The organism is Streptomyces sp. NPDC060031 (assembly GCF_042736805.1).
Lineage (GTDB): Bacteria > Actinomycetota > Actinomycetes > Streptomycetales > Streptomycetaceae > Streptomyces.
Map to the genome: position 1 here is coordinate 1 of NZ_JBHWVM010000008.1, position 57,671 is coordinate 57,671.

Below are 57,671 nucleotides of genomic sequence, written 5' to 3' on the forward strand. Positions count from 1 at the left end.
AAACAACTCCGGCCGCTGCGCGCGCAGCAGCTCGTAGCGCTCCACTCCACTCGTCCCGCCCATGTTCTCCCCGTGTCGTTTGAGGTACGCCGCCCCCCCCCCCCCCCCCCCCCCCCCCCCCCCGGGGGGGCCCCCCCCCCCCCCCCCCGGGCCGCGGGCCGTCCGGGTGCGGAAGGTCAGGCGCCGGCCAGGAGGTTGCCCATCCAGTCCTCGATGCCCGCCACGGTGCGCGGCAGGGCGCCCGACATCAGGCGGGCCCCCGTCGAGGTGATGACCAGGTCGTCCTCGATGCGGACCCCGATGCCGCGCAGCTCCGCCGGAAGGGTTTCGTCGTCCGGCTGGAGGTAGAGACCCGGTTCGACCGTCAGGACCTGCCCCTCCTCCAGGACCCCGTCCAGGTACGTCTCGGCCCGCGCCTTCGCGCAGTCGTGCACGTCGAGTCCCAGCATGTGCCCGCTGCTGCACAGCGTGTAGCGCCGGTGCAGGTCGCCCTCCGGGTGCTTGAGCACCCCCCACTCCGCCAGGCCCTCCGCGATCACGCGCATCCCGGCCCGGTGGAAGTCGCGGAAGCTCGCGCCCGGCCGCAGTGCGGCCATGCCGGCCTCTTGGGCGGCCAGGACCAGCTCGTAGACCTGCCGTTGGACGGGTGAGAAGCGCCCCGACAGCGGGAGGGTGCGGGTGATGTCGGCCGTGTACAGGGTGTCGGTCTCCACGCCCGCGTCCAGCAGGAGCAGTTCGTCCCCGTTCAGCCGCCCGTCGTTGCGGATCCAGTGCAGGACACAGGCGTGCGCGCCGGAGGCCGCGATCGTGTCGTAGCCGGTGCCGTTGCCCTCCGCCCGGGCGCGCAGGCCGAAGACCCCCTCGATCCACCGCTCCCCGCGCGGGTGGGCCAGCGCGCGCGGCAGGGCCCGTACGACGTCCTCGAAACCGGCCGTGGTGTGGTCGACGGCCAGTTGCAGCTGCTCCACCTCCCAGGCGTCCTTGACCAGGCGCAACTCGGAGAGCGCGGCGGCCAGTTCGCCATCGGTCGCGGCGTTGCGGCCCGCGGGTGAGCCCAGCGTGTCCAGATGGGCGCAGCGCAGCCCCGTCAGCCGCTCGGCCTCGGCGAGGTCGGGGCGGCGGCCGACCCAGAACTCCCCGTACCGGCGGTCCCGGTAGAACTCCTCGTTGCCGTCCGTGCGCGGGGAGCGCGGGCGCAGGTAGAGGACGGCCTCGTGTCCGTGCGGGCCCGCGGGCTCCAGCACCAGGACGTGGCCCACCTGGTCCTCGCCCGTCAGCCCCGTCAGCCAGGCGTACGCGCTGTGCGGCCGGAAGCGGTGGTCGCAGTCGTTGGAGCGGACCTTCAGCTCCCCGGCCGGGACGATCAGCCGCTCCCCGGGGAAGCGGGCCGAGAGGCGGGCGCGGCGGGCGGGGGTGACGGCGTACGCCGGAATCCGGCTGGAGTCGGGCAGGGGCGAGGGCGCCCAGTCGGACGCCATGAACCGGGACAACTCCGCGGAGACCGGCAGGTCATGGCTGCCGATGTTGAGGCCGGCGGTGGGGCGGGAGGGGGTGTCGGTCACGGGGGCTCCCTCAAGAAGATGCGAACTGGTGGGCGCACAGGTCTTGTCAGTGCAATTTCACATTACTATGTTACAGCTCACACCGCGGTTTATTAATCCCCGTTAAACGCGGTGTGAAGCAGGCCAGTTCACGCACCACCCCCCCACTTCAGTCTCCCCACTCAGGAGTTCTCGGTGCCCATGCACAGAGCTGTGCGTTCTTCCTTCCTCGCCTCCGCCGTCGCCGTGACCCTCCTCGCCTCCGCCGGGCAGGCCGTCACGCAGGCGGCCGAGACCCCGGCTTCCGCCCCGGCGCCGGCCGCGTTCGCCGGTGCCCAGGCGCCCGGCGCCTCGGGTAACCCGTTCGACGAGGTCGACCACCTCGCCTCGCCCAAGGAGGCCGCGCCGGCGACGGCCCAGGCTCCCGGCGGGCTGGCCGCCGACGGCCGTGTCCCCGGTGCCGCCCCGGCCGCCGCCGCTCCCGCCGAGCGCACGGAGAAGGGCCGGGGGCTCGCCGCCGCCCAGGCCGCCCCCACCGCGAAGAGCGTCGCCGCAGGCGTCCCCTGCACCCTCGACGGGATCACCGGCCTCAGCCCCGAGCAGTTCGCCGACTTCCTGGCCGACCCGGCCGTCACCGCCGACGGCTGTCTGCGCGGACTGATCTGGACCTGGGACGCCCGCCTGGCGCCCGTCATGTCCGACGCGCACGTCCAGGCCGTCTCCCGCCGGATATCCGGCCTGGCCGCCGCCCACGACGGCCGCAACTCCTCGCACCTGGAGGAGATGTTCACCTTCCTGCACGCGTCCGTCTACCACGACTTCTCGCGCCCCGAGATCGACCTCACGGACGCCGCGACCGTCGACGCCATGCGCCGGGCCATCGTCGACTTCGGCGACGCCGCGCACACCTTCGACGTCACCGCCTCCAACGCCCGGACCCTGCGCGAGGCCCTCTACGCCACCGGCCCCGGCCTGCGCCAGCATCAGATCGGCCTCGTCAAGAAGGTCCTGGCCACCCTGGACGCGTCGCACACCGCGACCAACCGCGACGCGGCCTGGGGCGGCGCGGTCCTCGCCGCCCTCACCGTCAACTACCTCGGTGTGTACCCGGGCAACCAGGACAGCGCCTTCCACGCGGCGGCGAAGGCCGACGCCGGCTACCGGGCCGCTTTCAAGGCCTTCGCCGGGTACACCCACCTCAAGGGGACCGCCAACGACTGGGCGGCCCGCGACGCGCTCGGCGAGTACGGCCGCTTCGGTCAGATCGACGGCCTCCGGGACCAGGTCGTCGCCGACCTCGGTGGGCTCCTGGGACAGGTCAAGACCGCGTGGGGCAACGGCAGCGAGCAGTGGGCCAAGATCGTCTCCTGGCTCAACACCTACGAGGCGTGCAAGCCGTACGGGGTGTGCAAGGAGGACATCGAGAAGATGCTCTTCCCGAACACCTACGTCTACGACAACGGCGCCATCAAGGTCCGCACGGCCCTCGACCGGGCCACCGTCGACCAGCTCTACTACGCGAGCAAGCAGGTCAAGACGCAGTTCCACCGGGTCATCGGGACCGACCAGCCGCTGGCCGGCGACCCCAACACCACGCTGAACATCGTGCTGTACGCCTCCCGCGCCGACTACGTGACGTACCAGACGATGCTGAACGGCTACGGCACCAACAACGGCGGCATGTACATCGAGAACGGCGCCACCTTCTACACGTACCAGCGCCGCGTCCCGCAGGACTCCTCCCTCACCCTCGAGGAGCTCTTCCGCCACGAGTACACGCACTACCTCAACGGCCGCTTCGCCGTCCCCGGCTTCTTCGGCCAGGGCCCCTGGTACGAGAGCGACCGTACGACGGCCATGGACGAAGGCACCGCCGAGTTCTTCGACGGCGCCACCCGCGACAACGGCATCGCCGTCCGCAAGTCCCTGGTGAAGGGCATCATCAACGACACCGCTGGCGGCGGTCCGCGGATGTCGATCCAGCAGCTGCTCAACGCCACCTACGACGGCGACGGCTTCCGCTTCTACAACTACGCGGGCACGTTCTTCGAGTTCCTGTGGACCGAGAAGCCCTCGCTGCTCCGCGAGATGTACACCCACCTGCGCGCCAACGACGTGGCCGGCTACGACGCCTGGCGCTACCGGATGGGCGCGGACGCCTACCTCCAGCGCGACTACACCCGCTTCCTGGACGCGCAGATCGCCAAGGTCGACCAGCTCTACGTGCCGAACACCAGCTTCACGCCCAACGACCAGCTGCGCGACTCCGCGCTGGCGAACGTGAAGTCGGCCTTCGCGACCGCCACCTACAACACGCCGGACTGCGTGGAGAACGGCGACGCCGGCAAGCGCCGCTTCACCTGTACCGGCCGGATCACGGCGAACCTGAAGAACTGGCGCAGCGACGACCAGAACTTCAAGGACATGTCCGAGACGGTGGACTACTTCATCCTCGACCGGGCGGGGGCGGCCTCGAACAACCTGGCCGACATGAACTGCTCCTTCGGCGCGGTGGAGATCTGGACCAACCACGTCGCCGGCACGTCGAGTTACAGCTGTGAGGGCCCGCTCCGCAGCTGATCCGCTCCGGGCCGGTCCCGTATGAGAACGGGGCGGGACCGGCCCGGGCAACCCTAGGCACCCCCTAAAGAATGTGACATATTACTGCCATGGACGTCGTGATCATTGGCGCCGGCGTCGTCGGAGCCGCGTGCGCGTACTACGCGAGCCGCTCCGGACTCTCCGTGGCCGTCGTCGACCGCGGCCCGGTCGCGGGCGGGACCACCGGCTCCGGGGAGGGCAACCTGCTCGTCTCCGACAAGGAGGCCGGCCCGGAACTGGACCTCGCGCTCCTGTCCACCCGGCTCTGGCGGGAACTGGCCGCCGTCCTCCCGGGGTCGATCGAGTACGAGGCCAAGGGCGGGCTCGTCGTCGCCCGGGACGAGACCACCGTCAAGGCGCTGCGGAGCTTCGCCGATGGCCAGCGCGCGGCCGGGGTCGACGTCGCCCTGGTGGGGCCGGACGCGCTCCACGAACTGGAGCCGCACCTGGCCCCGGGCCTGGCGGGCGGTTTCCACTATCCGCAGGACGCCCAGGTCCAGCCGGCCCAGGCCGCGGCCCGGCTGCTGGCCGCTTCGGGCGCCGAGCTGTACCTCGGCGAAGAGGTGACGGAGGTCCTCCTGGGGCGCGGCGGGGTACGAGGGGTCCGCACCGCGCGCCGGGAGCTGCTCGCCCCGGCGGTCGTCAACGCGGCGGGCACCTGGGGCGGCGCCGTCGCCTCCCTCGCCGGGACCGCGCTGCCCGTCCTGCCGCGCCGCGGCTTCGTCCTGGTGACCGAACCGCTGCCGAGGGTGGTCCGGCACAAGGTCTACGCGGCCGACTACATCGCGGACGTCGCCAGTGGCTCCGCGGCCCTGCAGTCCTCGGCGGTGGTCGAGGGCACCCCGTCGGGTCCGGTGCTGATCGGCGCCACCCGTGAGCGGGTCGGCTTCGACCGGTCCCTCTCGATGGAGGCGCTGCGCCGCCTGGCCACCCAGGCGGCGGCGCTCTTCCCCGTCCTGGCCGGGGTGCGGGTGCTGCGCACCTACCACGGCTTCCGCCCGTACCTCCCGGACCACCTCCCGGCGATCGGCCCGGATCCCCGGGTGCCGGGCCTGCTGCACGCCTGCGGCCACGAGGGCGCGGGCATCGGCCTGGCCCCCGGCACCGGCGCCCTGATCGCCGCGGCCCTGACGGGCGCCGAACCCCCGCTCCCCTTGAACCCGTTCCGCCCCGACCGCTTCGCGGAGGCAGCCGTATGAAGGCAGAGAACCGCGACCGCACCCCCCGCTCGCTGGTCGGCGGCAGCCCGGCGGCGACGTACACCATCGGCTTCGACGGCCGGGAACTGTCCGCGCAGGCGGGGCAGAGCATCGCCGCGGTGCTGTGGGCCGCCGGGATCCTCGCCTGGCGGACCACCCGCGAAGGCGGCGCCCCGCGCGGCGCGTTCTGCGGGATCGGCAGCTGCCACGACTGCCTCGTCACCGTCAACGGCCGCCCCAACCAACGCGCCTGCCTGCTCCCGGCCCACCCCGGGGACACCGTCACCACCCAGGAGGGAACCGGCCATGCCGACCTCGCCGTCTGAGCCGTCCGAGTCGGCCGCGCCGTCCGAGTCGGCGGGGGCGACCGGGCCGGCCCGGACTGCTGACCTGGCCGTCGTCGGCGCCGGGCCCGCCGGGCTCGCCGCCGCCGTCACCGCCGCCGGGCTCGGGCTCCGTGTCACCCTGCTGGACGCGGGGGAGAGGCCCGGCGGGCAGTACTACCGGCACCCCGCGCCCGGGCTGGGTGCGGCCCGGCCCGAGGCGCTGCACCACGGGTGGGCCGACTTCGCGACCCGCGAAGCCGCCCTGCGCGCCCATGTGTCGGCGGGCAGGATCAGCCACCTTCCGGGCCACCACGTCTGGTCGGTCGTCCCGGACGGCTCGGGCTGGATGCTGCACGCGGTCGCCGGCCACGGCCCCGAGGAGCGCGCCGCGGCCGTCCCGGCGAAGGCCGTGCTGCTCGCCACCGGGGCCTACGAGCGGCAACTGCCCTTCCCCGGCTGGACCCTGCCCGGGGTGGTCGGAGCCGGCGGGGCCCAGGCCATGCTCAAGGGCGGGCTCGTGCTCCCGGGCCAGCGGGTGGTCGTCGCCGGGAGCGGGCCGCTGCTGCTCGCCGTGGCCGGCTCGCTGGCCGCCGCCGGGGCCACCGTGCCCGCCGTGGTGGAGGCGGCTTCGTACACCGGCTACGCCGACAAGGCCCCCGCCCTGCTGCGCAACCCCGGCAAGCTCGCCGAAGGCGCCACGTACGGCAGCGCCCTGCTGCGCCACCACATCCGCCTCCTCACCCGGCACGCCGTCACCGAGGTCCACGGCACCGACCGCGTCGAGGCCGTCACCGTGGCCCGCCTCGACCGGGACTGGCGCCCGGTCCCCGGCACCGGCCGCCGCATCCCCTGCGACGCCCTCGCGGTCGGCCACGGCCTGGTGCCCCAGCTGGAGCTGGCCACCGGCCTCGGCTGCGCCACCCGCCTCAGCGCCGACGGAACGATCGCGCTGGACCTGGACGCCGGGCAGCGGACCTCCGTCCCCGGCATCTGGTCGGCCGGCGAGACCGGCGGCATCGGCGGCGCCCAACTGGCCCTGGCCGAGGGTGAACTGGCCGCCCTCGCGATCGCCGGCCGGCCCGCCCCCGCCCGGCTCACCCGCCGCCGCGCCCGGCTGCGCGCCTTCGCCGACGCGATGGGCGGCGCCCACCGCCCCGGCGAGGGCTGGACGGACTGGCTGCGCGACGACGCCGAGGTCTGCCGCTGCGAAGAGGTCCCGGCCGGCCGGATCCGCGAGGCCGTGCGCGACCTGGGCGCGCGGGACGCCCGCACCGTCAAACTGCTCACCCGGGCGGGCATGGGCTGGTGCCAGGGCCGCATGTGCGGACCGGCCGTCTGCGCCCTCGCCGGGGACGGGCCCGCGCCCGACCGCAGGCCGCTGTCCTGTCCGGTCCCGCTGGCGCACCTCGCGCAACTGCCCGCGAGCGAGCGCTGATCAGACGTCCCGCGGCTCTTGTGGCCGTCGTATACGGACTAGTAAAATGTCACACACCACTCTAGGGAGCTCTCTCATGACCTCGCACACCCCCGCGCCCGCGTCCACCCGCAACCGCCCGTGGCACGGAATCATGGTCGCCACCGCGCTGCCCCTGCGCGAGGACCTCTCCGTCGACTACGACGCCTACGCCGAGCACGTGGCCTGGCTCATCGCCAACGGCTGCGACGGCGTGGTCCCCAACGGCTCCCTCGGGGAGTACCAGACCCTGACCGACGAGGAGCGGGCGCGCGTGGTCCGTACCGCCGTCGAGGCCGCGGGCGACGGCGCCCGCGTCATGCCCGGCGTCGCCGCCTACGGCAGCGCCGAGGCCCGCCGCTGGGCCGACCAGGCCGCCGAGGCGGGCGCCGGCTCCGTCCTGCTGCTGCCGCCCAACGCCTTCCGCGCCGACGAAGCGACCGTCCGCGCCCACTACGCCGAGGTCGCCCGCGCGGGCGTGCCCGTCGTGGCGTACAACAACCCCATAGACACCAAGGTGGACCTGACCCCGGCGCTGCTCTCCCGCCTGTACGCGGACGGCTCCATCGTGGCCGTCAAGGAGTTCTCCGGCGACGTGCGCCGGGCGTACGAGATCGCCGAACTCGCGCCGGGCCTGGACCTGCTCATCGGCGCCGACGACGTGCTCCTCGAACTCGCCCTCGCCGGCGCCGTCGGCTGGATCGCCGGCTACCCCAACGCGCTGCCGCGCTCCTGCGCCGACCTCTACCGGGCCGCCGTGGCCGGCAACGTCGCCACCGCCCTGCCGCTCTACAAGTCCCTGCACTCCCTGCTGCGCTGGGACTCCAAGACCGAGTTCGTCCAGGCCATCAAGCTCTCCATGGACCTGGCCGGCCGACCCGGCGGCGCCACCCGCCCGCCCCGCTTCCCGCTCACCGGCGAGATCGAGGCCGCCGTCCGCGCCGCCACCGAGAAGGCCCTCGCCGAGGGCCTCAACTGACCGACGACGTATCCGGCCCGATCGGGAGATCGGCCGGACAGGTCCCGACCCGCCGGGGGGAACCCATGCGCACGCGCCACATCTACCACGCGGTGGACTCGCACACCGAAGGCATGCCCACCCGTGTGATCACCGGGGGGGTCGGGGTGATCCCCGGCGCCACCATGGCCGAGAAGCGGCTCCACTTCATCGAGCACCTGGACCACATCCGGACCCTGCTCATGTACGAGCCGCGCGGCCACTCCGCGATGAGCGGCGCCATCCTGCAGCCCCCCACCCGCCCCGACGCCGACTTCGGGGTGCTCTACATCGAGGTGTCGGGTCTGCTGCCGATGTGCGGGCACGGGACCATCGGGGTCGCCACCGTCCTGGTCGAGACCGGGATGGTGCCCGTCGTCGAGCCGGTCACCACCGTCCGGCTCGACACTCCCGCGGGGCTGGTGAGCGTGGACGTCCGGGTCGAGGACGGGGCGGCCGCCGCCGTCACCCTCACCAACGTGCCCTCCTTCTGCGCCGGGCTCGACCTCAAGGCCGACGTCCCCGGCCACGGCACGGTCACCTACGACCTCGCCTACGGCGGCAACTTCTACGCCTTCGTCGAACTCGACGCCCTCGGCCTGCCCTTCGACCGGGCCCGCAAGGACGACCTGCTCGCCGCCGGGCTCGCGATCATGGACGCGATCAACGCCTCCGAGCACCGGCCCGTCCACCCCGAGAACCCCTCCATCGCCGGGGTCAAGCACGTCTACCTCGCCGCCCCCGGCTCCGACGCCCGCCACTCCCGGCACGCCATGGCCATCCACCCCGGCTGGTTCGACCGCTCGCCCTGCGGTACGGGAACCAGCGCGCGCATGGCCCAACTCCACGCCCGGGGCCTCCTGGAGATCGGCGCCGACTTCGCCAACGAGTCCTTCATCGGCACCGAGTTCACCGGCCGCCTCGTCGCGCAGACCACCGTCGGCGGTTTGCCGGCCGTCGTGCCCACCGTCACCGGGCGGGCCTGGATCACCGGCACCGCCCAGTACTTCCTCGACCCCACCGACCCCTTCCCCGGAGGGTTCCTGCTGTGACAACCGTTCGAACGGTGGACTACCACACCGCAGGCGAGCCCTTCCGGATCGTCGACCTCACCTCCGGCACGCTCGCCCCCGCACCCGGTGACACGGTCGCCGAGCGCTGCGCCACCGCCATCGGACCCGGGGGGTCGGGTACGGCCCCGCGCCGGGGACCGCTGGACGACGTACGGCGGCTGCTGGTGCAGGAGCCGCGCGGGCACGCCGGGATGTACGGCGGGTTCGTCGTGCCGCCCGACGACGACGGGGCGCACTTCGGGGTGCTGTTCTGGCACAAGGACGGCTACTCCACCGCCTGCGGGCACGGCACCATGGCGCTCGGCGCCTGGGCCGTGGACACCGGCCTGGTCGCCGCCCCCGACGACGGGGACGCGCAGGTCCGCATCGACGTGCCGTCCGGGCGGGTCACCGCCACCGTGCACCGGGACGGGGGCCGCACCACCGGGGTCACCTTCCGCAACGTCCCCGCCCGGGTGGGCGCCCGCAAGGTGCCGGTCGCCACGTCGCTGGGCCTGGCGGAGGTGGACATCGCGCACGCCGGGGCCTGCTACGCCTCGCTCCGGGCGCGGGAGCTGGGCCTGGGCGTCTCCCGGGCCGAACTGCCCGCGCTGGTACGGGCCGGGCAGGAGGTCCGGGCCGCGCTCGCCACCCACCCCGCCACCTGGCACCCGGACGGCCCGCTGCTCTCCGGGGTCTACGGGGTGGTCCTGTACGAGGAGTTGTCCGACACCCCGTTCGGGCCGCACCAGCGCAACGTCACCGTCTTCGCGGACGGGCAGGTCGACCGCTCGCCCTGCGGCTCCGGGACCTCGGCGCGGCTCGCGCTGCTGGCCGAGGACGGCCGGTTCGGGGCGGGGGAGGACCTCCTCCACGAGTCGGTGACGGGCACGGTGTTCACCGGCCGGATGCTGGAGGGCGGCGTCACCGAGGTCACCGGCACGGCGTACCGCACCGGGGAACACACCTTCACGGTCGACCCGTACGACGCGCTCGGCACGGGGTTCTCGCTGTGACGGGCCACGCGGCGACGCCGGGGATCGCGCAGCTCGGCGCCGAGGCCATGGCCGGGCTGCTCACCCCGGCCGGCGCGGCCGACGCGCTGGCCGAAGCCCTGCGGGCCGGGCTGGACCCGGAGGCGTGCCCGCAGCGCACCGCGCTCACGGTGCCGGGCGGGGAACTGCTGCTGATGCCGGCCGCGACCGGGGCGTACGCCGGGGTCAAGATCGCCGGGGTCGCGCCGGACAACCCGGGCCGCGGGCTGCCCCGGATCACCGGGTCGTACCTGCTGCTGGACGGCCCCACCCTGCGCCCCCTGGCCCTGCTCGACGGGGCGGCGCTGACCACCCTGCGCACCCCGGCGGTGTCGGCCCTGGCCCTGCGGTACCTGGCCCCGGAGGGGCGGGCGCTGCGGCTGGTGCTCTTCGGGGCGGGGCCGCAGGCGTACGGGCACCTCGAAGCGGTGCTGGCGGTAAGGCCGTTGGCCGAGGTGGTGGTGGTCGCGCGGCGGCCCGAGGGGGCGCGCGAGCTGGCCGAGTACGCCCGTACGCTGGGGGTCCGGGCCAGGACCGGGACCGCCGGGGACGTGACCGACGCCGATCTGGTCGTCTGCTGCACCACGGCCCGCGAACCCCTCTTCGACGGGCGGCTGGTGGCCCCGGGCGCAACCGTCGTCGCCGTCGGCTCGCACGAGCCGACGGCCCGCGAGACCGATACGGCGCTGGTGCGGCGCGCCGCGGTGTACGTGGAGTCGCGTGCGGCGGCGCTGCGGGAGGCGGGGGACCTCCTGGTACCGGAGGCGGAGGGGGCGATCGGGCCCGGTCATATCAGCGGCACCCTGGCTGACCTGGTGTCGGGCCGGATGCCGGCGGGCGGGGCGGCGAGTTGTCCACAGCTCTTCAAGAGCGTGGGCATGGCCTGGGAGGATCTCGCTGTGGCGGTGGCGATGTACGTCGCCGCCGGGGCCAACAGCGCAACGTGACATTGTACGCTGTTGCCCTGCACGTCGGTGGCGTGAAGGGTCTCGGAGGAAAAGCAATGGGCGACCTGAAGCAGCACAGTCTCATCAAGGCTCAGGAACGGCTTCGCGACCAGGTCGGCCACGCCCTTCGAGCAGCCCTGATAGCGGGTGAACTGCGCCCCGGCAGCGTCTATTCGGCCCCCGGCCTCGCGGCCGAACTCGGCGTCTCGGCCACCCCCGTGCGCGAGGCCATGCTCGACCTGGCCCGCGAAGGCCTGGTCGAGCCGGTCCGCAACAAGGGCTTCAGGATCACCGAGGTCAGCGAACGAGACCTGGACCAGTACACCGAACTGCGCACGATGATCGAGGTCCCGACCATCGGCCGGGTCGCGAGGATGGCCACGCCCGGGCAGCTGGAGGCGCTGCGCCCCATCGCCGAGGAGATCGTCACCAGCGCGCGCGAGCACAACCTCATCGGCTACCTGGAGGCGGACCGCCGCTTCCACCTCAGCCTGCTGGCGCTCGCGGGCAATGACCGGCTCGTCGAGACGGTCAATGACCTGCGCAAGCGCTCCCGCCTGTACGGCCTGACGGGCCTGGACGAGGCCGGCAAGCTGGTCTCCTCCGCCGAGGAGCACATCGAGCTGCTCGACCTGATGATCGCCGGCGAGGCCGACGCGGCCGAGGAGTGCATGCTGCGCCACCTCGGCCACGTCCGTTCCCTGTGGGCCCAGGGCCGTGACGAGCCGGTCGGCCGCACGATGCCCCGCCTGGGCTCGGGTCTCTAGGCCGTCCGGCCCGGATCCGCGAAGCGGAGGTCGGGGCGCCCTCAGCCCTCCAGCCAGGGCCGGCGCCCCGGTCCGGTCGGGTGGGTGCCCGTGACGCCCATGACCACCGAATAGAGGCTGGTCTCGGCGGCGATGAAGAGACGGTTGCGCTTGGCGCCGCCGAAGGAGATGTTGGCCACCGCCTCGGGGACGTTGAGCCGCCCGATCAGGGTGCCGTCGGGGTCGTAGCAGTGCACCCCGTCGTCCATCGCGGCGACCCACAGCCGGCCGCCGTCGTCGAAGCGGAGGTTGTCGAAGCGGGCCTTGCCGGGGGCCGCTTCGGCGAAGACCCTGCCCTCGGACAGCGTGCCGTCATCGCGTACGTCGAAGACCCGCAGGAAGCCCGCCCGGGTGTCGGAGACGAACAGCTGCCGCTCGTCGTCCGAGAAGACGAGCCCGTTCGGCGCGCCGAAACCGTCGGCCACCAGCCGCACTTCGCCCGTGGCCGGATCGATGCGGTAGACGTTGTTGGAGCCGATCTCGCTCTGCGCGCGATAGCCCTCGTAGTCGCTGGTGATGCCGAAGTCCGGGTCGGAGAACCAGATCGATCCGTCGGACTTCACCGCCGCGTCGTTCGGGCTGTTCAGGCGCTTGCCCTGCCACCGCTGCGCCAGCACCGTGATGGTGCCGTCGTGTTCGGTGCGCGTCACGCGGCGGTTGCCCTGCTCACAGGTGATCAGCCGGCCCTGGCGGTCGAGGGTGTTGCCGTTGGTGTGCCCGGCGGAGCGGCGGAAGACGCTGACGGCGCCCGTCTCCTCGTCCCAGCGCAGCATCCGGTCGTTGGGGATGTCGCTCCACACGACCTGCCGCCACGCCGGCACGTAGATCGGCCCCTCGGCCCAGCGGCAGCCGGTGTACAGGACCTCCAGAGCGTCGTCACCGTTCATGCACCGTCCGGTACGGAACCGGTCGTCGAGCATCTCGTACAGCCCGGGGCGCTCGCTGGTCATGGGGCCCTTCCCTTCCTACAGACGTCACCGCCGAATGTGATCCGGCTTGTAGTGAAGATTGCAGGATGATCTATGGCCGCCACAAGGAGATTCCAGATGGAGAGTTGTGGATCACACCACCGCTTACCCTGCGGGAATGATCAAGCCGATAGAACTCGTGATATTCGACTGCGACGGTGTCCTGGTCGACAGCGAACGCCTCGCCGTACGCCTCCAGGTGGCGCTCGGGGCGGAGCTGGGCTGGCCGCTCACCGCCGACGAGGTGATCGAGCGCTTCATCGGGCGCGCCAAGGAGTCGATCGTCGAGCAGCTCACCGAGCGGCTCGGCGCGCGGACGGCCGGGCTCTGGTGGAAGCTGCTCATCGAGCGGCACCGGGACGCGGTGGACCTCGGGCTGGACCCGGTGGACGGGCTCCCCGAGGCGCTCGCCGCACTCACCCTGCCGACCTGCGTCGCGTCCAGCGGCTCGCACGAGAAGATGCGGCACACGCTGGGCCGCACCGGGCTGTACGCCCACTTCGAGGGCCGTATCTACAGCGCGAGCGAGGTCTCCCGGGGCAAGCCCGCCCCGGACCTCTTCCTGCACGCCGCCCGGCGGATGGGCTTCGACCCGCAGGTGTGCGCGGTGGTCGAGGACAGTGGGCCGGGCGTGCGCGCGGCCAGGGCGGCCGGGATGCGCGTCTTCGGCTACTCCGGGGGACCGACGCCCGCCGAGCGCCTCGAAGGTCCCGGGACGGTCGTCTTCGACGACATGCGCAGGCTGCCGGAGCTGCTCGCCGCGCCGTGACGCCGGCCCGCCCCCGGGCCTGGCCGGCGGGCGGGTCCGGGGGCGGGCCTCCCCAACGCCGCCACCGGGGGCGGGATTTGGACACGGCTGGGTAACGGCGGTACGAACCCCTTGTCAGTACAATTTCACATTACTATGTTACCGGTCACATCGTAGAGCGCGGCCCTTCACTGGAGTGACCCCATGACCAAGCGCACCCAACTCGCCCTCGCCACCGCTCTGGTGGCAGCTCTCGCACTCGGCGCATCGGGCTGCTCCGACCCCAAGAAGGGCTCGTCGGGCGCGGGGGCCTCCAACCCCGCCGCCGCCAACGAGGGCAAGATGCTCGGCGGCACACCGGTCAAGGGCGGCACGCTCACCGTCCTGTCCAACCAGGACTTCGCCCACCTCGACCCGGCCCGCAACTGGGTGCTGCCGACGATGGACTTCGGGACCCGCCTCCTCTACCGCACGCTCGTCACCTTCAAGGCCGAGCCCGGCAAGGCCGGCAGCGAGCTGGTCCCCGACCTCGCCACCGACCTCGGCACCCCCTCCAACGGCGGCCGCACCTGGACCTTCACCCTCAAGGAGGGCCTGAAGTACGAGGACGGCTCGCCGATCAAGGCTCAGGACGTCAAGTACAACGTCGAGCGCTCCTTCGCCCCCGACCTCACCGGCGGCCCCGACTACGCGGCCCAGTACCTGGCGGGCACCGAGGGGTACAAGGGACCGCTCCAGGGCAAGCACCTCGACTCCGTCAAGACCCCCGACGACCGCACGATCGTCTTCGAACTCAAGCGTCCCGTCGCCGAGTTCTCGGCCACCGCCACCCTGCCGACCTTCGCGCCGGTCCCGCAGTCCCAGGAGAAGGGCACCCAGTACGACTCCCGCCCGTTCTCCTCCGGCCCGTACAAGATCGAGTCGTACGACCGCGACAAGAAGCTCGTGCTCGTCCGCAACGAGCACTGGGACGCGAAGACCGACACCGTGCGCAAGGCCTACCCCGACAAGTTCGTGATGGTCATGGGCCTCAAGGGCGGCCAGATCGACGACCGCATCATCGGCGGCGAGGGCGCCGACGCCTCCACCGTCCAGTACTTCGACATGCGCCCCGAAAGCGCACCCAAGGTGCTGCCCAAGCCGGACGTCAAGGCGCGCCTGCTCGCGGAGACCAAGGGCTGTACGGAGATGCTCTACCTGAACAACTCCCGCGCCCCGTTCGACGACCCGAAGGTCCGCGAGGCCATGCAGTACGCCGTCGACAAGGAGGCCGTGATCACCGCGGGCGGCGGTCCGGCCCTCAACGAGATCGCCACCGCCTACCTGCCCCCGGCCCTGTCCGGCGGCAAGCAGCCCGACACGCTGAAGATCGCCCCGGCCGGCGACCCGGCCAAGGCGAAGGAACTGCTGAAGGCCGCCGGCAAGGAGAAGATCAAGGTCTCGCTCGCCGTCTCCACCGGCGACAAGGCCGTGGGCGAGGCCCTCCAGCAGGGCCTCGCCCGCGCGGGCGTCGAGGTCGTCATCGACACCGTCGACCCGGGCGCGTACTACGACGTCATCGGCGACCTCTCCACCACCCCCGACATGACCTTCGCCGGCTGGTGCCCCGACTACCCCTCCGGCTCCACCTGGATCCCCTTCGTCTTCGACGGACGCACCATCAAGGACAAGGGCAACCAGGGCAACTACAGCCAGTTCCGCGACGAGGCGACCAGCAAGCGGATCGACGAGATCAACAACATGGCCGACGCGAAGCAGGCCAACCAGGCCTGGATCGACCTGGACGCGGAGCTCATGAAGAAGTCCCCGTCCATCCCGATCCAGCTGGAGCGCAAGCCGCTGCTCGTCGGCCCCAACATCGCGGGCGCCTTCGGGCACCCGGCGTGGACCGGCGAGATCGACTACGGGACCGTCGGCCTCAAGGACCCGTCGAAGAGCCAGGGCTGAGGGCCGGGGACAAGACAGCGCCATGACCACCACCGTGCCCGCCGTCGGTGATCCGGAGGTGAAGGAGGTCCCGCCCGGCAGCAGCCCCTGGCAGCTCGCCCGGCGGGAACTCCGACGCCGCCCCGCCGTCCGCGTCAGTCTCTGCGTCGTCCTGCTCTTCGTCCTGATGGCGGCCACCGCCCCCTGGCTGGGCGCCCTCGGCGGCTGGTCGCCCGACCAGTTCGACAAGACCGCCATCGACCCCTACCTCGGGGGCCAGCCCCTCGGCTCCTTCGGCGGGATCAGCCCCGAGCACTGGCTCGGCGTCGAACCCGTCACCGGCCGCGACCTGTTCGCCCGCGTCGTCCACGGCGCCCAGGTCTCCCTGCTCATCGCCTTCACCGCCACCGCCATCGTCGTCGTCGCGGGCACCGCCGCCGGGATCGCCGCCGGCTACTTCGGCGGCCGCACCGACGCGGTCCTGTCCCGGCTGATGGACCTGACCATGTCCTTCCCCTCGCTGATCTTCATGATCGCGATGCTGTCGGTGGCCAAGGACGTCAACCGGATCGTCCTGATGACCGCCGTCATCGGGGTCTTCGGCTGGCCCGGCGTCGCCCGCGTCGTCCGCGGCCAGACGCTCTCCCTCAAGCACCGCGAGTACGTCGACGCCGCCCGCGTCGGCGGCGCGAGCTCCTGGCGGATCCTGACCCGCGACATCCTGCCGGGCGTCTCGGGCCCGGTCATCGCCTACACCACCCTGCTCATCCCCGGGATGATCAGCACCGAGGCCGCGCTCAGCTACCTCGGCGTGGGTGTCCGCCCGCCCACCCCGTCCTGGGGCCAGATGATCGCCGAGTCCGTCGCCTTCTACGAGACCGACCCCATGTACTTCGTCATCCCGAGCGTGTTCCTCTTCCTCGCCGTGCTCGCCTTCACGCTCCTCGGCGACGCCCTGCGCGACATCCTCGACCCGAGGGGCGGCCGCAGTTGATCCTCTACCTCCTGCGCCGGCTCCTCGCCCTCGCCGGCGTGCTCCTCGCCATCGCCGCCGTCACCTTCCTCATCTTCTACGTCCTGCCCTCCGACCCGGCCGCGGCCGCCTGCGGCAAGACCTGCAGCGCCGAGCGGCTGGCCGACGTACGCGAGTACCTCGGCCTGGACCAGCCCGTGTGGCGCCAGTTCACCGACTTCCTCACCGGCATCTTCACCGGCCGCACCCTCGGCACCGGTCAGTACGCCGTCCAGTGCGACTTCCCCTGCCTGGGCTACTCGTACGAGAACTCCCTGCCGGTGTGGGACCTGCTCATGGACCGTCTCCCGGTCTCCGCCTCCCTGGCCCTCGGCGCCGCCGTGCTCTGGCTCGTCCTCGGCCTCGGCGCGGGCGTCACCGCCGCGCTGCGCAAGGACACCGCCACCGACAAGGCCCTGATGATCGGCGCGGTCGCCGCGGCCTCGCTGCCCGTCTACTTCACCTCCGTGATGCTCATCTACGGAGTCATCCGCGTCGCCGGACTGCTGCCGTACCCCACCTACCAGGCCTTCACCGACAATCCGCTCGCCTGGGCCACCAACCTGCTGCTGCCCTGGACCGCGCTGGCCCTGCTGTACGCCGCCATGTACGCCCGGCAGAGCCGCGGCTCGATGATCGAGGCGATGGCCGAGCCGTACATCCGCACCGCCCGCGCCAAGGGCATGCCCGAGCGCACGGTCGTCGTCAAGCACGGGCTGCGCTCCGGGATGACCCCGATCCTGACCATCTTCGGCATGGACCTCGGCGGGCTGCTCGCCGGAGCCGTGATCACCGAGTCCATCTTCGGACTCCCGGGCGTCGGCAGGCTGTTCTACGGCGCCCTCGTCACCTCCGACCAGCCCGTGGTCCTCGGCGTCACCCTGCTCGCCGCCTTCTTCATCGTCGTCGCCAACCTCGCCGTCGACCTCCTGTACGCCGTCATCGATCCGAGGGTGAGGTACTGATGGCCGCTCCCCTGCTTGAAGTACGCGACCTGCACGTCACGTTCACCACCCCGCGCGGCCCGGTACGGGCCGTCGACTCGCTGGGCTTCACGGTGGAAGCCGGCCGCACCCTCGGCATCGTCGGCGAGTCCGGCTCGGGGAAGTCGGTCACCTCCCTCGCCGTCATGGGCCTGCACCGCGGAGCCGAGGTCGGCGGATCCGTCGCGCTCGCCGGACGGGAGCTCACCGGCCTCTCCGAAAAGGAGCTCTCCGCCGTGCGCGGCCGCAAGATGGCCATGATCTTCCAGGATCCGCTGTCCAGCCTGCACCCCTACTACACGGTCGGCGAGCAGATCGCCGAGCACTTCCGGGTCCACTTCCGGGCCGGCCGGGCCGCCGCGCGCAAGCGCGCGGTCGACATGCTCGGCGAGGTCGGCATCCCCGAGCCGGCCCGACGGGCGGGGGAGTACCCGCACCAGTTCTCCGGGGGCATGCGCCAGCGGGCGATGATCGCCATGGCGCTGGCCTGCGAGCCCGAACTGCTGATCGCGGACGAGCCGACCACCGCCCTCGACGTCACCGTGCAGGCGCAGATCCTCGAACTGATCGCCCGGCTCCAGCAGGAGCGCGGCCTCGGCGTCGTGATGATCACCCATGACCTGGGGGTCGTCGCCCGCGTCGCCCACGAGGTCCTGGTCATGTACGGCGGCCGGGCCGCCGAACAGGCCCCGGTCGACGAGCTGTTCGCCGACCCCGCGCACCCCTACACCCGGGGCCTGCTGGACTCGCTGCCCCGCCTCGACACCCCCGACGACGCGCCGCTGCCCTTCATCCCCGGCTCCCCGCCGTCCCTGCTCGCGCCCGCGTCCGGCTGCGCCTTCGCCCCCCGCTGTCCGAAGGCCGTCGCCCGCTGTGGCGAAGCGCGGCCCGAGTTGGCGGCGTACGGGGACGGGCCGCCGCGCACGGTGGCCTGCCACTTCGCCGGGGCCGGCGCGGCAACCCCCGCCGAGGTGACCCGATGAGCACCACCACCGAACCGCTGCTGTCCGTACGGGACCTGACGATGACCTTCCCCGGGAAGCGGTCGCTGACCGGGCGCCGGGGGGCGCCCGTGCGCGCCGTGGACGGGGTCTCCTTCGACCTGGGGGCCGGCGAGACCCTCGGCCTGGTCGGGGAGTCGGGCTGCGGGAAGTCCACCACCGGCCGGATGCTGGTGCGGCTGCTGGAACCCACCGCGGGCAGCGTGGAGTTCGAGGGCAAGGACATCAGCCGGCTCTCCCAGGGCGCGCTGCGACCCCTGCGCAAGAACATCCAGATGGTCTTCCAGGACCCGCACTCCTCCCTCAACCCCCGCCAGACGGTGTCCCGGATCATCTCGGATCCGCTGCTGGTCCAGGGGGCGAGCGCGGCCGAGGCCCGTCGGCGGGCCGCCGAACTGATGGAGCTCGTCGGGCTGATCCCCGAGCACATCGACCGCTACCCGCACGAGTTCTCCGGCGGCCAGGCGCAGCGCATCGGCATCGCCCGCTCGCTCGCCACCAGCCCCCGGCTGGTCATAGCCGACGAGCCGGTCTCCGCCCTCGACGTCTCCGTGCAGGCGCAGATCGTCAACCTGATGGAGCGGCTGCGGGCCGAACTGGGCCTGGCGTACGTGTTCATCGCGCACGACCTGTCCGTGGTCAAGCGGGTCAGCGACCGCGTCGCCGTCATGTACCTCGGCCGGATCGTCGAGATCGGGGACAAGAAGTCCCTCTACGAGAACCCCCAGCACCCATACACCCGGGCGCTGTTGTCCGCCGTTCCGCTGCCCGACCCGGCGGCCGAGCGGCGGCGCGAGCGGATCGTGCTGCTCGGCGACCCGCCGAGCCCGGCCGCCCCGCCCTCGGGCTGCACCTTCCACCCGCGCTGCCCCGTGGCGCAGGAGGTCTGCCGCACCGAACGGCCGCTGCTGCGGCTTGCCGCCTCCCGCGAGGTGGCGTGTCACTTCCCTGGGAACTGACGGGGATCCACGGGAAGGGCAGGGCCCCGGAGCCAATGGCGTCTCCGGGGCCCTGCGCCGTGTCCGCGCCGGCTCGGCGGCCCGGTTCGCCGCGGCTCAGCGGCCCAGTTCGCGGCGGAAGAACTCCAGCTCCAGCGCCATCACCTTCTCCCTCGTGCCGCCCGGGGTCATGTGGGTGACGCCGGGCAGGGCCAGCAGCTGGTGGGGACGGCCCGCGTCCGTCAGGGCCTGGGAGAGGCGCAGGGTGTGGGAGGGGTGGACGTTGTCGTCCGCCAGGCCGGTCACGAGCAGCAGCGGCCGGGTCAGCTTCGGGGCGTCGGGGATCAGCGAGTCCCGCTCGTAGACCTCCGGGTGTTCCTGCGGCAGGCCCAGGTACCGCTCGGTGTACGCCGTGTCGTACTGCCGGAAGTCGGTCGGCGCGGCCCCGGCGGCCGCCGCGTGGAAGACGTCCGGACGGCGCAGCACCGCCAGCGCGGAGAGGTAGCCGCCGTACGACCAGCCGCGCACCCCGACGCGGCCGAGGTCGAGGTCCGGGTGGCGCGCGCCGAGCGCCTGCAGGGCGGCGACCTGGTCGTCCAGGGTGACTTCGGAGAAGCCGCGGTACATGGCGTGCGTGAAGGCGGGCGAGACGTACGGGGTCCCGCGGTTGTCGATGCTCACCACGGCGAAGCCCTGGTCGGCCCACCACTGCTTGGCCTGCCAGCGGCGGGGCTCGGCGCTGACGTCCTGGTAGCCGGGCCCGCCGTAGCCGTCGACCAGCACGGGCAGCCGCCGGCCGGGGACATGGCCGCGCGGCAGCACGAGCGCGGTGGGCACGCCGTGTTCGGTGACCCGCTCCAGCACCGGGACCACCCGGTACGGCAGCGGCGCGGACAGGTCGCCGGGGGTCAGCTCCCGCCCGTCGGCGGTGCGTACGGTGCGCCGGATCCCGTCCGCGTCGGCGCAGGTGAGCAGCAGGGCCCCGGCCGAGGCGGTCACGGTGTGCACCCCGGGCCCGTCGGCCACCGGCCTCGGCTCGCCGGTGGCGGGGTCGAGCAGCAGAACCTGCTGCTCGGAGGGGTCGCGGAGCCCGGCCTCGACCAGCAGCCCGCCCTCGTGGACCCCGGCCACGCGGCGGATCTGGATCCCCTCCCCGGTGAGCGGCCGCCCGTCCACGGCGAGGCCGCGCGCGGCCCCAGCGGGAGTGTCGGCGGCGGTCAGCATCCGCCCGTCGGGCAACCGCGCCGGGGTGCCCGGAACCATGGGGTCCACCCACTGGGCGTGCGTGGTGCGCGACAGCTCCCGGGTCCGCCCGGTCGCGGGGTCGGCGGACAGCAGCAGGACACACTGCTGGAGCCGGTCCTGCACGGTCAGCAGGATCTCGTCATACGACTCCCAGCCCGCCTCGGAGACGTACGGGTAGGCCTCGGCGTCCCAGTCGAGCCGGACCCGGGTCCCCGCCGGTCCGAGCACCCAGAGCTGCACGTCGGCGTTGGGGCCGCCCGCCTCGGGGTACGCGAAGTCCTCGGCCGGGAGCTCGGGCCGCGCCGGGTCGGCGAACCAGCGCCGCTGGAGCGCGCTTTCGTCGACCCGGGCGGCGAGCAGGGCCTGGCCGTCGGGGGACCACCAGTGGCCCCGCGCCCGCCCCAGCTCCTCGGCGGCGGCGAACTCGGCCACGCCCCAGCGGGCCCCGTCGTCGGGGCTGATCCGGCCGCCGGGCGCGGTGTGCAGGGCGTCTGCCGTGACGTACGCGGTACGGGAGCCGTCGGCGTTGGACCGCGGGTCGAAGACGGGTCCGGCGGCCGGGATCTCCTCGGGCGCGGCGCCGGGCCGCTGCCCGGCCCCGTCGCAGGAGACGCCGTACAGCCGCCCGTACAGCGCGAAGACGGCGCTGCGGCCGTCACCGGAGAGCGCGTACGAGCCGATCCCGGCGGCGACGAGGCGGATCCGCTCGCGCAGCCGGCGCTCGGCGACGGGGAGCTCGCCCGGCTCGGGGCACAGTGCGCGGGGGTCGGCAAGGCGGGACTCGGTCCCGGTGGCGGTGTCGAGCACCCAGAGGCTGTCGAAGGGGTCGGTGGGGCCGGTGGAGCGGAGGAACCAGAGGAGCCGGCCGTCGTCGCCGAAGGTGAAGGCACGCGGTGCGCCGTACGTGAACCGGGCCGTTTCGGCGGAGAGCCTGAGGAATTCGTCCATGATCCCAGTGTGGCATGTGAAATATCACATGGCCTAGGCCATTCGAGTGGTGGCCTCCGGAGGGCGGGCATAGCGTCGACTGGGTGGACCCGAACGCACTGCCGCACAGCAACGGGACCGACGGCAAGGTCCGAGGGAGCGGCCACGGGCTTGCCCTGTTCGTCATCGCCTCCTGCCAACTCATGGTCGTTCTCGACATCACCATCGTGAACATCGCGCTGCCGCACATCCAGACCGCACTCGGCTTCTCCACCGAGAGCCTGTCCTGGGTGGTCAACGCCTACACCCTCACCTTCGGCGGCCTGCTGCTCCTCGGCGGCCGCGCCGGCGACATCCTCGGCCGGCGGCGGGTCTTCATCTTCGGCGTCCTGCTCTTCGGCCTGGCCTCCCTCCTCGGCGGTTTCGCCCAGAACGAGGGCCAGTTGCTGGCGGCCCGCGCCCTCCAGGGGGTCGGCGGCGCCATCGCCTCCCCGACCTCGCTCGCGCTGATCACCACCACCTTCCGCGAAGGCCCGGCACGCAACCGGGCGTTCGGCGTGTTCGCCGGAGTCTCGGCGGGCGGCGGCGCGATCGGGCTCCTCGCGGGCGGCCTCCTCGTCGAATGGCTCAACTGGCGCTGGGTGTTCTTCGTCAACGTCCCGATCGCCCTGCTGATCGCCGTGATGGCGTCCCGGGTCATCAAGGAGTCCACACGCCACCCCGGGCACTTCGACTTCCTGGGCGCACTGCTGGGCACCGGGGGCATGGTCGCGCTCGTCTACGGATTCATCCGCGCGTCCCAGGACGGCTGGCGCGACCCGTTCACGCTCGCGTCCTTCGCCGCCGCCGTGGTGCTGCTCACGCTGTTCATCGTCAACGAGCGGCGCTCGTCCCAGCCGATCACCCCGCTGCACATGTTCGCCGACCGCAACCGGGCCGGGACGTACGGGATCATGCTCATGCTCGCGTGCGCGATGTTCGGGATGTTCTTCTTCCTGACGCTGTTCGTCCAGAACGTGCTCGGCTTCAGCCCGCTGCAAGCGGGTCTCGCCTTCCTGCCGGTCAGCGCCATGGTCGCGGTGGCGGCCGGGGTCACCTCACAACTGCTGCCCACCTACGGGCCCAAGCCCTTCATGGTCGCCGGCGCGCTGTGCTGCGCGGCCGGGCTGGGCTGGCTGACGCAGACCGACGTCCACTCGACGTACCTGGGCAGCATCCTCGGCCCGATGCTGGTGTTCGGCACCGGCATGGGCCTGCAGTTCGTCTCGCTGACGCTGATGGCCCTGTCCAACGTGCCCGACCGGGAGTCGGGCGCCGCGTCCGGGCTGCTCAACACGATGCAGCAGGTGGGCGGATCGCTCGGCCTGTCGATCCTGGTGACCGTCTTCGGCACGGCCAGCCGCAACGAGGCCAAGGAGCAGGTGCCGTCCTTCCTCGCCGCGGCCGGCCCCGAGCAGAAGGCCCTCTTCCTGCGGACCGGGCAGCTCCCGAAACCCTGGGCCGACCAGGTGCTGACCTCGGGGGTGTCCGCGGCCTTCGTGGCGGCGGCGCTGTTCACCCTGGTCGGGGCGGTGATCGCGGTGTTCGCGATCCAGGTCCGCCCCTCCGACCTCGCACGCCTCCAGGGCAACCACGTGCCGGCGCCGGCCGGACCGGCGGTTTCGGGCCGGGAATCCGCCTGAGAGCTGTTCCCCAGCTCCTTAGGGCTGCCCGCGGCTTCGAAGACGAACTCACTGGCGGCCTGCCGGATAGTGAAGTCCTGGTTGTGGAGTTCGACCCCACGGACGACGGACCCGTCGAAGTGGGCGCCCACCGTCAGAACTCCCCGGTTGCTTTGCGGGTCACCGATGTCCAGATAGACGATCAGCTGGCCGTCGAAGGTGTGCGCCGAGGGCAGCACGACAGTGTCGAGCGGGTCCACCAGCCAGGATCCCGCGCGTTCGGCCAGAACGTCCACGAACGCGCGTTGGGCGGCGTCCAGGTCGTCCTCTTCGTACTCGAACCAGGGGATCTCATCCATGACCGCACTCTACGGTCGACACGAAGCCGTCCAGGAGCTGCCGGTCGCGGGTGAAATGATCTTGGAATGGCTGGTGCGATCACGGCGATGCTGGCGCTCCAGCCCCGCCGCCGTCGGCCGGACCATGACGATCGCCGACGGCGGCTATCCCGGCACCGGACTGGTCATGCCCCACCGTCGGCGTCCACCACGCCGTGCTCGGCATCGCCCGCATGCACAACCTCGCCCTCGCCGGACAGGCGAGCGGACCGCCACGCGGCCGGCCACGCCCGAGGCGACTCGTAGATCATTTACGGGGCAAGCCTCAGGCGTCGGCGATCCAGTCGTCCGGTCGGCGGATCCGGCAGCGCGCCGGGCCGGTGGTGCGCAGGGTGATCCCGGCGGTGACCGGGACCTCGGTGTCCACGGCCTCGAACTCGTAGGCCCGCAGGATCATCGCCAGCGCGATCACCGACTCCAGCATCGAGAAGTGCTGCCCGATGCAGGCGCGCGGACCGCCGCCGAAGGGGAACCAGGCGTAGCGCGGCCGGGCCGCCTCCGCCTCCGGGGTGAAGCGGTCGGGGTCGAAGCGCTCCGGGTCCGGCCAGTACCGGGGGTGGCGGTGCGTCACCCAGGGCGCGAGGATCACGTCGGCCCCCGCCGGGACGGCGTGCCCGTCGATCTCGCAGGCCGCGACCGCGCGCCGCCCGATGGCCGGGGCCGCCGGGTACAGCCGCATCGCCTCCTTGAGCACCTGCGTCAGGTACGGGAGCCGGTCGAGGTCGGCGGCCCCCGGCGTACGGTCGCCCAGGACGCGCAAGACCTCCTCGCGGGCCCGGCTCTGCGACTCGGGGTGGCGGGCCAGCAGGTGCAGGGAGAAGGCGAGCGAGGTGGCGGTCGTCTCGTGCCCGGCGAGCAGGAAGATCAGCACCTGCTCGCGCAGCTCGGTGGCGTCGAACTCCCCGTCGTCCGTGCTCGTGGCGGCGGCGAGCAGGCTCAGCAGGTCCTCGCCCCCTTCGGCCGGGCCGCCGCCGCGTCGCTCGGCGATGATTTTGTCGCAGGCGGCGTACAGCTCGTCCATCGCGGCGGCCGCCCGCCGGTTGCCCGGGGTGGGCCAGTTGCGCGGGATGTTGACCGGGGAGTAGCCCCGGCGCAGCGCGTACTGCGTGATGACCGGAAAACACCGGTCCACGACATCGACGGTGGTGTCCACGTCCGTGCCGAAGAGGATCCGGGCGACCGCGCGCAGGGCGAGGTGCATCATCTCGTCGGCGACGTCGACGACCCCGTCCGCCGCCTGGGTCCAGGCGGCGATGGTCGACCGGGTCTCGTCGGCGACCGCGTCCGCGTACCCGTCCACCCGGCGCTTGGTGAACAGCGGCTGGACCAGCCGCCGCTGGCGCAGGTAGTCCTCGTCCTGGCTGGTCAGCAGGCCGTTGCCGAAGGCGTCCCGGATCTCCTGGTAGAAGGGGTTGTCCTTGCGGAAGTTGGCCGCCTGAGCCGCCAGGACCTGCTGGACGCCCTCGGCGGAGAAGACGCAGTGGAGCTCGGCACGCAGTCCGGGCGGCCCCGCGGTGATCCGGACGACGTCACCGTGCTCGCGCAGGGCGCGCAGATAGGTGCCGATCGAGTCCGATTTCAGGTCGAAGAGCGACCCGAGCACCGCCCCTCCCGCGAGCTCGGGGATCCCCGTACCGCTACCCGTGTCCCGATCCACGCCCATGGCCGCCCCCTTGACGCCGTACGAACGTCCCGATTGTGCCGGGTCGCAGACGCGGGGGCGGCCAGCCGTACCGGATCCGGCCAGAAGCGGCCGGTCCCGGATCACTTCCGGCTAGATGTCGCGGAAGATCTCGATCTGGGCGCCGACCGAGTTGAGGCGTTCCGCCAGTTCCTCGTAGCCGCGGTTGATGACGTAGACGTTGCGCAGGACCGAGGTGCCCTCGGCCGCCATCATCGCGAGGAGGACCACCACCGCCGGGCGCAGGGCCGGCGGGCACATCATCTCCGCCGCGCGCCAGCGGGTGGGGCCCTCGACCAGGACGCGGTGGGGGTCCAGGAGCTGGAGGCGGCCGCCGAGGCGGTTGAGGTCGGTCAGGTAGATGGCCCGGTTGTCGTACACCCAGTCGTGGATCAGGGTCTGGCCCTGGGCCACCGCGGCGATGGCCGCGAAGAAGGGGACGTTGTCGATGTTCAGCCCGGGGAACGGCATCGGGTGGATCTTGTCGATCGGCGCCTCGAGCTTCGACGGGCGGACCGTCAGGTCCACCAGGCGGGTGCGGCCGTTGTCGGCGGAGTACTCCGCCGAGCGGTCGTGGTCGAGGCCCATCTCCTCCAGGACCGCGAGCTCGATCTCCATGAACTCGATCGGCACCCGGCGGATGGTCAGCTCGGACTCCGTGACCACCGCCGCGGCGAGCAGGCTCATCGCCTCGACCGGGTCCTCGGAGGGGGAGTAGTCCACGTCCACGTCGATGTTCGGTACGCCGTGCACGGTCAGAGTGGTGGTGCCGATGCCCTCGACCTGCACGCCCAGGGCCTCCAGGAAGAAGCACAGGTCCTGGACCATGTAGTTGGAGGAGGCGTTGCGGATGACGGTGACGCCGTCGTGCCGGGCGGCGGCCAGCAGCGCGTTCTCGGTGACCGTGTCCCCGCGCTCGGTCAGCACGATCGGGCGGCCGGGGGAGACCCCCGCCTCGACCTGCGCGTGGTAGATGCCCTCGGTCGCGGTGATGTCCAGGCCGAAGCGGCGCAGGGCGATCATGTGCGGCTCGATGGTGCGGGTGCCGAGGTCGCAGCCGCCCGCGTACGGCAGCCGGAAGCGGTCCATCCGGTGCAGCAGGGGGCCGAGGAACATGATGATGCTGCGGGTCCGGCGGGCCGCGTCCGCGTCCATGGCGTCCATGTCGAGGCGGGCGGGCGGGACGATCTCCAGGTCCACGCCGTCGTTGATCCAGCGGGTGCGGACGCCGATGGAGTTCAGGACCTCCAGGAGGCGGTAGACCTCTTCGATGCGGGCCACGCGCCGGAGCACCGTACGGCCCTTGTTGAGGAGGGAGGCGCACAGCAGCGCGACACACGCGTTCTTGCTCGTCTTGACGTCGATCGCACCCGACAGCCGGCGCCCGCCGACGACGCGCAGGTGCATCGGACCGGCGTAGCCGAGGGAGACGATCTCACTGTCGAGCGCTTCGCCGATCCGGGCGATCATCTCAAGGCTGATGTTTTGGTTGCCGCGCTCGATCCGGTTCACCGCGCTCTGGCTGGTTCCGAGCGCATCGGCGAGCTGACTCTGTGTCCAGCCCCGGTGCTGCCGGGCGTCACGGATGAGCTTGCCGATGCGTACGAGGTAGTCGTCTGCCATGGCTGCACCGTATCTCAGATATGAGATTCCGCTCGCGCGGGGTACGCCGTACGGGTGTTACCCGCCGTCAGCTCCCATGGTGGCGTCGGCGCGCGCGTGGTGCTCGACGAGGCGGCCGAGGAGCCGGGTGAGCTGCTCGCGCTCGGTGGCGGACAAAGGGGACAGAAGCTCCTCCTGGGCCGCGGCGAGGAGTTGCTCCAGCTTGCGCAGTCTGCGCAGGCCGAGCGGGGTGAGGGTGATGACGTTGCGCCGGCGGTCGGCGGGGTCGGGGGTCCGCTCGACCAGCTCGCGCTCGGCGAGTTCGTTGATGACGGCTACCAGGTCGCTGCGGTGGATGCCGGTGCGGCCGCTCAGCGCGGCCTGGCTCGCGGGCCCGAACTCCTCCAGGGCGACCAGCGCCGCGTAATGCCATTTGCGGGCATCTGCCCCGTTCAGTCCCTCGGCCACCAGCCGTTGGGCCTGCGCCGAGGCCTGCCCTAGCAGTCGGCTCGGCAGCTCCCGCAGTCGCGCCGGAACGGCGGCCCGTCCCTCATCCGTGGTCATGCGGCGAGTCTATCCGTTGCGTTGGTGGCACTAACGGTATAGTTTCGTTCGTGACACTAACGTTAGTGTCGCGAACGAATGGTGAGAGGGGCCCGTCATGGCCACGATCGACGTACTCGACTCGACGATGCACTACGAGGAGCTCGGCGCGGGCGGCGCCCGCGGCCGGGACGGCGCCGGCCCCGTCCCCTTCGTGTTCCTGCACGGAAACCCCACCTCCTCCCACCTCTGGCGAGGCGTACTGCCCCGCATCGAGGGTGCGGAGCAGGGCCGGGTGCGCGTCCTCGCCCCGGACCTCATCGGCATGGGCCGCTCCGGCAAGCCCGGCGGCGCGTACCGCTTCGAGGACCACGCGCGCTACCTGGACGCCTGGTTCGACGCGCTCGGCCTGGACCGGGTCGTCCTCGTCGGCCAGGACTGGGGCGGGGCGCTCGCCTTCGACTGGGCGGCCCGGCACCCGCGGCGGGTCCGCGGCGTCGCCTTCATGGAAACGATCCTGCGGCCGATGACCTGGGAGGAGTACCCCGGCGCCGCCCGCGCCCGGTTCGAGGCGATGCGTACGCCGGGGGTGGGGGAGGAGATGGTCCTGGACCGGAACCTCTTCATCGAGGACAGCATCCGCCGAACGGTCCTGAACCCGATGAGCGAAGCCGACCGGGCCGTCTACGCCGCTCCCTACCCCACCCGCGAGAGCCGGCTGCCGATGCTCCAGTGGGCCCGCTCGATGCCGCTCGGGGGCGAACCCGCCGATGTGGTCGCGCGCGTCGAGGAGTACGGCGCCTGGCTGTCGGCCAGCCCCGAAGTGCCCAAACTGCTGCTCACCTTCGACGGCTCGCCCACGCTGATGGTCGGACCCGGGCAGGCTGCCTGGTGCGAGGAGAACATCTCGGCCCTGGAGAGCGAGTACTGCGGCTCCGCCGCCCACCTGTGCCCGGAGGACCGGCCGCAGGAGATCGCCGCCGCCGTCAACTCCTGGGCGGCCCGCCACGGCCTCGCCGGCTGACTCCCGGGACCGCGCCGGCCCACCGCGCCCCCCACCCCCGAGCGTCGCGCCGATGCCCCGCTACGGCTTCCCGGCCGCATGGTGCAGGTGCTCGGCGAGCGCCTGGAAGACGAAGAAGTTCGGGATATCGCTCACCTTCGCGCGCGCCATGGCCCGGCGCCGCCCCTTGAGCGTGATCCTGACCCACCCGCCCGCGACGTGGACCGCCTCGACCCGGTCCCACGCGGCCGGCCTCTCGCGCGCCGTCACCGCCTCCCGGCTCAGGGAGAACGCGCCGAAGGCCACCGCCCGGCCCTCGTGGACCGCGGCCAGTGCCGCGGGCAGCCGGGCCGCCGTCACGGCCTCCTGGACCGCGGGACCCCACCGGTGCGCGTCCGGCGTGATCCGGCCGGGCAGCAGGACCGAGCCGTCGGGACGGGTCAGCCGGTACGCGTGGGTCGTGTGGGTGTGCGCCCCGTTGTAGAAGTGCCGTACGACGTTCTGGCACACCGAGAGCGCGTCCCAACGGCACGCTTCGGCCTCGCCGTCGGGCCCCGCGACGACCAGCCCGTGCTCGAAGAAGTGCAGCCGCGTGCGCCCCCGGCCCGAGATGCGTGCGGCCAGCGAACGCATCCCCAGCGCCGCGGCGATCGCGCCCCTGGCCATCTGGCCCCCGGCGACGGAGGTGTCGTACGTCGCCGTGTGGCCACCGAAGCCCGCCTGCTCGGCTGCCGCCCGGACCTGCTCCTCCCCGGTCCCCCGCCCGTCCTGCGGATCCACCGCGACCAGCTCGGCGCCGCCCCCCGACGGCGCCGGGCCGGTCGCGGTCATCCGCGCTCTGCGCCTCGTACCGGGGTACTCGGCCCAGACGTTCATCAGCCCGCTGCCGTCGATCTCGAAGGTGACCTCGACGCGCGGGGCGCCCCGACGGCCGCCGGGCAGCGGTCCGGCCAGCTCGATCGTGCCCAGCAGCTCGTTGTCCGCGGCTTCGGCCTGCTCGCCCTGGTAGACCCGCACGACCAGGGGCCCGCTCCCGGAGCCGGCGAAGAACATGGAGCCCTTGGTCGGAATGGTGGTGTTGCGCTCGATGACCCGCGTCATGGCGCCGCCCGCGGTCTCCACGCCCAGCGACTTGCAGGTGGCGTCGAGCAGCAGGGCGTCCCGGCGCGCCCCCGTGAGGATCGCGGCCTGGATCGCGGCCCCGCTCACGGCGCCTTCGTCCCCGTACGCCCCTCGGACCGGCTCCAGCCCACCGGTCAGCTCGCGGACGAGGTTCACGAAGGCGGGCATGCGGGTCGCGCCGCCGGCCAGCACGACGTGGTCGATCTCACCCAGTGCGATGCCCGCGTCCCTGACGACCTGGTAGAACACGGGCGCGCAGCGCGCCAGGAGCCCGCTGGTCAGCCGTTCGAACTCGGCGCGGGTCAGCCGCTCCTCCAGGTGCAGCGGGCCGTCGGCCGAGCCGGCGATGAACGGCAGGCTGACGGTGGTCTCGGAGGCCGAGGAGAGGTCGGTCTTCGCCTGCTCGGCCGCCTCGCGCAGCCGCCGCGCCGCCGCCTCGTCCCCGTACAGGTCCACCCCGTGCGTGGCGCGGAACCGCGCGGCGAGCCGGTCGGCCAAGGCCCGGTCCCAGTCGCCCCCGCCCAGGCCGCAGTCTCCGGCGCCGGCCTTGACCTCGGCGACGACCTCGCCGCCGGCCCGGCAGGTCTCCATCAGGCAGACGTCGAAGCTGCCGCCGCCCAGCCGGACCACGATTACGGTCTCGTCCGCACCGGCCCTGCCCGCCCCGTACGCCAGGCCCACCGCGGCGGGCTCGCTGACGACGCGCAGCACCTTGAGGCCCGCGAGCGCCCCGGCCTCCCGGGTGGCCTGCCGCTGCGCCTCGCCGAAGTCGGCCGGAACGGTGATCACCGCCTCGGTCACCGGCTCGCCGAGGCGGGCCTCGGCGTCGCTCTTCAGCCGGCCGAGCAGGAGCGCGGCGATCCGTTGCGCGGTGTACGTCTCCCCGTCGATCCGCAGCGTCCAGCCGGTGCCCAGGTGCCGCCTGACCGCGTGGACGGTGCGCGCGGTATTCGTGACGGCCTGGCGCCGGGCGGCCTCGCCGACCAGGACCTCGCCGTCGGTGGCGAAGGCGACCACGGAGGGGATGGCCAGGGGGCCTCCGCGGCCCCCGCTCCCGTCCGGGACGAACACGGCGCAGCGGTCCGTACCCAGGTCGATTCCCACCGCACGTGCCACCGCAGCCCCCTGACGCGGAACTCCGACCCCCCGGGGCTCCTCGGAGCAGGATAGGGAGCGCGGCGGCGCGCACGAAGGGGCGTACGGGGGCTCGGGCCCGGCGGTATTCGCGCCGTGTGCGCCGGTTGCCGGGCGGGAACGGGTCCGTGCGGCCTACCCGCGGGGGCCCGCCCGGGCGGGCGTGACGGCGGGCCGACGGGTCCGCGCCTCGTCCGCGCCGCGGACATGTACTAGAGTTATCTCGACATCGAGATATCTGCCCAAGAGACGTACCGCAGCCGTCCCGCTGGTAAGGGTGCCCTAACTTAGCCTCACCTTAGCGGATTGGCCAGAGTGCCTCGCGGCAGGATTGCGGTAAAAGCGCGAAATTCATGCATGAAGGAGACTGTCGTGTCGGCGAACAGCTTCGACGCCCGCAGCACGCTGCAGGTGGGCGACGAGTCGTACGAGATCTTCAAGCTGGACAAGGTCGAGGGCTCCGCCCGCCTTCCCTACAGCCTGAAGGTGCTGCTGGAGAACCTGCTCCGTACCGAGGACGGCGCGAACATCACCGCCGACCACATCCGGTCGCTCGGTAACTGGGACTCGCAGGCCCAGCCCAGCGAGGAGATCCAGTTCACGCCGGCTCGCGTGATCATGCAGGACTTCACCGGCGTGCCCTGCGTCGTGGACCTCGCCACCATGCGTGAGGCCGTGAAGGCCCTCGGCGGCGACCCGTCCAAGATCAACCCGCTGGCCCCGGCCGAGCTGGTCATCGACCACTCGGTCATCGCCGACAAGTTCGGCACCAAGGACGCGTTCGCCCAGAACGTGGAGCTGGAGTACGGCCGCAACAAGGAGCGCTACCAGTTCCTGCGCTGGGGCCAGACCGCCTTCGACGAGTTCAAGGTCGTCCCCCCGGGCACCGGCATCGTCCACCAGGTCAACATCGAGCACCTGGCCCGCACGGTCATGGTCCGTAACGGTGTGGCCTACCCCGACACCCTCGTCGGCACCGACTCGCACACCACCATGGTCAACGGCCTGGGCGTGCTGGGCTGGGGCGTCGGCGGCATCGAGGCCGAGGCCGCGATGCTCGGCCAGCCGGTCTCCATGCTGATCCCGCGCGTCGTGGGCTTCAAGCTGACCGGCGAGCTGCCGACCGGCACCACCGCCACCGACCTCGTGCTGACGATCACCGAGATGCTGCGCAAGCACGGCGTCGTCGGCAAGTTCGTCGAGTTCTACGGTGAGGGCGTCGCCGCCACCTCGCTCGCGAACCGCGCGACCATCGGCAACATGTCGCCGGAGTTCGGCTCCACCGCCGCGATCTTCCCGATCGACGACGAGACCCTGAAGTACCTGCGCCTGACCGGCCGCGACGCCCAGCAGGTCGCGCTCGTCGAGGCGTACGCCAAGGCCCAGGGCCTGTGGCTGGACCCGGCCGCCGAGCCGGACTTCTCCGAGAAGCTGGAGCTCGACCTCTCCACCGTCGTCCCCTCCATCGCCGGCCCGAAGCGCCCGCAGGACCGCATCGTCCTCGCGAACGCCGCGGAGCAGTTCGCCCAGGACGTGCGCAACTACGTCGACGACATCGACGAGGCGGGCAAGGAGTCCTTCCCGGCCTCCGACGCCCCGGCGAACCACCCGAACGGCGCCCCGTCGAAGCCCACCCTGGTCACCCTGGCCGACGGCTCCTCCTTCGAGATCGACCACGGCGCCGTCACCGTCGCCGCGATCACCTCGTGCACCAACACCTCGAACCCCTACGTCATGGTGGCCGCGGCCCTCGTGGCCAAGAAGGCGGTCGAGAAGGGCCTGACCCGCAAGCCCTGGGTCAAGACCACCCTGGCCCCGGGCTCGAAGGTCGTCACCGACTACTTCGACAAGGCCGGCCTCACCCCGTACCTCGACAAGATGGGCTTCAACCTCGTCGGGTACGGCTGCACCACCTGCATCGGCAACTCCGGTCCGCTGGACGAGGAGATCTCGAAGGCGATCAACGAGCACGACCTCGCGGTCACCTCGGTGCTCTCCGGCAACCGCAACTTCGAGGGCCGGATCAACCCCGACGTCAAGATGAACTACCTGGCCTCCCCGCCGCTGGTCGTCGCGTACGCCATCGCGGGCTCCATGAAGGTGGACATCACCACGGACGCCATCGGTACCGACACCGACGGCAAGCCGGTCTTCCTCAAGGACATCTGGCCCTCCGAGGCCGAGGTCAACGACGTCGTGGCGAACGCCATCGGCGAGGACATGTTCAACAAGTCCTACCAGGACGTCTTCGCGGGCGATGCCCAGTGGCAGGCGCTGTCGATCCCGACCGGCAACACGTTCGAGTGGGACCCGCAGTCCACCTACGTCCGCAAGCCCCCTTACTTCGAGGGCATGACGATGGAGACCACCCCGGTCTCCGACATCGCCGGCGCGCGCGTGCTGGCGAAGCTGGGCGACTCGGTCACCACCGACCACATCTCCCCGGCCGGTGCGATCAAGGCCGACACCCCGGCCGGCAAGTACCTCACGGAGCACGGCGTCGAGCGCCGCGACTTCAACTCGTACGGTTCCCGCCGCGGCAACCACGAGGTCATGATCCGCGGTACCTTCGCCAACATCCGCCTGCGCAACCAGATCGCGCCGGGCACCGAGGGCGGCTTCACCCGCGACTTCACCGCCGAGGGCGCGCCGGTCGCGTTCATCTACGACGCCTCGCAGAACTACCAGGCCGCCGGCATCCCGCTGGTCATCCTGGCGGGCAAGGAGTACGGCTCGGGCTCGTCCCGCGACTGGGCGGCCAAGGGCACCGCGCTGCTCGGCGTCAAGGCCGTCATCGCCGAGTCCTACGAGCGCATCCACCGCTCCAACCTGATCGGCATGGGCGTCCTGCCCCTGCAGTTCCCCGAGGGCGCCACGGCGGCCTCCCTGGGCCTCACCGGCGAGGAGACCTTCGCCTTCACCGGTGTGGAGGAGCTGAACAACGGCACCACCCCGCGCACCGTCAAGGTCACCACCGACACCGGTGTGGAGTTCGACGCGGTCGTCCGCATCGACACGCCGGGTGAGGCGGACTACTACCGCAACGGCGGCATCATGCAGTACGTGCTCCGCAACCTCATCCGCGGCTAAGGGCGCGCCAAGCGGAGTCCGTCTCCGCTTCTCGGCACCATAGGGCCGTATCCCCGTTAAGGGGATACGGCCCTTCCGCTTTTCTCGATGGCGGTGCCAGGTGACGGACAGGTCTCAACTCGGAAAAGCTGGCGGTCATCCTTGTGTGCGATCTTGCTCAGGCGAGCGGAAGTGGACTATACCTGTGCCCGTCCAGGTCGCCTCGGTATGAGCGGCTCCGGACCCGGGGGACGGCGGGAGCTGCGGCGTTGTCCGCATACACGGCAACTGCCGTGTTTTCCCGTCTCCTTCACACTTCTGACGAAGGCGAGGACATGAGCATGGCATCCACCGGTGAGGGCCTCGGCCGCCGTGACCTGATCAAGCGCTCCGCGGCGCTCGGACTGATCACCGTGCCGACGATGAGCTTCCTGTCCGCCTGCGCCTCCGGGGGCGAGGAGACCTCCACGAAGGGCCCCGACAAGGGGACCGTGACCAAGGAGAACCCCTTCGGCGTCGCGAAGGGAGGCAAGCTGGACGTCGTCGTCTTCAAGGGCGGCTTCGGCGACGACTACGCGAAGGCCTGGGAGGCCGCCTTCGACAAGAAGTGGGGCACCACCAGCGCGCACCTGGGCACCCAGGAGATCACCGCGAAGCTCCAGCCCCGCTTCAACGGCGGCAACCCGCCGGACGTCGTCGACGACGCCGGTGCCCAGCAGATCAAGCTCGACGTGCTCGCCAAGGGCGGTCAGCTCGCCGACCTCGCCGCGGTGCTCGACGCCCCCTCGCTCGACGATCCGGCCAAGAAGGTGCGCGACACCCTCATCGCCGGGACCGTGGAACAGGGCACCCAGGGCGGCAAGTTCGTCGCCCTGAACTACGTCTACACCGTCTTCGGCTTCTGGTACTCCGGCAAGCTCTTCAAGGAGAAGGGCTGGACGGCGCCGAAGACCTGGGACGAGTTCCTCGCGGTCTGCACCAAGGCCAAGGAGGCGGGCATCGGTGGCCTCGCCCACCAGGGCAAGTACCCGTACTACATCAACGTCGTCATCATGGACCTGATCGCCAAGAAGGGCGGCCTGGACGCGATGAAGGCGATCGACAACCTGGAGCCCAACGCCTTCGCGGACAACCCGGCGGCCCTCGCCGCCGTCGAGGCGGTCTACGAGGTGGTCGAGAAGGGCCTGCTGATGCCGGGCACCAACGGCCTCACCCACACGGAGTCCCAGACCGCCTGGAACCAGTACAAGGCCGTCTTCATCCCCTCCGGCTCCTGGCTGGAGAACGAGCAGCTGAAGCAGACCCCGGAGGACTTCGACATGAAGTTCCTTCCGGTCCCCGTGCTCGCGGACAGCAAGCTCCCCTTCGAGGCCATCCGGGCCGGCGCCGGCGAGCCGTTCATCGTCCCGGAGAAGGCCGCCAACAAGGCCGGAGGCCTGGAGTTCCTCCGTTCGATGCTGTCCCGCGAATGGTCGACGATCTTCGCCCAGCAGGCCAACTCGCTCACCGTCGTCAAGGACGGCGTGGACCCCAAGGTCAAGCTGCGGTCGGGCACTCAGTCGGCGGTGGAGTCGCTCAAGAGCGCCGGTGACAACACCTTCAACTACTTGTACACCGAGTGGTACAGCGAGATGGGCACGGAGATCGAGAACGCGTCCAATGAGCTGATGGCGCAGCGGATCCAGCCAAAGGAATGGATCAAGCGGGCCCAGGCTGCGGTAGACAAGGCGGCCAAGGACCCGAACGCCAAGAACAACCACCGCAGCTGACGCCGCGTCCACCGGTCACCCGGCAATACCAGGGACGGACACCATGAGCCACGTAGCCCAGGGGAGAGGGAAGGGCGGCTTCATCGCCGGCTTCCTCATCGCGCCACTCGCACTGTATTTGACCTTCGTCATCTGGCCGTACGTTCAGACGTTCGGCTATTCCTTCACCAACTGGACGGGCCAGTCGCCGACCTTCGATTTCGTCGGTCTGGACAACTATTCGGCGTTGCTGAAGGACGAGGTCTTCCGCGGCGCACTGTGGCACAACCTGCTGCTCCTGGTGTTCGTCCCCGTGATCACCATCCTGCTGGCCCTCTTCTTCGCCTTCATGGTGAACGCGGGAGGGCGCAGCGGGGCCGGCGGAGTGCAGGGAGTCGCGGGCTCGCGCGTCTACAAGATCGTCTACTTCTTCCCGCAGGTCCTCTCCCTCGCGATCCTCGCCGTGCTCTTCGGCGCGGTCTACCGCAGCGACGAGGGCGGCCTGCTCAACGGCTTCCTCATCAAACTCGGCCTCATCGACGCGCAGCACCCGGTCGAATGGCTCAACGAGCCCAAGTTCGTCGTCTGGTGCCTGCTGTTCGTGGTCGTCTGGTCCGGCGTCGGCTTCTACCTCGTCCTCTTCTCCGCGGCCATGCAGTCCGTCCCCAAGGACATCTACGAGGCCGCGCTGCTCGACGGCGCCGGACGCGCCCAGACCTTCTTCAAGGTCACCCTGCCCCTGCTGTGGGATTCTGTGCAGACCGCCGCGGTCTATCTGGGCATCGCCGCGATGGACATGTTCGTGCTCGTGTCGACCATGACGTCGGGCCAGTTCGGCGGCGGTCCCGACCACCACAGCGAGGTCATGGCCACGGTGCTGATGCGCAACTTCCTGTACTTCGGCAAGAGCGGTTACGCCTGTGCCATGGGCGTGGTCATGCTCGTCCTGACCATGATCCTCTCCGTCATCACGCTGCGCGCCACCCGCCGCGAGCGCATCGAGTTCTGAGCGGGAGACCATCATGACCACAGTGATCAAGGCTCCGGGCGAAAAGTCCGCGGAGCGGTCCGGCGGAGCCGGACGGGCGAAGGAGCGGGAGAGCCGCCGCTCCGAGGGCATGGTCCTCAACGTCTTCTCGCACGGGTTCCTCGCCCTCTGGGCGATACTGATCGTGCTTCCCCTGATCTGGCTCGTCCTCGGATCCTTCAAGACCGACGCGCAGATCGGCGGCTCGGCCCTGAGCTGGCCCTCCAACTGGCACTTCGACGCCTTCTCGCGCGCCTGGACCAAGGGCATCGGCGGCTACTTCGCCCACACGCTGATCGTGCTGGTGTTCTCGGTGCCGCTGACCATGCTGCTCGGCTCGATGGCCGCGTACGTACTGGCCCGCTACCCCTTCAAGGGCAACCGCCCCGTCTACTACTTCTTCGTCAGCGGGGCCATGTTCCCCGTCTTCCTGGCGCTCGTGCCGCTGTTCTTCATGGTCAAGCGCTTCGACATGCTGAACACCTACCAGGGCCTGATCCTGGTGTACATCGCCTACTCGATGCCCTTCACCGTCTTCTTCATGCACTCCTTCTTCAGGACGCTGCCGACGGCGATCCACGAGGCGGCGGTCATCGACGGGGCCTCCGACACCCGGATCTTCTTCCAGGTGATGCTGCCGATGGCCAAGCCCGGCCTGATCAGCGTCGGGATATTCAATGTCCTGGGCCAGTGGAACCAGTACATCCTGCCCGCCGTGCTCATGCAGCCACAGACGAGCTCGGACCCCGAGCGCTACATGCTCACCCAGGGGCTCATCCAGCTCCAGCAGCAGATGGGGTACGAGACGGACCTGCCGGTGCTGTTCGCCGGCGCCACCATCGCGATCATCCCGATGCTCGCCGTCTACCTGTCCTTCCAGCGCCAGATCCAGGCCGGCCTGACCTCCGCCACGCTCAAGTAGGGTCGGGCACGACCGACCAGCTGACCGCCGAGACCGAGGGGTCGAGCGAGAGGTTGCTGACCGCTTCCTCCAGCGCCCGGCCCCCCTCTCCCTCGGCGGTCAGCAGCGCCGACACCGTCACCAGGCCGTCCTGCGGGCCGTCCTGGCTGCGGATCGAGCGCAGCTGGTAGCCCGGCCGGCCCAGCGCGTCGACCACCCGGTGGCGGATGTGGGCCTCCTCCGCCTCCAGGCACACCGCCTCGAAGTGGACGTCGGTGGCCACCTCGGCCCCGCCGCGCGGTTCGCGGTCCAGCCGCCGGCCCAGAGGACGCAGCAGGAGGTTGGCCCCCACCACCCCCACCGTCCCGAAGGCGGCCAGTACGAACAGGCCCACGCCGGCCAGGCAGCCCACCGCCGCCGAACACCACAGGGTGGCCGCCGTGTTCAGGCCCCGCACGCTCAGCCCGTCGCGCATGATCACCCCGGCTCCGAGGAAGCCGATCCCGGAGACGATCTGTGCCGCGACCCGCGAGCCGTCGTAGTTCACCTCCGAGACCGTGCTCAGGAACCCGTACTGCGAGAGCAGCACGAACAGCGCCGCGCCACCCGCCACCAGGGCGTTCGTGCGCAGCCCCGCCATCCGGGCGCGCCACTGCCGTTCCAGGCCGATCGCCGCCCCGAACCCGAGCGCGGCGGCCAGGTGCCCGGCCATCTGCCATTCCGTGAGAAGCGTCATCGGCCCTTCTCCTTCCTCCGGAGGGTTCTTACAGCCAGGTGTTGAACTTGCGGATGTACCAGGTCTTCACGAACTGGGTGAGCGTGCAGTACGCGAGGAGCACGCCGATCAGCCACGGGAAGTAGCTCGCCGGCAGGGCCACGAAGCCCAGCGAGGGAGCCAGCGGCGAGAAGGGCAGGTAGAGCCCGGTCAGCACCGCGAGGATCGTCATCACCATCACCGGCCAGGAGGCCCGCGACTGGATGAAGGGGATCTTGCGGGTACGGATCATGTGGACGACCAGGGTCTGCGAGAGCAGGCCCTCGACGAACCAGCCGGACTGGAAGAGCGCCTGGCTGGCCTCGCTGTCGGCGGCGAAGACGTTCCACATGATCAGGAACATCGCGATGTCGAAGACGGAACTGACGGGACCGATGGTCACCATGAAGCGGAGGATGCCCTTGGCGTCCCAGTTCCGCGGCTTGCGCAGGTACTCCTCGTCCATCCGGTCCCACGGCGTCGCCAGCTGGGCGATGTCGTAGACCAGGTTCTGCACCAGCAGCATGATCGCGAGCATCGGCTGGAAGGGGATGAACGCGCTCGCCACCAGCACCGAGAAGACATTGCCGAAGTTCGACGACGCCGTCATCTTGATGTACTTGATCGTGTTGCCGAAGGTGGTCCGGCCCTGGATGACGCCCTGCTCCAGGACGGTCAGGTCCTTCTCCAGCAGGATGATGTCGGCGGACTCCTTGGCGATGTCGACGGCGGTGTCGACCGAGATGCCGACGTCGGCGTCGCGCAGCGCCGCCGCGTCGTTGATGCCGTCCCCGAGGAAGCCGACGGTGTGCCCGTCCGCCTGCAGGGCCCGTACGATGCGGGCCTTCTGGACCGGGTTGACCTTGGCGAAGACCGTCGTACGGGCGGCCAGCGCGCGCAGCGCCGCGTCCTCGAGGGCGTCGATCTCGCAGCCCGAGACCACGTGGCCCACGTCGATGCCGACGTCCGCGCACACCCGGGCGGCGACGAGCTCGTTGTCGCCGGTCACCACCTTCACCGCGATGCCCTTGTCGGCGAGGCCCCGCAGGGCCGTGGCGGCGTCGGCCTTCGGCGGGTCGAGGAAGGCGAGGAAGCCGATCAGGGTCAGCTGCTCCTCGTCGGCGACCGTGTAGGTGTCGCGCGCGCTGCGGACGGTGCGGGTGGCGACGGCCAGGACGCGCAGGCCCTGGCGGTTGTTGTCCTCGGCGATGCGGGTGACGTGCCAGCGCAGCTGCTCGGTCAGTTCGACCTTCTTGCCGCGGTCCGTCATGTGCGTGCAGAGGGCCAGGACCTCTTCCACGGCACCCTTGGTGATCATGATGTGCTCGGGGCGGCCGAGTTCGCCCACCATGCTGTTGCGGTTGAGGACCACGGACATCCGGCGCCGGGCGAAGTCGAAGGGGATCTCGTCGACCATCGAGAACCGTGCGTCGACGACAACCTCCTCGGCCTCGCCCACGCGGTCGATGACCGCCTGGTCCATCAGGTTCTTCAGGCCGGTCTGGAAGCGGGAGTTGAGGTAGCCGTACTCCAGGACCTCGTTGTCCTCGTTTCCGTGCACGTCCAGGTAGCGGTCCAGGACGATCCGGTCCTCGGTGAGGGTGCCGGTCTTGTCGGTGCAGAGCACGTCCATGGCGCCCAGGTTCTGGATCGCGTTGAGCCGCTTGACGACGACCTTGCGCTTGGACATGGCCACCGCGCCGCGCGCCAGGTTGGCGGAGACGACCATCGGCAGCATCTCGGGGGTCAGGCCGACCGCGACGGCGATGCCGAAGAGGAGGGCCTCGTCCCAGTCGCCCTTGGTGAAGCCGTTGATCATGAAGACGACCGGGACCATCACCAGCATGAAGCGGATCAGCAGGAAGCTGACCTTGCGCACGCCGGTGTCGAAGTTGGTCTGCGGGCGCTCGCCGACCAGAGAACCGGCCATCGAGCCGAAGTAGGTGTCGGAGCCGGTGGCGACGACGACTCCGGTGGCGGTGCCGGAGGTGACCGAAGTGCCCATGAGGCAGAGGTTGTCGGCCTCCACGGGGTCGGTGGTCCGCTGCTGGCCGAGGTCCTCGGTGCTGGGGGTCCCCCCGGCGGAGCGAGGGGGAGTGTCGGCCTTGGCGACCGGGAGGGACTCGCCGGACAGCGCGGCCTGGCTGACCATCAGGTCCTTGGAGGTGATGAGCCGCAGGTCGGCCGGGATCAGGTCGCCGGCGGCCAGCTTGACCAGGTCGCCCGGGACCACCTGGTCCATGGGCACCTCGAAGGCGGTCGGGCCCGAGCCGCTGCCGGCCCGGCGCTGCACCGCGCAGGTGGTGGTGACGAGCTTCTTCAGTGCCTCGGCGGCGCGGCCCGAGCGGTACTCCTGCCAAAAGCGCAGCAGTCCGCTGATCGCCACCATCACGGAGAGGATGATGACGCCCTCGTCCGCGGGGTCCTGCCAGAACATGATCGCGGCCAGGAAGACCAGGACGGCGATGAAGGGGTTGCAGTACGCCTTCGCCAACTGGACGAACCAGAGGGGGGCGCGCTGCTGGGCGACGGCGTTGGGGCCGTGCCGCTCCAGGCGCAGGGAGGCCTCGGCGTGGGTGAGGCCGTTGCGGGAGGTGTCCACGTCCTGAAGGACCTGGACGGCCGGGCGGGCGCTGATCGCGGTGAGGCGCTCGCCGACGAGCCGGGTACAGGTCTCCAGCTCGGCGGCCTTGCGCTCGCGGCGGGTCCGGCCCGGCGGTGCGAGCTTGGTCGGGGTACGTGGGGTGAGCATGGTCATGACGGCTACCTCCCTCCACGGCATCCGGGCAGCACGAAGCCGCGCGGTCACGTGGAGTGGTCACGGGTCGGCGCACGGGGGCCCGCGAGGGCCGCGGCGCGCACGCCGATGGGCATGGATGACGCACGGCCTGGCGCGGGGGTGTCAGGGGGTGCGGAAGGGATCGCGAAGATGAATGCAGGAAGCGGCGCGGCGGCGGGGCGCCGCGGCCGGGGGCACACTCGAAGAAAGGGTCAGCCGGTCAGGAAGGGTCTGAGCTGGTCAGCCGACGAGAGCGCTGCAAGGACTTCGATCGGGACTCATCCCGAACACCTCCTTGCGTAGCGCGGTCATTGCGGGCGCCCGGTCCGGCCGGAAAGGCCGCAGAGGACCGGCGCCTCAGCGACCGTAGCACGATCTTCCGGGACCTTCCCTCCTCCTTTTGACCGGTAGTGGCCGATTCGTACTGCGTCAGCCTCTTGACGTCGCGATGAGCAAAGGCTCGACTTAAGGTTCACAAGTTGGAGAGACGCCGGGGTCCGGAGCACGCAGCCGCGACGGCCCGGCCGGGGGGCGACGGCTTGCCGTCGCTTATGGGCAGGAGTGGATGAGTCGTGCAGACTCCCGGATCGCAGTCCTCGCTGCATCGCGCGAACCTCGAACGGGTCGTACGCGCGGTGCGGCTGGCGGGTTCGCTGACCCAGGCGGAGATCGCCCGTACCACCGGACTGTCGGCGGCCACGGTCTCCAACATCGTCCGGGAGCTCAAGGACGCTGGGACCGTCGAGGTCACGGACACCTCGGCCGGCGGTCGGCGGGCGCGCAGCGTCTCGCTCAGCGGTGACGCCGGCATCGTCATCGGCGTCGACTTCGGCCACACCCACCTGCGGGTGGCCGTCGGCAACCTCGCCCACCAGGTCCTCGCCGAGGAGTCGGAGCCGCTGGACGTGGACGCCTCCTGGGCGGAGGGCTTCGACCGGGCCGAAGCCCTGGTCGGGCGGCTGATCGCGGGCATCGGGGTGGGCCTGGAGAAGGTCATCGGTGTCGGGCTCGGTGTGCCCGGCCCGATCGACGTGGAATCCGGAACCCTCGGTTCCACCGCGATCCTGCCGGGCTGGGCCGGGATCAACCCCCGCCAGGAGCTCTCCCAGCGGCTGGGCGTGCCCGTGTACGTGGACAACGACGCGAACCTCGGGGCCCTCGGGGAACTCGTATGGGGGAGCGGGCGGGGAGTAAAAGACCTCGCCTACATCAAGGTCGCCAGCGGTGTCGGCGCGGGGCTCGTGATCAACGGCCAGATCTACCGGGGACCCGGAGGAACCGCCGGCGAGATCGGGCACATCACGCTGGACGAGTCCGGCCCGGTCTGCCGCTGCGGCAACCGCGGCTGCCTGGAGACCTTCGCCGCCGCCCGGTACGTGCTGCCGCTCCTCCAGGGCAGCCACGGACCGGAGTTGACGATGGAGCGGGTGGTCGAGCTGGCCCGCGAGGGGGACCCCGGCTGCCGCCGCGTCATCACGGACGTGGGCCGCCACATCGGCAGCGGAGTGGCCAGTCTGTGCAACCTCCTGAACCCGAGCAGGGTGGTGCTCGGGGGCTCGCTGGCCGACGCCGGTGAACTCGTACTGGCTCCCATCCGTGAATCCGTGGGGAGGTACGCGATTCCCAGTGCGGCCCGGCAACTGTCGGTGCTCACCGGGTCGCTGGGCGGGCGGGCCGAGGTGCTGGGCGCGCTGGCCCTCGTACTCAGCGAGATGGGTGATTCGACCCTTTTGACGGAAAATAGTAGTGGAGTGCGTGCCCCAGCAGTCTTGTCTTCAGTTAGATAACGGATGGCACCGTTGTCATCTCGTTAAGGATTCACTCCTTGACGCCAAGAATGCGGCCGGGGTTGACTCACATCCACCTCGGCCGCAGTGTTGCGGCCTCGTCAGGGAGGTTCAAGTAATGAACACGCGTATGCGCAGAGCCGCCGTAGCCGTAGCCGCCGGCGCCATGGCCGTTTCCCTTGCTGCCTGTGGCAGCGCGAAGGAGGCCGGGGACAAGACCAAGGAATCCGGCGCCGCCAAGGGTGACGCGATCAAGGTCGGTCTGCTCCTGCCGGAGAACCAGACCGCGCGCTACGAGAAGTTCGACAAGCCGCTCATCGAGAAGAAGATCGCCGAACTTACGGGCGGCAAGGCCGAGGTGGTCTACGCCAACGCCAAGCAGGACGCGACCACGCAGAACTCGCAGGTCGACACGATGATCACCAACAAGGTGAACGTCCTGATCATCGATGCCGTGGACGCCAAGGCCATCGCCGGCTCGGTCAAGAAGGCGAAGGAGGCCGGTATCCCGGTCGTCGCCTACGACCGTCTGGCCGAGGGCCCGATCGACGCCTACACCTCCTTCGACAACGAAGAGGTCGGCAAGGTCCAGGGCAAGGCGCTCCTGGAGGCCCTGGGCGACAAGGCCAAGGACGGCCAGATCGTCATGATGAACGGCTCCGTCACCGACCCGAACGCCAAGCTCTTCAAGCAGGGCGCGCACTCCGTCCTCGACGGCAAGGTGAACATCGGCAAGGAGTACGACACCGTCGAGTGGAAGCCCGAGAACGCCAACACGAACATGGCGGGCGCGATCTCGGCGCTCGGCAAGGACAAGATCGTCGGCGTCTACTCGGCCAACGACGGCATGGCCGGCGGCATCATCACCGCCCTCAAGGCCGGCGGACTGAACCCCCTGCCCCCGGTCACCGGCCAGGACGCGGAACTCGCCGGTGTGCAGCGCATCGTGGCGGGCGAGCAGTTCATGAGCGTCTACAAGCCGTACGCCCCGGAGGCCGAGGCCGCCGCGAAGATGGCCGTCGCCCTCGCCAAGGGTGAGAAGCCCGCGGGCACCTCCACGGTCGACAGCGGCACCGCCAAGGCCGTCCCGTCCGTGCTGATCCCGGTCGTCTCGCTCACCAAGAACAACATCAAGGACACCGTCGTCAAGGACGGCGTCTACACGGTCGACGAGATCTGCACCGACAAGTACGCGGCCGCCTGCACCACCCTCGGCCTGAAGTAAGGCCCCCGTCGCCCTCCGGGAGGGCGACCCCCGCGCCTGTCCGGCGCCCCGCCCCCAACTCCCGCCACCGGCGGAGCGCCGGACAGAAACGTTTCCCTTCTTCATTCCTTGTCTGTTGTCCGTCTGTTGTCTGTCCCCCCATTCACCCCGCTCCTGCTCTTTTGCACGACATCCCCGCCGGTCAGGCGGCGAAGGAGATGGTTCATGTGTCCGCTGCGCCCGTGCTGGCGTTGCGAGGGGTCTCGAAGCGGTTCGGCGCCGTTCAGGCCCTCACCGACGTAGAACTCGAGATCCACTCAGGCGAGGTGGTCGCCCTCGTCGGCGACAACGGCGCCGGTAAGTCCACGCTGGTCAAGACGATCGCCGGCGTGCACCCCATCGATGACGGAGTCATCGAGTGGGAGGGCCGTCCGGTCACGATCGCCAAGCCCCACGACGCCCAGAACCTGGGCATCGCGACGGTCTACCAGGACCTCGCGCTGTGCGACAACATCGATGTCGTCGGCAACCTCTTCCTGGGCCGCGAGCTCAAGCGCCGCGGTGTCCTGGACGAGGTGGAGATGGAGCGCCGCGCCCGCGAGCTCCTGACCACCCTGTCCATCCGGATCCCCAGCGTCCGCATCCCGATCGCCTCGCTCTCCGGCGGTCAGCGCCAGACCGTGGCGATCGCCCGCTCCATGCTGGGCGAGCCCCAGCTCGTCATCCTCGACGAGCCCACCGCCGCCCTCGGCGTCGAGCAGACCGCCCAGGTCCTCGACCTGGTGGAGCGGCTGCGCGAGCGCGGCCACGCCGTCATCCTCATCAGCCACAACATGGCCGATGTGAAGGCCGTCGCCGACAAGGTGGCGGTGCTGCGGCTGGGCCGCAACAACGGCGTCTTCAACGTCGCCGACACCTCGCAGGAAGAGATCATTTCCGCCATCACCGGTGCCACGGACAATGCCGTGACCCGCCGGGCGGCCCGCACCGGGGAGGCCCGCAAGTGAGCACCCAGAATCCTCCCGCCGGTCCGCTGGGCAAGGGCCCGGCCGACCAGGCGGAGCACATCGACCCGATCAATCCGGCCGCCGCGCCGGATGCCATCCCGGCCGTCGACCCCCGGCTGCTCGTCCGCGAGCAGGGTCTGAGCGGGTACTTGAACGAGTTCGGCCGCAAGCTCAAGGCGGGCGACCTGGGCTCCGTCCCGGTGGTCCTCGGCCTGATCATCATCTGGACCATCTTCCAGACGCTGAACTCGAACTTCCTCGCCCCGGAGAACCTCACCAACATCGCGATCACGATGGTCGCCACCGGCATGATGGCCGTCGGCATCATCTTCGTGCTGCTGCTCGGCGAGATCGACCTCTCGGTCGGCTCGGTCAGCGGCGTCTCGGGTGCGATCGTCGCGGTCCTCTCCGTCACCCACGGCGTCAACGAGTGGCTGGCGATCCTCGCGGCCATCGTGGGCGGTGCCCTGATCGGCTCCATCCACGGCTTCTTCTTCGCCAGGATCGGCGCTCCGGCCTTCGCGGTCACCCTGTCGGGCCTGCTCTTCTGGTCCGGCGCCATGCTGCAGATCCTCGGCAGCAACGGCACGATCAACCTCGACTCCGAGGGCGTGGTGGGCAAGCTCACCACGTACTACTTCTCGGACGTGGCCGTGGGCTACGGGCTGGCCGCGGTCGCGGTGGCCGGGTACTTCCTCGCCTCCCTCGCCGACTCGCGGCGCCGCGAAGCGGCCGGGGTCCCCTCCCGGCCCCTCGCGGAGATCCTGCTGCGCACCGGCCTGCTCGCGGTGTTCACCTTCGGTCCCGCCGTGGTGTTCAACCAGTACAAGGGCCTGCCGCTCGCGGTGGTGCTGTTCGTGCTGGCCCTGGTCGGCACGGACTTCGTTCTGCGCCGCACCTCGTTCGGGCGAAACGTTTTCGCACTCGGTGGCAGCGTCGAGGCCTCGCGCCGTGCGGGCATCAACGTCAACCGGGTCCGCATCTCGGTCTTCGCCATCGCCGGCACCTTCGCCGCCATCGGCGGCCTCTTCTGGGCCTCCAAGATCGCGGCGGCCAACCAGAGCGCCGGTGCGGGCGACCTGCTGATGAACGTGATCGCGGCGGCCGTGATCGGCGGCACCAGCCTCTTCGGCGGCCGCGGCCGGACCTGGAACGCGCTCCTCGGCGTCATGGTCATCACCTCCATCCAGTACGGTCTGGCCCTGGAGGGAATCGCGACGCCGATCCAGTACATGATCACCGGTGCGGTGCTGCTGGCCACCGTGGTGATCGACTCGATCACTCGCAAGACCCAGAAGTCGGCCGGACGCGCCTGATCGCGCGCCCGCCGGCAGCAGCCGCCGGTTGAACCGGCGGTAAGAACCGTCACAGTGCCCGGTGCCACTTCGCGTGGCGCCGGGCACCTGTGCGTATATATGTGCGCACGAGTGTGCGGGTATACGCCCGTTTGGGATGTGTGGCCGCGCGCCGGTGTGTACAGGTATGACAAAGGTGTGACCCGACGGGGACCGCCCGATGATGCCCGCCGCGAGCGGAACATTAGACTCGACAGACCAGCAAGCAACTGCAAGGAGGCACGGGTGCTGCTGACCCGCATCAAGGGACCGCGCGATCTGGACCGGCTCAGCCAGGAGGAGCTCAACCAGCTCGCCGCCGAGATCAGGTCCTTCCTCGTCGACGCCGTCTCCAAGACCGGCGGGCACCTCGGCCCCAACCTCGGTGTGGTCGAGCTGACGATCGCCCTGCACCGGGTCTTCGACTCGCCCAAGGACAAGGTCCTCTTCGACACCGGCCACCAGGCCTACGTCCACAAGCTGCTCACCGGGCGCCAGGACTTCGGGAACCTGCGCTCCAAGGGCGGCCTGTCGGGCTACCCGTCGCGCGCCGAGTCCGACCACGACGTGATCGAGAACTCGCACGCCTCCACCGTGCTGGGCTGGGCCGACGGCATCGCCAAGGCCAACGAGGTGCTCGGCCGGGAGGACCACCACGTCGCCGCCGTCATCGGTGACGGCGCGCTGACCGGAGGCATGGCCTGGGAGGCGCTGAACAACATCGCCGCCGCCAAGGACCGCCCGCTGGTGATCGTCGTCAACGACAACGAGCGCTCGTACGGCCCCACCATCGGCGGCCTCGCGAACCACCTGGCCACCCTGCGCACCACGGACGGCTACGAGCGCTTCCTGGCCCGCGGCAAGGACCTCCTGGAGCGCACGCCGGTCGTCGGCAAGCCCCTCTACGAGACCCTGCACGGCGCCAAGAAGGGCCTCAAGGACTTCATCGCCCCGCAGGGCATGTTCGAGGACCTGGGCCTGAAGTACATCGGCCCCATCGACGGCCACGACATCGAGGCCCTGGAGTCCGCCCTCACGCGCGCCAAGCGCTTCAGCGGCCCGGTCATCGTGCACTGCCTCACCCAGAAGGGCCGGGGGTACGAGCCGGCCGTCCAGGACGAGGCGGACCGCTTCCACGCGGTCGGCGTGATCCACCCGGACACCGGCCTGCCGGTCTCCACCGACGCCGCCAGCTGGACCTCCGTCTTCGCCGACGAGATGGTCAAGCTCGGCAAGGAGCGCAAGGACATCGTCGCGATCACCGCGGCCATGCTCCAGCCGGTCGGCCTGAAGAAGTTCGCGGACGCCTACCCGGACCGGATCTTCGACGTCGGCATCGCCGAGCAGCACGGCGCCACCTCGGCGGCGGGCCTGGCCACGGGCGGCGCGCACCCCGTCTTCGCGGTGTACGCGACCTTCCTCAACCGCGCCTTCGACCAGGTCCTGATGGACGTGGCCCTGCACAAGTGCGGTGTCACCTTCGTCCTGGACCGGGCCGGTGTCACCGGCACCGACGGCGCCTCCCACAACGGCATGTGGGACATGTCCATCCTCCAGGTCGTCCCCGGCCTGCGGCTGGCCGCCCCGCGCGACGCCGAGCAGCTGCGCGCCCAGCTCAACGAGGCCGTCCTGGTGAAGGACGCGCCGACCGTCGTGCGCTTCTCCAAGGGCGTCGTCGGCCCGGCCGTCCCGGCCGTCGGCAAGATCGGCGGCATGGACGTGCTGCGCACCCCGGCCGACGAGGTCACCCGTCCGGACGTACTGATCGTCTCGGTCGGCGCACTCGCCCCGATGTGCCTGGAGATCGCCGACCTGCTCGACAAACAGGGCATTTCGGCGACCGTCGTCGACCCCCGCTGGGTCAAGCCGGTGGACGAGGCCCTGGCCCCGCTCGCCGACCGCCACCGCGTGGTCGTCACCGTCGAGGACAACAGCCGCGCCGGCGGCGTGGGCTCCGCCGTCGCGCAGGCCCTGCGGGACGCGGGCGTCGACGTACCGCTGCGAGACTTCGGCATTCCGCAGCGCTTCCTCGACCACGCCACCCGCAAGGAGGTCATGGCCGAGATCGGGCTGACCGCGCCGGACATCGCCCGGCAGGTCACCGGCCTGGTCGCGAAGCTGGACGGGCGCTACGACACCGAGCCGGCCGCCGCCGTCGACTAGCCGTCGCAAGCGGCCGATGGGCCGGCGCGCGGTTGCACCTCACGGGCCGGGAGATCACCCTTGAAGGGTGGGCCTCCCGGCCCGTTCGGCGTGCGTACGCCCACCTTTCGGAGGTGCGTCGGTGAGTACGGATCTGAACAGTCCCTTCCGCACGAAGTCGGTGGAGCAGTCCATCCGCGACACGGAGGAGCCCGAACACGCCCTCCGCAAGTCGCTATCCGCCTGGGACCTGACCGTCTTCGGTGTCGGTGTCATCATCGGCACCGGAATCTTCGTCCTCACCGGCAAGGTCGCCAAGGAGAACGCCGGCCCCGCCACCGCCCTGGCCTTCGTGGCCGCGGGCGTGGTGTGCGCGCTCGCCGCCCTCTGCTACGCGGAGTTCGCGTCGACCGTGCCCGTCGCCGGATCGGCGTACACCTTCTCGTACGCCTCGATCGGCGAGCTGCCGGCCTGGATCATCGGCTGGGACCTCGTACTGGAATTCGCCCTCGGCACCGCGGTGGTGGCGGTCGGCTGGTCGGGCTACGTACGCTCGCTGATGGACAACGCGGGCGTCCACCTGCCCGCCGCGCTCCAGGGGCCGGACGTACCGGGCGGCACCTTCGACCTGCTGGCCTTCGTCCTGGTCCTGGTGCTCACGGCGATCCTGGTGGTCGGGGTGAAGCTGTCCGCGCGGATCACCGCGGTCGTCGTGGCGATCAAGGTCACGGTGGTGCTCATCGTGATCATCGCCGGATCCTTCTTCATCAACGGCAGCAACTACAAGCCCTTCGTCCCCGAGGCCGTGCCCCAGAAGGGCGGTTCGGGGCTGGACGCACCACTCGTCCAGCTGATCTTCGGCTACCAGCCCACCAACTTCGGCGTCATGGGCATCTTCACGGCCGCCTCCGTCGTCTTCTTCGCCTTCATCGGCTTCGACGTCGTGGCCACCGCCGCCGAGGAGACCAAGCTGCCGCAGAGGGACATGCCGCGCGGCATCATCGGCTCGCTGGTGATCTGCACCGTGCTGTACGTGGCGGTCTCGCTGGTGGTGACCGGCATGCAGCACTACACCGAGCTGTCCACGAGCGCCCCGCTGGCCGACGCCTTCAAATCCGTCGGCCATCCGGTGTACGCCGGCATCATCAGCTTCGGCGCCGCGGTGGGCCTGACCACGGTCTGCATGATCCTGCTCCTGGGCCAGACCCGCGTGTTCTTCGCGATGAGCCGCGACGGCCTGCTGCCGCGCTTCTTCTCGCGGACCCACCCGAAGTTCCGCACCCCGTACCGGCCGACGATCCTGCTGGGCGGGATCATCGCGATCGTCGCCGGGTTCACCAGCATCAACGAACTCGCGACGCTGGTGAACATCGGCACGCTCTTCGCCTTCGTGGTCGTGGCGCTCGGCGTGATCGTCCTGCGCCGCTCCCGACCCGACCTGCACCGGTCCTTCCGGACCCCGTGGGTGCCGGTGGTCCCCATCGTGTCGATCGCCGCCTCGGTCTGGCTGATGCTCAACCTGCCGGCCGAGACCTGGCTGCGCTTCGGGATCTGGATGGTGATCGGCATCTGCGTCTACTTCCTGTACGGGCGCCACAACAGCCGCCTGGGCCGCTCCGGGCGGGACGCGGAGTACTAGGCAGGCGCTTTCGGAGGACTTCTCCGTCATCCCTTGGCGGGGGAGTCCTTCGCGGCGTCGGGGACCTTGCGGTCGTTGCGCAGGGCCTCCCACAGCTGGCCGGCCTGCGGCTCCGCGACGACGACGCGGTTGCGGTCGACCTTGTCGTAGGCGACCGGCAGCATGATGGTCTCCATGGTGTCCGGGTCCACGCCCTTCATGCTCTGGGCGAAGTCGGACAGGCCCTTGAGGGAACCGAGTTCGGAGTCGGTCGTGAGCGACTTGGTGCCCGCGTCGGCGAGCTTGTAGAGGCGCGCCGGGCTGCCGAGGGCGTCCTGCTTCTTGATCTCGCCGAGCATGGCCATCATGAACTTCTGCTGCAGGCCTATGCGTCCGAGGTCGCTGCCGTCCCCGTAGCCGTAGCGGGTACGGACGAACTTGAGCGAGTCGGTGCCGTCCAGCCGGTGCGTGCCCGCGTCCAGCTTGAGGCCGCCCTTCGCGCCGCTCAACGGCTTGTCGATGGTGATGGTGACCCCGCCGAGGGCGTCGACCAGGCCCTTGAAGCCGGCGAAGTCCACCTCGACGAAGTGGTCCACGCGGATGCCGGACATCTGCTCGACGGTCTTGACGACGCAGGCCGGGCCGGCGAGCGAGTAGACCGAGTTGAACATCTGCCGGTTGGCGGAGCTCATGGTCTTGCCGTCGCGGTCCTTGCACTCGGGCCGGGTGATCAGGGTGTCGCGCGGGATGCTCACCGCGGTGGCCTTGGCCCGGCCCTCGGGTATGTGCACGAGCATCGCGGTGTCCGAGCGGGCGCCGCTGACGTCGCCGTGGTCGAGGTCGCCGTTGGCCCCGGCGCGGGAGTCGGATCCGATGACGAGGATGTTCTGGGCGTTGGCGACGACCTTCGCGGGCCGGTTGTCGCCGATGGCCTTGTCCAGGTCGACGCTGTCGATGTTGCCGTTGAGGTGTTCGTACGCCCACCAGCCGGTGCCCGCGGCGCCCAGGATCAGCACGGCCAGCACCAGGAGGGTGACCCTGAGCACGCGCCGCCGCTTGCGCGGGGCGGCCCGGCGGGTCCGCCCTTCGCCCGAAGCCGTGGCGGTCTGCGTCTGCGTCATGGAGTCGAATCCTTTACTGGACATGTGTTTGACCGAGAACTATAGGGGCGACGGCTTGGGGCGCCTACCATGCGGGCCCTCGAAGAGCGCCCTCCCGAGGCCTCGTGTTCACTCAAATGTTCGCTTGACATAAGGTGTCTGCGGGCATCGTGAGGCACCGACAGCAGGAGTACGAAGTGGTGCGGGGTTCGGAGAGGGGCGAGCGCGTCGCGACGCGGGGCCGCCGCAAGGCGGTGGCCGAAAACCGGCCTTCGCCCGCCGAGCGACCCCACGGCCAGACACCGGTCGCCGGCCGCGTCCTGCACGTACTGGCCCACCCCGGCGACGCGCTCGGCGCGACCGCCGCGGAGCTGTTCCGTGCCCTGCGCGAACCGGGCCGCCCCGTGGCCGTGGTCTGCCTCGCGCGCAGCGGGCAGACCGACCGGGACCGGCTGCTCCAGGTCATCGGCCGCGGCGGCACGTGGCGGCGTACGACGCAGTCCCTCCCGGACGGCGAGGTGCTCGACCTCTACGCCCTCTCCGACGCCGCCCACGTCGAAGTCTGCTTCGCCGACCCCGCCGAGCCCCCGGCCGGCGGCGCCCCGGCCGAACTGGTGGACCGGGTGGTCGACCTCCTGGAGCTGTTCGAGCCCGGGACCGTCTGCACCCTGGACCCCGACCCCGACCACACCGGCTGGAGCGCCGCCACCGGCGCCACCCGCCCCGACCACCCCGAGCACACGGCCGTCGCCGAGGCCGTCCTGGTCGCGGTGCACCGCGCCGCCGAGGCGGGCGGCCCGCCGGCGGCGGTCGAATGCTTCCGCTCCCCGGCCCCCTGCGAGGCGCCCTCGGGCCCGGCTCCGGCCGTCGTGCGCTACCCCGGGCGCCGCGTCGCGCTGACCCGCGCCGCCGACGGACGGCTCACCGCGTACGCGGTCCTCGGCGGCCGGCTGGCGCGCTGGACGGAGCGGAGCGCCGGCGCCGCCGAGTGGGGCGAGCGCGAACTGCTCGACAGCCCCGAACTGCTGCCGGTACTGGCGGTGGCTCAGACCCGGCACGGCTGGGTCCACCTGGTCTCCCTGCGGCGCACCCCGCGACCCGGCGGCGGGGCCGTCGTCGAGGTCATGCACGCCGTGCAGTACCAGAGCGGCCGGCCGCTGGGGGAGTGGCGCTCGCTCGGCAACCCGAACGGGAACAATCATGACAAGGGCCGCGAAGTCGGCGTGCCCGCCGTCATCGTGGACGCCGAGGGCTGCCTCCACGTCTACGCCCGCAACTTCGGCCGGGGCGTCAGCTGCCGCACCCAGCGCGCCAACGGCTCCTGGACCTCCTGGCAGGACATCAAGGGCTCCGAGGTGCAGGACGGCCTGGCCGCCGTCCTCGACGACGCGGGACAGCCCGAGCTCTACGCGCCCTCCGGCGGCGGGGTGCTGCGCTGGCGGCGCAACGAAGAGGGGGCGATGTGCGAGGTGGCCGACGACCGGCTGCCGCTCTTCGTGGCGCCCGGTACGGCGATCTCCGCGCTGCTGACCGGCCCGGGCCGGGTCACCGTCTACGGATGTGACGTTCGCGACCGGATGCTCTACGCGTACCGCACCGACCGCGCGTCGACCCCGATCGGCACGGCCGGCGGGGAAGGGGTGGGCGCCCTGCGGATGGCCATCGACGGCTACGACTGCACGGTGCTCCTGCAGCGCTCGGCCGAAGGGGCCGTCGCCGTGGGCGCGTACCCGACCGAACAGGAGAACGCGGGCCTGTGGTGGGAGCGGACGGGCGGCAGCGGCATCCGGGAGCCCGCGGCCGCCGTGGACGCCCTGGGCCGGCTGGTCATCGCCTCCCTCGACGGTGACGGCCGGCTCGCCGTGGTCCGGCAGGACGTATCGGTCTCCGGACTGATGCTCGGCGGATGGGTGACTGTCTGAAGGGGAGGGGGAGTTCTGCTGGAGAGGAACCCGATTCAGCGGCCGGGGACCGCGCGGAGAGACGAAGATCCCGCGAATGTGATCCAAGAGGTTCCCGACCATGTCGACAAATCGTTTACTCTTTCCATATCTTGCGGCGGTTGAATCGGGGCTCTGCAGCGCGAGTGACCGGATTCAAGCACTGCAGGGAGGTTGAGCGTGGCCATCATGCCTGACTACGTGATGCAGGCGGGGGCGGGGATCGGCCAGGCGCCGGATATGGCTGCCCATCAGCCGGTTCCCCGTCCGCGACTGCGCGTCGGAGAAGCGGGTGACGAGGCTTACATCCATCCGCGCGCCACACCGCTCGCCGCCCGGGAATGGAACCGCGCCGCGGTCGCCAATCTCCTCCAGCACCTCGGCATCGCCTCGTTCGCCGTACGCGGCAAGTCCGACCACGGCACCACGATGGCCGTCCTCGAGGACGACCGGATGCGCTTGCTGGAGGGCCTGGCCCGCTACCTGAGCCACTACCCCGGCCACGTGACCCTGCTGCGCGAGCCGCAGGCGCGCGCCCCGCGTCCGCTGCCCAGCGGCGACCAGGGAGCCTGGCGCGATGTGCACTCGGCCATCGGCGTGCAGGTCAGCTGGTACCAGACCGACCCCGACGGCCACCTCCTGCTCGGTCACGAATACGGCTGCGCCGTCGAGTTCTGGCGGCGCGAGGGGGACCGGCTGGTCGCCCCCCGGCCCAACCGGATCGCCTTCTCGGTGGCCGCCGCCGGCCCCAACGTCTGGGGTCGCGCACGCCTGTTCAGCCGCTTCGTATCCGACACCACGCCCCAGGAATCCGCCCCGCCGCTGGCCACCCGGCCGGAATTCCTGGTGCGCGCGATCGAGGACGTCGAATTCCCCGTGGACGCCGTCTACACGTGGGTTGACGGGAATGACCCGGTGTGGGCGGCGCGTAAAGCGTCGGCAAAGGGTGAGGTTTACCACGCGGAATCCGCGAGCGACGCCCGATTCATCAGCCGGGACGAACTGCGCTATTCGATCCGCTCGCTCCACCTCTTCGCCCCGTGGATCCGCAACGTCTATGTGGTGACCGATGACCAGGTCCCCGCGTGGATGCGCACCGACCTGCCCGGATTCCAGGTCGTGAGCCACCGGGAGATCTTCCGGAACCCGGCCGACCTCCCCACCTTCAACTCGCACTCCATCGAGAGCCAGCTGCACCACATCCCCGGTCTGGCCGAGCACTTCCTCTACTTCAACGACGACATGTTCATCGGCCGGCCCGTGACCCCGCACGCCTTCTTCACCCCCGGCGGCACGGCCAAGTACTTCCCCTCCCGCAACCGCATCCCCCAGGGGCCCGTCTCCCCGACCGACACCCCGGTCGACGCGGCCTGCAAGAACAACCGGGCGCTGCTGCTGGAGCGGTTCGGCCGCGTCATCACCCAGCCGATGGAGCACATCCCCTACGCGCTGCGCCGCAGCGCCATGGAGGAGGCCGAGGCGGACTTCCCGCAGGCCTGGCAGCGCACCGCCGCCAGCCGGTTCCGGGCCATGACCGACCTCTCCCCGACCTCCTCCTTCGCGCTGTACTACGCGGCCCTGACCGGACGCGCCCAGCCCGGATCGATGCGCTTCACCTATCTCCAACTGGCCGTGCCCGACCTCGCGGACCGGCTCCAGCGGCTCCTGGACGCCCGCAGCCAGTACTCCTTCTGTCTCAACGACGCCTTCTCCACCCCCGAGGACATGGAGGCGCAGACTGAAGTCCTCGACGGCTTCCTCAACGCCTACTTCCCGACCCCCAGCCCCTGCGAACACTGAGTGAGGAGCGAACGACGTGGCTGAACCCGAAGCGATGAGCTCCGCCGCCCACGTGTACGCGAAGCTGGTCCCCCAGCCGCTGCGCGCCGCCGCCGGCAAGATGTCGCCGCAGGTGCGCCGCAAGGTCAAGAAGCAGCTGAACCGCACCCTCGCCTCCCGCGAGTCGCGCCTGCACCGGCGCGCCCTCAAGCGGGTCCGCGAGAGCGACTTCAGCAACGTCCCGGAGGGCCGGGCCGAGGCCATGGACGGCCGGGTCGGCCACGTCCACTCCGGCCTGACCACCGACTTCGCCCGCCACACCGACCTGATGCTCGTCACCACCGCCTTCGACGTGGCCGAGATCCCCTGGTTCGCGGTGCCCGCCCTCGACGACCGGCGGATCTCCCTCGCCGTCCCGCAGGACCGCAAGACGGACGTACGCCGCGTGCTGCGCGCCCTGCTCGAGGAACAGACGGGCTACGTCGTCTCCGTGTCCCCGGCCGACGAGTCCACCGCCACCGTGCCCGGCAGCCACGTCAAGGCGTGGAAGCACTACGCCAAGGCCCGCGTCATCCGGCTGACCTGGCTGCGCACCGACCCGACCCGGACGCTGTGGGTCGGCGAGAAGCAGGGCGTGGAGATCGAGTTCTGGACCCACAACACGGCCCTGGACACCCCGCGCCTGGTCGGACCGCGCCCCAACCGCGTCCAGCGCGTCGTACCCGTCGAGGCCGGCCCGATGGTCAGCGTCGGCCACGACCGGCTCTCCGGGTACGCCGACATCGACGCCGACTCCGAACGCACCCTCACCCGCGAGGGCTTCGACGTCCCGCGCATCGAGGAGATCACCTACCCGGTCGACGCGGTCGTGCTGTGGCAGCACTCCGAGCCCTGGGCCGAGGAACTGCTGCGCGCCACGCTCCGCTCGATCCACCAGTACGCCCCCTGGGTCGACGTCGTCCACGTCGTCGCGGCCCAGCCCGTCCCCGGCTGGATCCAGGCCGGCGAGCGGCTCCAGCTGATCGGCGCCGGCGGCGGTGTCGACGCCGCGCTCCAGCAACTTCCCGGCGCCGCGGCCCGGTTCCTCCTGCTGCGGCCCGGCGCGCTGCTGGCCCGCCCGGTCCGCGCCTTCGACTACTTCACCCCGCTCGGCGGGACCCGGCCCCGCCGGGGCGGCTGGTCCGCCCAGGAGGCCGCGGCGCCGTGGGCCGCGGCGGCGTACGCGCACACCGGCCGGACCGTCGCCCACGGCTACGCGCACGGCCCCCAGCCCTACACCGTCGAGGTGCTCGGCGGGATCCGCGCCGGCCGCATCGGCGCCCTGCACCCGCAGGACGGCCAGTACGCCTCCGAGCTGCCCGGCACCCACCCGGTCGACGGCGTCGTCCACCACGTCGCGCACGCCGGCGGCCTCGCCGAACCGTCCGGCGAGGGCACGCTCACCGTGCACGCCTCGATGCCCCGCCTCACCCGCCTGCTGGAGCGGCTGCTCGTACGCCGCGACACGCAGCAGCTCCAGCTGATGGGTCTCGGCAGCCCCGAGGCCCTCGCCGCCGGCGGCACCGGCACCCTCCTGGAATTCCTGCGCCGCTACTACCCGGTGCCCAGCCCGTTCGAGCTCCCGGCCCTCCCCGAGGCGGCCGAGCCCGAAGAGGGCCAGGACACAGGTGGCGGTCCGTGGCAGTGATGAACCCCGAGGCGTCGTCGCTGGTCGCGGTCTACCGCACCATGCTGCCCACCTCGCTGCGGCGCAGTCTGGCCCGGCGCGTCCCCATCCGGCTGCGCGGCCTGGTCAAGCGCATCCTGCGCCGGATCCAGATGGGCGTGGGCCTCAGCCAGTCGCTGCGCGCTCTGCGGGCCCGCCGGCGCTGGCCGCACCTGTTCCGCCAGGGCGAACGGCTCGCCGCACTCATGGACCGCGGCGCGCAGATCGCCCTGGTCCGGCCGACCGCCTCCCCGCTCGGCCTGCGCGAGGCCAACCTCGAACTCGTCGTCACCGCCCTGGAATGGGCCGGCGTCGACTACTTCGCCGTCCGTGGAGCCAGCGACTTCCGAGCCTGCTTCGGGGTCCGGGCCGAGGACCGCGAGCGGGTCCTCGCCGCGCTGGACGAGAGCGGCCTGCAGGCCCCCGTCTACCTCTCCCGCGGCGACGCCCCCAAGCCGGCCCTGCGCGCCGCCCTGACCGGCTCCCGGCGGGCCCGCCGGATCGGCGCCGACGCCGACGTCCTGCGCGTGGGCATGGTGTGGCGGGACCCGGGCGGCTCACTGCCGCTCGGCCTGGAGTACGGCAGCGACATCGAGTTCTGGCGCAGCGAGCAGGGGGTGCTGACCGCACCCCGGCCCAACCTGGTCACCGCCGAGGTCGCGGCCGACTCCCCGCGCGTGATGGTCCCGGTCTCCCGGCTCACCGGCTTCGCCTCCCGGCACACCCGGCGCACCCGCCAGGTGCGCACCCTGGCGCCCTACGCCGCCGCCCTGCCCGAGGACGTGCGCTTCCCCATCGACGTCGTCTACACCTGGGTCGACGGCAACGACCCGGCCTGGCAGCGCCGCCGCCGCGAATACGGCCACGGCGGCTACCACGAGGAGTCCGCGAACGCGGCCCGCTACATCAGCCGCGACGAACTGCGCTAC

At 71.1% G+C, this 57,671-nt stretch carries 41 protein-coding genes and 1 pseudogene (1 of these 42 running past the window's edge); 32 read left to right on the top strand and 10 right to left on the bottom strand.

Going from position 1 to position 57,671, the window contains the following annotated elements; all coding sequences use genetic code 11:
* Positions 1 to 176: 176 nt before the first annotated feature.
* A complete protein-coding gene (locus ACFWB8_RS05110; protein ID WP_385222648.1) occupies positions 177 to 1,562 on the bottom strand; it encodes an aminopeptidase P family protein in 1,386 nt (461 codons plus the stop codon).
* Between the two features lie 180 nt (positions 1,563 to 1,742).
* On the opposite strand from ACFWB8_RS05110, the gene ACFWB8_RS05115 reads away from it, so the two are divergent.
* The 9 genes from ACFWB8_RS05115 (at position 1,743) to ACFWB8_RS05155 (ending at position 11,917) form a co-directional block, all read left to right on the top strand.
* A complete protein-coding gene (locus ACFWB8_RS05115) occupies positions 1,743 to 4,121 on the top strand; it encodes a collagenase (RefSeq protein WP_385222651.1) in 2,379 nt (792 codons plus the stop codon).
* A gap of 89 nt (positions 4,122 to 4,210) precedes the next feature.
* On the top strand, positions 4,211 to 5,341 hold the full coding sequence (locus tag ACFWB8_RS05120) for an NAD(P)/FAD-dependent oxidoreductase (RefSeq protein ID WP_385222654.1): 1,131 nt from the start codon (positions 4,211 to 4,213) through the stop codon (positions 5,339 to 5,341).
* Positions 5,338 to 5,667: a (2Fe-2S)-binding protein gene (locus ACFWB8_RS05125; RefSeq protein WP_385222658.1), complete on the top strand. Its 330-nt coding sequence runs from the start codon at positions 5,338 to 5,340 to the stop codon at positions 5,665 to 5,667. Before ACFWB8_RS05120 ends, ACFWB8_RS05125 begins: the two co-directional genes overlap by 4 nt.
* Positions 5,648 to 7,102, top strand: a complete 1,455-nt coding sequence (locus ACFWB8_RS05130; RefSeq protein WP_385222660.1) for an NAD(P)/FAD-dependent oxidoreductase — start codon at positions 5,648 to 5,650, stop codon at positions 7,100 to 7,102. Before ACFWB8_RS05125 ends, ACFWB8_RS05130 begins: the two co-directional genes overlap by 20 nt.
* 76 nt (positions 7,103 to 7,178) lie before the next feature.
* The gene (locus ACFWB8_RS05135) at positions 7,179 to 8,099 is read left to right on the top strand and encodes a dihydrodipicolinate synthase family protein (protein ID WP_385222663.1); all 921 of its coding nucleotides are present in this window, start codon (positions 7,179 to 7,181) and stop codon (positions 8,097 to 8,099) included.
* 65 nt (positions 8,100 to 8,164) lie between these two features.
* Positions 8,165 to 9,169, top strand: a complete 1,005-nt coding sequence (locus ACFWB8_RS05140) for a proline racemase family protein (protein WP_385222665.1) — start codon at positions 8,165 to 8,167, stop codon at positions 9,167 to 9,169.
* Positions 9,166 to 10,185 (top strand): proline racemase family protein, encoded by a 1,020-nt coding sequence (locus tag ACFWB8_RS05145; protein ID WP_385222668.1) that lies wholly within the window; start codon positions 9,166 to 9,168, stop codon positions 10,183 to 10,185. Before ACFWB8_RS05140 ends, ACFWB8_RS05145 begins: the two co-directional genes overlap by 4 nt.
* Before the next feature lie 47 nt (positions 10,186 to 10,232).
* On the top strand, positions 10,233 to 11,150 hold the full coding sequence (locus ACFWB8_RS05150; protein WP_385222923.1) for an ornithine cyclodeaminase family protein: 918 nt from the start codon (positions 10,233 to 10,235) through the stop codon (positions 11,148 to 11,150).
* 56 nt (positions 11,151 to 11,206) lie between these two features.
* A complete protein-coding gene (locus ACFWB8_RS05155; protein WP_385222670.1) occupies positions 11,207 to 11,917 on the top strand; it encodes a GntR family transcriptional regulator in 711 nt (236 codons plus the stop codon).
* Between the two features lie 41 nt (positions 11,918 to 11,958).
* Here ACFWB8_RS05155 and ACFWB8_RS05160 read toward each other — a convergent pair whose 3' ends face one another.
* A complete protein-coding gene (locus tag ACFWB8_RS05160; RefSeq protein WP_385222673.1) occupies positions 11,959 to 12,906 on the bottom strand; it encodes an SMP-30/gluconolactonase/LRE family protein in 948 nt (315 codons plus the stop codon).
* Between the two features lie 136 nt (positions 12,907 to 13,042).
* Here ACFWB8_RS05160 and ACFWB8_RS05165 point away from each other — a divergent pair, with 136 nt between their 5' ends.
* The 6 genes from ACFWB8_RS05165 (at position 13,043) to ACFWB8_RS05190 (ending at position 19,553) form a co-directional block, all read left to right on the top strand.
* Positions 13,043 to 13,693, top strand: coding sequence for an HAD family hydrolase (locus ACFWB8_RS05165; RefSeq protein ID WP_385222676.1), 651 nt, complete (start codon positions 13,043 to 13,045; stop codon positions 13,691 to 13,693).
* A gap of 183 nt (positions 13,694 to 13,876) precedes the next feature.
* A complete protein-coding gene (locus ACFWB8_RS05170) occupies positions 13,877 to 15,619 on the top strand; it encodes an ABC transporter substrate-binding protein (protein WP_385222678.1) in 1,743 nt (580 codons plus the stop codon).
* 22 nt (positions 15,620 to 15,641) lie between these two features.
* Positions 15,642 to 16,592, top strand: a complete 951-nt coding sequence (locus ACFWB8_RS05175) for an ABC transporter permease (protein WP_385222681.1) — start codon at positions 15,642 to 15,644, stop codon at positions 16,590 to 16,592.
* Positions 16,589 to 17,575: an ABC transporter permease gene (locus ACFWB8_RS05180; RefSeq protein ID WP_385222684.1), complete on the top strand. Its 987-nt coding sequence runs from the start codon at positions 16,589 to 16,591 to the stop codon at positions 17,573 to 17,575. Before ACFWB8_RS05175 ends, ACFWB8_RS05180 begins: the two co-directional genes overlap by 4 nt.
* Positions 17,575 to 18,576: an ABC transporter ATP-binding protein gene (locus ACFWB8_RS05185; RefSeq protein ID WP_385222686.1), complete on the top strand. Its 1,002-nt coding sequence runs from the start codon at positions 17,575 to 17,577 to the stop codon at positions 18,574 to 18,576. Before ACFWB8_RS05180 ends, ACFWB8_RS05185 begins: the two co-directional genes overlap by 1 nt.
* Positions 18,573 to 19,553: an ABC transporter ATP-binding protein gene (locus ACFWB8_RS05190; protein ID WP_385222689.1), complete on the top strand. Its 981-nt coding sequence runs from the start codon at positions 18,573 to 18,575 to the stop codon at positions 19,551 to 19,553. The genes ACFWB8_RS05185 and ACFWB8_RS05190 overlap by 4 nt, the downstream gene beginning before the upstream one ends.
* A gap of 96 nt (positions 19,554 to 19,649) precedes the next feature.
* Here ACFWB8_RS05190 and ACFWB8_RS05195 read toward each other — a convergent pair whose 3' ends face one another.
* Complete coding sequence (locus ACFWB8_RS05195; protein WP_385222692.1) at positions 19,650 to 21,725, bottom strand: prolyl oligopeptidase family serine peptidase; 2,076 nt, start codon at positions 21,723 to 21,725, stop codon at positions 19,650 to 19,652.
* An 83-nt stretch (positions 21,726 to 21,808) separates the two neighbouring features.
* Between ACFWB8_RS05195 and ACFWB8_RS05200 the strand changes: the two genes are divergently transcribed.
* Both ACFWB8_RS05200 and ACFWB8_RS05205 read left to right on the top strand, forming a co-directional pair.
* Positions 21,809 to 23,386, top strand: a complete 1,578-nt coding sequence (locus ACFWB8_RS05200; protein ID WP_385222695.1) for an MFS transporter — start codon at positions 21,809 to 21,811, stop codon at positions 23,384 to 23,386.
* 423 nt (positions 23,387 to 23,809) lie between these two features.
* A pseudogene (locus ACFWB8_RS05205) lies at positions 23,810 to 23,960 on the top strand (IS5/IS1182 family transposase); the annotation flags it as partial.
* A 68-nt stretch (positions 23,961 to 24,028) separates the two neighbouring features.
* Here the strand turns inward: ACFWB8_RS05205 and ACFWB8_RS05210 are convergent.
* The 3 genes from ACFWB8_RS05210 to ACFWB8_RS05220 all read right to left on the bottom strand — a co-directional run bounded on the left by ACFWB8_RS05210 (position 24,029) and on the right by ACFWB8_RS05220 (position 27,610).
* Positions 24,029 to 25,426 carry a cytochrome P450 gene (locus ACFWB8_RS05210; protein ID WP_385222698.1) on the bottom strand — a complete coding sequence of 466 codons (1,398 nt, stop codon included), beginning with the start codon at positions 25,424 to 25,426 and terminating at the stop codon, positions 24,029 to 24,031.
* 111 nt (positions 25,427 to 25,537) lie between these two features.
* A complete protein-coding gene (locus tag ACFWB8_RS05215) occupies positions 25,538 to 27,067 on the bottom strand; it encodes a helix-turn-helix domain-containing protein (RefSeq protein WP_385222701.1) in 1,530 nt (509 codons plus the stop codon).
* Between the two features lie 57 nt (positions 27,068 to 27,124).
* Positions 27,125 to 27,610, bottom strand: coding sequence for a MarR family winged helix-turn-helix transcriptional regulator (locus tag ACFWB8_RS05220; RefSeq protein WP_385222703.1), 486 nt, complete (start codon positions 27,608 to 27,610; stop codon positions 27,125 to 27,127).
* Between the two features lie 97 nt (positions 27,611 to 27,707).
* On the opposite strand from ACFWB8_RS05220, the gene ACFWB8_RS05225 reads away from it, so the two are divergent.
* Positions 27,708 to 28,613, top strand: a complete 906-nt coding sequence (locus ACFWB8_RS05225; RefSeq protein WP_385222706.1) for a haloalkane dehalogenase — start codon at positions 27,708 to 27,710, stop codon at positions 28,611 to 28,613.
* A gap of 60 nt (positions 28,614 to 28,673) precedes the next feature.
* On the opposite strand, the gene ACFWB8_RS05230 is transcribed toward ACFWB8_RS05225, so the two are convergent.
* Positions 28,674 to 30,830 (bottom strand): DUF6585 family protein, encoded by a 2,157-nt coding sequence (locus tag ACFWB8_RS05230; RefSeq protein WP_385222709.1) that lies wholly within the window; start codon positions 30,828 to 30,830, stop codon positions 28,674 to 28,676.
* A gap of 390 nt (positions 30,831 to 31,220) precedes the next feature.
* On the opposite strand from ACFWB8_RS05230, the gene acnA reads away from it, so the two are divergent.
* The 4 genes from acnA (at position 31,221) to ACFWB8_RS05250 (ending at position 37,614) form a co-directional block, all read left to right on the top strand.
* Positions 31,221 to 33,938, top strand: coding sequence for an aconitate hydratase AcnA (gene acnA, locus ACFWB8_RS05235; RefSeq protein ID WP_385222712.1), 2,718 nt, complete (start codon positions 31,221 to 31,223; stop codon positions 33,936 to 33,938).
* Positions 33,939 to 34,252: 314 nt separating this feature from the next.
* Positions 34,253 to 35,686 carry an N-acetylglucosamine/diacetylchitobiose ABC transporter substrate-binding protein gene (ngcE, locus tag ACFWB8_RS05240; RefSeq protein ID WP_385222715.1) on the top strand — a complete coding sequence of 478 codons (1,434 nt, stop codon included), beginning with the start codon at positions 34,253 to 34,255 and terminating at the stop codon, positions 35,684 to 35,686.
* Positions 35,687 to 35,729: 43 nt separating this feature from the next.
* Entirely contained in the window at positions 35,730 to 36,674 is a 945-nt protein-coding gene (locus ACFWB8_RS05245; RefSeq protein WP_385222718.1) for a carbohydrate ABC transporter permease, read from the top strand.
* 13 nt (positions 36,675 to 36,687) lie between these two features.
* Positions 36,688 to 37,614: a carbohydrate ABC transporter permease gene (locus ACFWB8_RS05250; RefSeq protein WP_385222721.1), complete on the top strand. Its 927-nt coding sequence runs from the start codon at positions 36,688 to 36,690 to the stop codon at positions 37,612 to 37,614.
* Here ACFWB8_RS05250 and ACFWB8_RS05255 read toward each other — a convergent pair.
* Together ACFWB8_RS05255 and mgtA are read right to left on the bottom strand one after the other, a co-directional pair.
* On the bottom strand, positions 37,607 to 38,329 hold the full coding sequence (locus tag ACFWB8_RS05255) for an MgtC/SapB family protein (RefSeq protein ID WP_385222723.1): 723 nt from the start codon (positions 38,327 to 38,329) through the stop codon (positions 37,607 to 37,609). The two genes, ACFWB8_RS05250 and ACFWB8_RS05255, sit on opposite strands and share 8 nt — an antisense overlap.
* A 28-nt stretch (positions 38,330 to 38,357) precedes the next feature.
* Positions 38,358 to 41,105 (bottom strand): magnesium-translocating P-type ATPase, encoded by a 2,748-nt coding sequence (mgtA, locus tag ACFWB8_RS05260; protein WP_385222726.1) that lies wholly within the window; start codon positions 41,103 to 41,105, stop codon positions 38,358 to 38,360.
* Positions 41,106 to 41,698: 593 nt separating this feature from the next.
* Between mgtA and ACFWB8_RS05265 the strand changes: the two genes are divergently transcribed.
* The 6 genes from ACFWB8_RS05265 (at position 41,699) to ACFWB8_RS05290 (ending at position 50,239) form a co-directional block, all read left to right on the top strand.
* On the top strand, positions 41,699 to 42,913 hold the full coding sequence (locus ACFWB8_RS05265) for an ROK family protein (RefSeq protein WP_385222729.1): 1,215 nt from the start codon (positions 41,699 to 41,701) through the stop codon (positions 42,911 to 42,913).
* A 118-nt stretch (positions 42,914 to 43,031) separates the two neighbouring features.
* Entirely contained in the window at positions 43,032 to 44,138 is a 1,107-nt protein-coding gene (locus ACFWB8_RS05270) for a sugar ABC transporter substrate-binding protein (protein ID WP_385222731.1), read from the top strand.
* A gap of 197 nt (positions 44,139 to 44,335) precedes the next feature.
* The gene (locus ACFWB8_RS05275; RefSeq protein ID WP_385222733.1) at positions 44,336 to 45,124 is read left to right on the top strand and encodes an ATP-binding cassette domain-containing protein; all 789 of its coding nucleotides are present in this window, start codon (positions 44,336 to 44,338) and stop codon (positions 45,122 to 45,124) included.
* A 26-nt stretch (positions 45,125 to 45,150) separates the two neighbouring features.
* Positions 45,151 to 46,440, top strand: a complete 1,290-nt coding sequence (locus ACFWB8_RS05280) for a sugar ABC transporter permease (RefSeq protein ID WP_385222926.1) — start codon at positions 45,151 to 45,153, stop codon at positions 46,438 to 46,440.
* Positions 46,441 to 46,704: 264 nt separating this feature from the next.
* Positions 46,705 to 48,621: a 1-deoxy-D-xylulose-5-phosphate synthase gene (dxs, locus tag ACFWB8_RS05285; RefSeq protein ID WP_385222736.1), complete on the top strand. Its 1,917-nt coding sequence runs from the start codon at positions 46,705 to 46,707 to the stop codon at positions 48,619 to 48,621.
* Positions 48,622 to 48,742: 121 nt separating this feature from the next.
* On the top strand, positions 48,743 to 50,239 hold the full coding sequence (locus ACFWB8_RS05290) for an amino acid permease (protein ID WP_385222738.1): 1,497 nt from the start codon (positions 48,743 to 48,745) through the stop codon (positions 50,237 to 50,239).
* Positions 50,240 to 50,265: 26 nt separating this feature from the next.
* Here the strand turns inward: ACFWB8_RS05290 and ACFWB8_RS05295 are convergent, their stop codons facing one another.
* Complete coding sequence (locus ACFWB8_RS05295; RefSeq protein WP_385222740.1) at positions 50,266 to 51,339, bottom strand: LCP family protein; 1,074 nt, start codon at positions 51,337 to 51,339, stop codon at positions 50,266 to 50,268.
* A 149-nt stretch (positions 51,340 to 51,488) separates the two neighbouring features.
* On the opposite strand from ACFWB8_RS05295, the gene ACFWB8_RS05300 reads away from it, so the two are divergent.
* The 4 genes from ACFWB8_RS05300 to ACFWB8_RS05315 form a co-directional block, all read left to right on the top strand.
* On the top strand, positions 51,489 to 53,240 hold the full coding sequence (locus ACFWB8_RS05300; protein ID WP_385222742.1) for a hypothetical protein: 1,752 nt from the start codon (positions 51,489 to 51,491) through the stop codon (positions 53,238 to 53,240).
* Between the two features lie 207 nt (positions 53,241 to 53,447).
* Positions 53,448 to 55,058, top strand: a complete 1,611-nt coding sequence (locus ACFWB8_RS05305) for a stealth family protein (RefSeq protein ID WP_385222929.1) — start codon at positions 53,448 to 53,450, stop codon at positions 55,056 to 55,058.
* Positions 55,059 to 55,074: 16 nt separating this feature from the next.
* Entirely contained in the window at positions 55,075 to 56,724 is a 1,650-nt protein-coding gene (locus ACFWB8_RS05310) for a sugar phosphotransferase (RefSeq protein ID WP_385222745.1), read from the top strand.
* Positions 56,724 to 57,671, top strand: the 5' portion of a protein-coding gene (locus ACFWB8_RS05315) for a stealth conserved region 3 domain-containing protein (RefSeq protein WP_385222932.1). Its footprint extends 807 nt past the window's final position; 948 of the gene's 1,755 nt are visible here — the first part of the coding sequence; its start codon is at positions 56,724 to 56,726; the stop codon falls past the right edge of the window. The genes ACFWB8_RS05310 and ACFWB8_RS05315 overlap by 1 nt, the downstream gene beginning before the upstream one ends.

Bases quoted from the DNA above. Each gene is read 5' to 3' on its own strand.
- ACFWB8_RS05115 (WP_385222651.1), top strand. From the start codon at position 1,743: ATGCACAGAGCTGTGCGTTCTTCCTTCCTCGCCTCCGCCGTCGCCGTG.
- ACFWB8_RS05120 (WP_385222654.1), top strand. From the start codon at position 4,211: ATGGACGTCGTGATCATTGGCGCCGGCGTCGTCGGAGCCGCGTGCGCG.
- ACFWB8_RS05125 (WP_385222658.1), top strand. From the start codon at position 5,338: ATGAAGGCAGAGAACCGCGACCGCACCCCCCGCTCGCTGGTCGGCGGC.
- ACFWB8_RS05130 (WP_385222660.1), top strand. From the start codon at position 5,648: ATGCCGACCTCGCCGTCTGAGCCGTCCGAGTCGGCCGCGCCGTCCGAG.
- ACFWB8_RS05135 (WP_385222663.1), top strand. From the start codon at position 7,179: ATGACCTCGCACACCCCCGCGCCCGCGTCCACCCGCAACCGCCCGTGG.
- ACFWB8_RS05140 (WP_385222665.1), top strand. From the start codon at position 8,165: ATGCGCACGCGCCACATCTACCACGCGGTGGACTCGCACACCGAAGGC.
- ACFWB8_RS05150 (WP_385222923.1), top strand. From the start codon at position 10,233: ATGGCCGGGCTGCTCACCCCGGCCGGCGCGGCCGACGCGCTGGCCGAA.
- ACFWB8_RS05155 (WP_385222670.1), top strand. From the start codon at position 11,207: ATGGGCGACCTGAAGCAGCACAGTCTCATCAAGGCTCAGGAACGGCTT.
- ACFWB8_RS05160 (WP_385222673.1), bottom strand. From the start codon at position 12,906: ATGACCAGCGAGCGCCCCGGGCTGTACGAGATGCTCGACGACCGGTTC.
- ACFWB8_RS05165 (WP_385222676.1), top strand. From the start codon at position 13,043: ATGATCAAGCCGATAGAACTCGTGATATTCGACTGCGACGGTGTCCTG.
- ACFWB8_RS05170 (WP_385222678.1), top strand. From the start codon at position 13,877: ATGACCAAGCGCACCCAACTCGCCCTCGCCACCGCTCTGGTGGCAGCT.
- ACFWB8_RS05175 (WP_385222681.1), top strand. From the start codon at position 15,642: ATGACCACCACCGTGCCCGCCGTCGGTGATCCGGAGGTGAAGGAGGTC.
- ACFWB8_RS05185 (WP_385222686.1), top strand. From the start codon at position 17,575: ATGGCCGCTCCCCTGCTTGAAGTACGCGACCTGCACGTCACGTTCACC.
- ACFWB8_RS05190 (WP_385222689.1), top strand. From the start codon at position 18,573: ATGAGCACCACCACCGAACCGCTGCTGTCCGTACGGGACCTGACGATG.
- ACFWB8_RS05195 (WP_385222692.1), bottom strand. From the start codon at position 21,725: ATGGACGAATTCCTCAGGCTCTCCGCCGAAACGGCCCGGTTCACGTAC.
- ACFWB8_RS05210 (WP_385222698.1), bottom strand. From the start codon at position 25,426: ATGGGCGTGGATCGGGACACGGGTAGCGGTACGGGGATCCCCGAGCTC.
- ACFWB8_RS05215 (WP_385222701.1), bottom strand. From the start codon at position 27,067: ATGGCAGACGACTACCTCGTACGCATCGGCAAGCTCATCCGTGACGCC.
- ACFWB8_RS05220 (WP_385222703.1), bottom strand. From the start codon at position 27,610: ATGACCACGGATGAGGGACGGGCCGCCGTTCCGGCGCGACTGCGGGAG.
- ACFWB8_RS05225 (WP_385222706.1), top strand. From the start codon at position 27,708: ATGGCCACGATCGACGTACTCGACTCGACGATGCACTACGAGGAGCTC.
- ngcE (WP_385222715.1), top strand. From the start codon at position 34,253: ATGAGCATGGCATCCACCGGTGAGGGCCTCGGCCGCCGTGACCTGATC.
- ACFWB8_RS05245 (WP_385222718.1), top strand. From the start codon at position 35,730: ATGAGCCACGTAGCCCAGGGGAGAGGGAAGGGCGGCTTCATCGCCGGC.
- ACFWB8_RS05250 (WP_385222721.1), top strand. From the start codon at position 36,688: ATGACCACAGTGATCAAGGCTCCGGGCGAAAAGTCCGCGGAGCGGTCC.
- ACFWB8_RS05255 (WP_385222723.1), bottom strand. From the start codon at position 38,329: ATGACGCTTCTCACGGAATGGCAGATGGCCGGGCACCTGGCCGCCGCG.
- mgtA (WP_385222726.1), bottom strand. From the start codon at position 41,105: ATGACCATGCTCACCCCACGTACCCCGACCAAGCTCGCACCGCCGGGC.
- ACFWB8_RS05270 (WP_385222731.1), top strand. From the start codon at position 43,032: ATGAACACGCGTATGCGCAGAGCCGCCGTAGCCGTAGCCGCCGGCGCC.
- ACFWB8_RS05275 (WP_385222733.1), top strand. From the start codon at position 44,336: ATGGTTCATGTGTCCGCTGCGCCCGTGCTGGCGTTGCGAGGGGTCTCG.
- ACFWB8_RS05295 (WP_385222740.1), bottom strand. From the start codon at position 51,339: ATGACGCAGACGCAGACCGCCACGGCTTCGGGCGAAGGGCGGACCCGC.
- ACFWB8_RS05305 (WP_385222929.1), top strand. From the start codon at position 53,448: ATGCCTGACTACGTGATGCAGGCGGGGGCGGGGATCGGCCAGGCGCCG.